Here is a 55,227-nt window from a genome sequence, read left to right as displayed (position 1 = left end):
GGTTTGAACTGCGAAAACGGCTCACAGCCTCGCGTATGTCTGCATGCCGGTGAACAAGCGCAGCCGAAGGTTTCATCGCCAACTCCAGTCCTCATTTCAAGGATGATCCGCCTGATCAAAACGACGCCCGCCGCATTCCTGCGCAAATCTGGCTTCCAGCCCTCTGCATTCGAGAGCGCAAGGATTGGGCTGCTTTTTGTGCTTTGGCGGTTGGGGGCTGCTTTCATGCTGGAGCAAAATAGCGCACGCCACCGAGGCTTTTGAAGTCTGCGTCCTGGGTCAAGCCTCGGCTTCCCAGTTCTCGGCCTGGAGACTTTCCACGCGTGCAAACTCACGCAAATTGCGAGATACCAGAGTCAAGCCGCGGGCACTGGCCTGGCCTGCGATCAGGACGTCATACCCGCCGATGGGTGTTCCTTGCGCCGCCAGTGCCGCCCGAATCTCTCCGGCCCGGCGCGCATCGTCCTGATCGAACGGAACCACCTCAAAACGCAAGCCATCGACGATGGCTAAATTCCTCTCGGTCCGCTGGCTCTTGAAGGCACCGAAATACAACTCGTGCATCACGATGGACGGCAAACCGATGTCCACTGGCCGATACTGCCGAACACGTTGCGAGACCGGGCCAGTCGGATGGTTCAGCAACGCAATGACGGCGTTGGAGTCGAGCAGGAAGCGCATCAGGGGAAGAGTGCCGTCAACTCTTGCCGCTCCTGCGGTGCAGGTTGCGCCGCAACCGCCTGCATGAAGTCGGCATCCAAGGTACCAGCAAGCGCATCAAGCCAAGCCCAGTCGGTCGGGACGGGCTCAAGAATCACCGCCGCGCCATGCCGCCGTATCCGCACCACGTCACCTTCGAACCGAAAGGCCTTGGGCAAACGCACCGCTTGCGACCGGCCAGACCAGAACACTTTTGCCGTTTCCATAGGGCCCCCATGCAATACATAGCAAAAAGATATGCCAAAAACCGAGTGACGTCAAACTTGGTGGGGCATGCGGGGCATAGACCTTGGCCGCATCAAAACGACGCCCGCCGCATTCCTGCGCAAATCTGGCTTCCAGCCCTCTGCATTCAAGAGCGCCAGGATTGGGCTGCTTTTCGTGCTTTGGCGGTTGGGGACATGATCAGCGCCGTGCTGTTACTCATGTTCTTCAGCGTCACTTCCATGGCTGGTTCCTGTCAAACGTTGTTTGACACCGCCGACTCAAGCCCAGCCATGAAGTCAAACGATGTTGTACATCTGACGGCTACACGGGGTCGCTGGTCAGCATCCAGTCCAACGTATCGTTCAGCGCAAAACGCGGGGCAAAACCTGTGGCTTGCGTCAGTTTTTCGTGGGAGCCGCGTAAAACTGGAATTTCATTGGCGCGCACAAATGCCGGGTTCACTCGCATTTCAATGGCATAGCCCGTGTGTTGACGGCTTTGTAAATCCGCGCATATCCGGCGCCGAGGCGCTGTCCAGAGGCTGACACAACAGGGGGCCTGCCGGCCCCGTTGTTGTGGTCGGTGTCGTTCAGAAGTCGTCGTCGGGCACGGCGAAGGGCAAGTCGGGCTGGCGCGGATCGCGGTTGGGTTCGCGCTGCTCGCGCAGCGCGCTCTGGAGGTCGACGATGTAGCGCGTTCCGATCACCTCGCGCAGATCGTCGAGCAGTTCGAACACGGCCAGTGCCTGCTCAGCGCTCCAGGTGTCGGGCACGAGGAAGGCCACGCCGCGCCGCAGCCCAGAGGGCAGCAGTGGGGGGCGGTTCATGATGCGGCCTCGCCGCCGCTCTTGGGGCCTCGGCGCTTGCCCGCCCGGGTCTCGGTGCGCTCGCGCGCCTCCTTGAGGCGATACGAGTTCGCATCGATGGACACGACTTCGGCGTGATGGACCAGGCGGTCGACCAGCGAGACCACGCAGGCGGCGTTGGGGAACACCTCGGACCATTGTGCGAAGGGCTTGTTGGTGGTCACGATGGTCGAGCGCTTCTCGTAGCGCCGGCTGATGAGCTCGAACAGCAGATCGGCGTGGCGGTTGGAGTAGGAGAGGTAGCCGACCTCGTCGATGACCAGCACGTCGGGGGCCGCGTAGTGGCGCAGGCGCCGCCTCAGGGCGGAGTCGCTGTCCAGGGCGGCCAGTTCCCCGAGCATGTCGCCGGCGGGCTTGAACAGCACCGTGTGACCGTGTACGAGCGCCTGGTGGGCCAGGTTCTGCGCCAGGGTGGATTTGCCCACGCCGTTGGGGCCGATGAGCACGACGTTGACGGCCTCCTTGACGAAGCGCAGTTGCATGAGATCCTCGATGGCGCCGCGGTCAATGCGGCGGGGCCATTTCCAGTCGAAGTCGGCCAGTGCCTTGAAGCGGCCCAGCTTCGCTTGGGCTATGCGCCGGCACAGCGAGCGCTGGGCGCGCGCGTCCTCCTCCCACTGCAGCAGCGCCGGCACCCAGGGCGCGCCGGCCGCCTCGCCCCAGTGCTCGGCGAGGCCGCTCAGGTGCAGCGCCTGGGCGCGGCGCAGCAGAGAATCAGGACTGTTCGGGCTGATCGTCATCGTCGTTCTCCAGGGTCAGTTGGTCGTAGGTGTCGAGCGGGTGCGGCCGCACCGCGGCGTCCTTGTTCCGCACGTGCTCGGGCAGGCAGGAGGCCACGGGCGCTGGCGCGCCGCGCTGCAGGCGTCGCCGCTCCAGGCAAACGCGCACGGCGTTGGGGTGGGCCACGCCGCCGTCCAGCGCCTCCAGGATGGCGGCCTGCAGATCGGGCGCGCCGAAGCGCTCGAGCAGGTGCTCCATCTCCCGGGTGATGGCGCCGATGTGCGCGCCGGCGGCGGCCGCGCGCTCCAGCAGCGCCTGCGCCGCCGGCACGGCGCGCGTGAGGCTGTTGACGCCCCGGTGTTGGCGCGCCGCAGCCTTGCGCTGCTTGAGCTCCTCGATGTGGCGCGGCTCCTCGATCTGTCCGCCGCGATCGAAGCTGCGGCGGTGGATGGCCAGCACCTGATCGCCGTCGAGCACCCGGACCTGGGTGGTGTCGGCGCGCACCGTCACGGCGCGGCGCACGTGGGTGTGGGGCACCGAGTAGTCGTTGAGGTCGAAGCGCACGTAGGGCGTCTTGCCCACCCGGGCCACCACCACCTCCTCGACCGGATAGGGTTCGGCGGGCAACGCCAGCAGCAGCGGCTGCTCGCGCGCGAAGGCTTCGCGCACGCGCAGGTCCCGATCCTCGGGGCAAGCCCGCTCGGCCGCCTGGGTGCGGCACCAGACCTGGGCCTGATGGTTGAGGTCGGCCAGGCTGTCGAACTCGCGCCCGGCGAAGAAGGCATCGCGGATGTAGCGGATCGCGCGCTCGACCCGACCCTTCTCGTTGCCGCGCGCCACGGCCACCGGGCGCGGCTCGTAGCGATAATGCGCGGCGAAGGCCAAGAGCGTCGGGTGGAAGCGGATGGCATCTCCCGCGCGCTCGAGCACCGCCGAGCGCAGGTTGTCGTAGAGCAGGACCTTCGGGACCCCGCACCAGGCGTGGAACGCGCCGAGGTGCCCACGCAGGAAGCTCTCCATGCGCGCGTCGAGGAAGAAGCGCAGGTAGATCGCGCGCGAGTACGACAGCACCATCACGAAGCCCATGAGCGGGCGGCGGGCGCGCCCGATCTCCATGTGATCAAAGTGAGCCCAGTCCACCTGGGCTTGTTCAGCCGGCAGCGTGCGCAGCCGCAAGTAGGCTTCGGGCGCCGGGCGCGGCCGGTGCAGCGCGATGCGGTGGCGGAAGTGGTCCGGCGCCCCCGCGTACCCGCGCTCGCGCACCATCGCGTACAAGCGCGCCGCAGTCAGCGTGGGGAATTTCTCCAGCGTGCGCAGCACGAACGGCAGGTAGGGCTCGATCATTGATGCTCGCTGGATCGCCCCGCAGTGCGGTAGCCCGGCCTGCGCCAGCACCCGCTGCACCGTTGCGTGCCCTGATGGCCACCCAAACTGCTCCACTTGTGGCCAGGTCAAACTGCTCCACCCTGGCCACGGCGATTTGACGCGATGAGCGGCGCGTCGCCGTAGCCGGAGGCCACACTGGCAGGACGTTACTTTCTGTCCCCTTGCACGTCTCGGGGACTCACAGTTGAACGTCTTGAAGCCACATCTCCAAACCACGATCTGGACCCTGTTGGGCAAGGGAGCGACGCAGCGCGAGATCGCCCGCATCACGGGCATTTCGCGCCACACGATCCGCGCCTACCAGCAGCGCTTTGCCGCCGAGCGGCCAAACTGCCCCGGGGTGGCCACCGACTCGGAAGAGCAAACTGCTCCACCCCGGCCACCGACTCCGGCGGCCGCCACGGCGTCGGCGTGCGAGCCGCACCGCGCGTTCATCGAGGCGCAGCTGCGCCTGCAGCGCAACGCCATGGCGATCGACCAGGACCTGGTTGACCAGTACGCATTCGGCGGCGCGTACAACTCGGTCAAGCGCTTCGCCGCGCGCCTGCGCCACAAGGAGCCCGAGCAGTTCGACCGCCTGAGCTTTGTGCCCGGCGAGGAGATGCAGGTCGACTACGGCGAGGGCGCCCCCACGCTTGTGCCCGGCACCGACCGCTATCGCAAGCCGCGGCTGTTCGTGGCCACGCTGCGCTACTCGCGGCGCAGCTTCCGGCGCGTCGTGTGGAAGTCCAGCCAGCAGGTCTGGGCCGAACTGCACGAGCAGGCATGGAGGTACTTCGGTGGATCGTGCCATTACGTCGTCGGCCCTGCAAAACCCCGCCAGCCCGCATGAATGCTCACAGTTTTCTGTTTTTCTGTGCACCGAATCCCTTGAGAAGCGTTATTGGAGAAACTGATTTCTGAGGGATTTGAGGATGACCACGCCCGACTTTTTCCGCAGCCGCATCGACGCCATGATCCACCTGAACGATCCCCTGGCAGTGCTGGCCACGCGGCTACCGTGGGCGCAGTTGGAAGCGGCGCTGGCCGTCAAGTTTGAACACCAGGCGCGGCAGGGTGCAGTCCTCGAAGGGCACGACCTGTTCGGCCCTACACAGTCGCTGGTGGGCGCAGGCGCCAGTCCCGCCGGACGCCCCCGGCTGCCTCTGCGGTTGATGATCAGCCTGCTGTATCTGAAGCACACCTTCAACCTGAGCGATGAGGACCTGGTGGTGCGCTGGAGCGAGAACGTGCTGTGGCAGTTCTTCAGCGGACGGGTGTACTTTGAGCATCGCCCGCCGTGCGACCCCACCCAGATCGGGCGCTTTCGCCGCGCCCTGGGCGAAGACGGGCTGGAAGAGCTGCTCAAAGCCACCATCGACACCGCCGTGACGATCCAGGCCGTGCAGCCCCAGGAACTGCAGCGGGTGATCGTCGATACCACGGTGCAGGAGAAGGCTGTTGCCCACCCCACCGACAGCCGCCTGCTGGAGATTGCGCGCCACAAGGTGGTGCGTGCAGCCAAACAGGCGGGCATCGCGCTCAAGCAGACCTATGCCAAGGAAGGCAAAGGCTTGCGCTTCAAGGCTGGCGGCTATGCCCATGCCAAGCAGTATCGGCGCTTGCAGCGCTGCATCAAGCGTCAGCGCACGATCCTGGGCATTGTGCTGCGCGCGGTGCAGCGCAAGTTGCAGGCGGCGGCCCAATCTCCCTCCGTCGACTCTTCCCCCAAAGCGCTGGCTGCGCTGCAGCAGTGGAGTAAGCGGCTAGCCACCCCACCTTGACGAGTTGACCGCAGCGTGCGCGCAGGTCGGCGACGACCTCAGCCCATTGGCTGCCAGCGATGCGGCAGCAGCTCCTCGATGCGGCTGTTCATGTGTGTGGGCAGCCGCGTCAGAACGTCCTTGAGGTAGGCCCACGGATCATGCCCATTGAGCTTGGCCGATTGCACCAGACTCATCACGACGGCGGCGCGCTGGCCCGCCAGTTCACTGCCGGCGAACAGCCACGCCTTGCGTCCCATTGCCCAGGGCCGCATCAGGTTCTCGATGTGGTTGTTGTCGACCTGCACCATGCCGTCGTTCAGGTTGGCCGTCAACGCTGTCCAGGCGTTGAGGCTGTAGTCGATGGCGCCGGCGATCGCGCTGCCCTCGGGCACATGCGTTCGCTCCAGCCGCAGCCAGACGTGCAATTCCTCCCACAGTGGTTTCGAGCGGGCTTGCCGCATGGCAAGCCGTTCTTCTTCGGTCAAGTCCCGCGCCTCGCGCTCGATGCGGTAGAGCCAGGCGATGCGCTGCAACGCCTGCGTAGCCACCGGGCTCTGGTTGACCTTGATCAGCTCGTCGAACTTGCGCCTGGCGTGGGCAAGACAGCCGGCCGCCGTCCTCCCATCGGGCTTGAGCACGCTCTCGTAGCCCTTGAACTCGTCGCGCACCAGCGTGCCCGACCAGCCTTGCAAGAAGGCCATCGGGTACTTGGCACCGCGCCCGACGCAGAAGTCATAGGCCACGCCCGGCAACGCATCGAAGCCGCTGCGCGCGTAGGCCCAGACGTAGGCTCGTCTCGTCTTGCCCGCCCCAGGGTCGAGCATGTTCACCGGCGTCTCGTCGGCGTGCAGCACCTGCGCACCGAGCACGAACTCGCGCTGCGCGTCGAACAGCGGCTGCAATGCGGCGCCACCGCGCCCGGACCATGCCGCCAGCGTCGAGCGCGGCGTGTGCACGCCTGAGCGGGCGTTGATCTGCTCCTGGCGGTAGTACGGCAGGTGGTCGACGAAGCGGCTGACCAGGGTGTGCGCCATCAGGCCGGCGGCGGGCATGCCGCTGTCGATGATCTGCGGCGCCACCGGCTCTTGCACCAGCAGCTCGCAGCAGCGGCAGGCCCACTTGCCACGGATGTGGCGGTGCACGAAGAACTGCGCCGGCACGATGTCCAGGCGCTCGCTCACGTCTTCGCCCACGCGCACCATCGGCTGGCCGCAATCCGGAGATGGGCAGGTGGTGTCCTCGGGCTCGTGCTGATGTTCGACACGCACCAAGTGTTCGGGTAGGGCCTGCCGCTTGGGGCGGCGTCGCGGTTCTTGTGGCACCACATCGGGCTGCGCGCCAGCCTGCGCCTGCAGCGCTTCGAGCTGTGCCTCGAGGCTGGCCTCGTCGGCGGCGAGTGTCTCCTCGAAGAGTTGGCGCTGCTCGGCGTTCATGGCTTCAGTCTTGGCCGCGAACTTCCACGCCTTCAGGCGCGCCAGCTCGAACGTGATGCGCTCGATCTTGGCGTCACGGAACTTGATGTCCTGCGCTTGGGCTGCAATGTGCCGGCTTTGCTCGTCGATGTGCTGGAGCATTTGCTCCGCGATTTCGGTCAGCGCGACGGGGCTCAGACCATACAGGTCCTGGGCTTTGAGTTCGTGCACATTGAGCATGCGCGTCTTGTGCAAAGCCAGCATTGGCGCGGCTATTCGGACATGTCCGAATAGCCGCCGCGCTGCTTCTCAATGTCCAATCCCATCCGTGCGATCAGCCGCCATCACATGCGTGTGATCACCCGCATTTGCTCCAGCCGCTGCCAGGGCAATCCGAGCACCAAGGCGTCAAATTGCAGCTGCGTCAAGGTCATCGGCGCGGCCGCGGTGGGAACCTCGCGCGGCCACACGAAACGGCCGTCGTTCAAGCGCCGCGCCGCACACCACACGCCGAAGCCGTCATGCACGAGCAGCTTGATGCGGGTGGCGCGTGCGTTGGCGAACAGGTAGCCGTGATGGGCCTGGGCCGAGCCGAACACTTGCACCACGCGGGCGAGCAAACGCTCGGTGCCGGCGCGCATGTCCAGCGGCTCAACGGCCAGCCACAGTTGATCGATGCGGATCATCGTAGCCAACCGCGAAGCCACGCCGCGCACTGATCGGCAGCCGCCAGGGGCCAGCTCACGGCAACGCTCGTGGCACCCCGGCGCAGTTCGATGCGGATGTCTGCCAGCGCTGTTGGGACGGCCTCACGACTTGGCAAAGCCAGCGCGATGAACTCGCCTGCGCCGTGGCCTGCGCTGCTGGGTGATGCCGGCGGCCGGGCCGCTGGCGCTACGCCACGGCGCCACTTGCGCACGAGGTTGGCGTTGAGGTCGTAGGCGCGCGCAATGGCCGCCACCGAGGCGCCGGGCTCGCCGCACGCGGCAAGCACCCTGGCCTTGAGTTCAGCGGCGTGGCGCCGCCGCGGCGCACTCTTGATTTGCATGGCGTCCACCTCAGACATACGTGGACACCATGTTGGCCGCTATCCATCCGCTGTTCAAGGTGGAACGGCTAGCCGCTTACGATGCGCCCGGCACCGCCCGCACAGGTACAGGCGGCTAGGCGGCTGCGTCTGATCGTGCTCAGCGGCATGCTCTGGCATCGGCGCTCCGGCTGGTGCCGAAGCCCTCGCCGCCAGGACGTGACGCGTGTCGTCGGGAGGTGCGATACTGACAGTCCGCATCTCCCGACGGCGGGCCTGCATGGGTCCGCTCCGCCTGGGGGCTTGGGGAGGCGCGGCACCGGATGCAAACCGCCAAGTTCGAGCCGGTGTCGCGCCTGTTGTTCTTCGGCGACCAACCGTTCTACCACGCGCTCGGGGCATGCCCCCGTCGCCGTTCCCAGGCTGGGCGCGTCTGCGCTCGCCCTACGGGCTCCCTCCGACGCGCCCAGCGTTCAACCCCGCGTTCAACGATCCGTCAGTACCCACCAATTGCCGACGGCGCCACGCCTTCGCTACCCCTCGGCGCCAGATTTACGCGGATTTCGACCGCCATCGACACCGTGAGCGCCTGCATCGCGGCAATGACGTCGCGCAGCGCTACGGCCTTGCCGCTGCAAATGTTGAACAGCTTGCCCTGCACAGGGCCGTCGAGCAAGGCCGCATAAGCGCCCACCACATCGCGCACATCCGAGAAGTCCCGCGCCACGTCCAGGTTACCCAACTCGATGAGCGGCGCCCGCCGCTTCGGCATGCCCGACGAACGAAAGCGCTGCCAGATGCCCCACCTGGGTGGGCCGCACCTGGGCGACGGCGGCACGCACGGCCTGCGCGTCGGTCAGATCGCAATAGACTGCATCGGTGCTCCCGAGTTCGACACCAGCCGCGCTCTGCACCAAACCCACGGTCCTGGCGCCGCGTTTACGCAAAGCGCTGGCCAGATAGCGTCCGGTAAATCCTTGCAAACCGGTGATCAGAATGGTTTCGCTCAATGTCGTCTTCTTTGCCCGCCATCTGCGAGCATGTTCGCTTTATTCCCGTGCGTCGATGGTGTGCACGTGCCCTGCACGACCATAGGTCAGCAGCGCTTCGCCGGCCGTGACCAGGGCCACCCCCAGTTTGCGTGCGGTCGCCACGAGCAAACGGTCGGCCGGGTCGCCATGGATCTCGCCGGGCAGGCGCGTGCTGCCCACCGCGATGTCGGGCGTCAGCGGCGCAAGGCGTAATGCGGCTTGGGCTAGGGCTTCCTGCACCCAGTCCAGCACATCGTGCGTGAACACCAAGCGCTGTTTGGCCACCAGCATGCCCACTTCCCAGGGGCTGATGGCACTCACCCAAACGGCGCCTGTTCGTGCCGCGGCCTCAATGCTCGAAACCGCTCTTGCACCCAAGCGCGCATCGCCCTCCAGCAGCCAGACCCACGCATGCGTATCGAGCAGCACATCGCTCAAGGCGCGGCTCCGGCTTCCCAGTTATCGCCGATGGGGGCGATCAAGTCGCCAGCATGCTGCACAGAACCCCGCATGGCGCCGAAAAGCGGGTGTGTCGCAGGGATGGGCACCACCTTGGCGATGGGGCGGCCCCGCTTGGTCAGGATCAGTTCCTCATGGCTCTGGGCGACCTCATCGAGCAGTTTGAGACACCGCGCCTTGAAGGCACCAACGGCGATGGTCGATTGCATGGCCCCTCCAGATGGTCATTGAAAGTGGTCATTTTAGCAGGGGAGGCCCACTCAAAACGGCGCCCCAGCAGGAAAACGATGTGCACCAAATCGAGACCGCCCCGCAATCCAGGCACACGTTACCCTCGGATGACCAGAATGACCGCTTCCCGCGCCTTTTGCAGAAAATCCAGATTGACAGTGCCGACTGAATGATCAATCAAGTCTTCATGGGCGGTGAATAACTTGCCGGGACGGACATAACTCATATGCGCAAGACTGCCGTGATCGAAGTCTTGCGCCGTCAATGCAAGGGCACGAGGATCGGCATATGGATTGCTGGTGATCTGACAGGCAATCCAGTCGCCACGGCCGGTATCGGCCAACACCAATGCTGGCCGATATTTGTTCCGCGACAAATCGGAGAACGGAAATGGCAACACTACGACCTGACCGGCTGCAAGTGAGCCCATGCTGCATCCTCTTCGGGTTTGAGCCAGTCTTCGGCCAAGGCTGCTTCTGAAAGCAAGGCGGCTTCATTGGCCGGAGGCGTCAGCAGGGTCAACAAGGCGCGGCCTGCTGGCAGGGGCCCGCCGCCACCGACGCGGCGCATTCGCCCCTGCATGTCGATTTCAACCTCAATCGTTTGTAGCATGGTTCAACCCTCGCAATCATCTTCCAGTCAGGAAAGAATACTCCACACCCCCGCTCTCGGCATTCAGCTCTGGTTCAAAACGACGCCCGCCGCATTCCTGCGCAAATCTGGCTTCCAGCCCTCTGCATTCAAGAGCGCCAGGATTGGGCTGCTTTTCGTGCTTTGGCGGTTGGGGACATGATCAGCGCCGTGCTGTTACTCATGTTCTTCAGCGTCACTTCCATGGCTGGTTCCTGTCAAACGTTGTTTGACACCGCCGACTCAAGCCCAGCCATGAAGTCAAACGATGTTGTACATCTGACGGCTACACGGGGTCGCTGGTCAGCATCCAGTCCAACGTATCGTTCAGCGCAAAACGCGGGGCAAAACCTGTGGCTTGCGTCAGTTTTTCGTGGGAGCCGCGTAAAACTGGAATTTCATTGGCGCGCACAAATGCCGGGTTCACTCGCATTTCAATGGCATAGCCCGTGTGTTGACGGCTTTGTAAATCCGCGCATATCCGGCGCCGAGGCGCTGTCCAGAGGCTGACACAACAGGGGGCCTGCCGGCCCCGTTGTTGTGGTCGGTGTCGTTCAGAAGTCGTCGTCGGGCACGGCGAAGGGCAAGTCGGGCTGGCGCGGATCGCGGTTGGGTTCGCGCTGCTCGCGCAGCGCGCTCTGGAGGTCGACGATGTAGCGCGTTCCGATCACCTCGCGCAGATCGTCGAGCAGTTCGAACACGGCCAGTGCCTGCTCAGCGCTCCAGGTGTCGGGCACGAGGAAGGCCACGCCGCGCCGCAGCCCAGAGGGCAGCAGTGGGGGGCGGTTCATGATGCGGCCTCGCCGCCGCTCTTGGGGCCTCGGCGCTTGCCCGCCCGGGTCTCGGTGCGCTCGCGCGCCTCCTTGAGGCGATACGAGTTCGCATCGATGGACACGACTTCGGCGTGATGGACCAGGCGGTCGACCAGCGAGACCACGCAGGCGGCGTTGGGGAACACCTCGGACCATTGTGCGAAGGGCTTGTTGGTGGTCACGATGGTCGAGCGCTTCTCGTAGCGCCGGCTGATGAGCTCGAACAGCAGATCGGCGTGGCGGTTGGAGTAGGAGAGGTAGCCGACCTCGTCGATGACCAGCACGTCGGGGGCCGCGTAGTGGCGCAGGCGCCGCCTCAGGGCGGAGTCGCTGTCCAGGGCGGCCAGTTCCCCGAGCATGTCGCCGGCGGGCTTGAACAGCACCGTGTGACCGTGTACGAGCGCCTGGTGGGCCAGGTTCTGCGCCAGGGTGGATTTGCCCACGCCGTTGGGGCCGATGAGCACGACGTTGACGGCCTCCTTGACGAAGCGCAGTTGCATGAGATCCTCGATGGCGCCGCGGTCAATGCGGCGGGGCCATTTCCAGTCGAAGTCGGCCAGTGCCTTGAAGCGGCCCAGCTTCGCTTGGGCTATGCGCCGGCACAGCGAGCGCTGGGCGCGCGCGTCCTCCTCCCACTGCAGCAGCGCCGGCACCCAGGGCGCGCCGGCCGCCTCGCCCCAGTGCTCGGCGAGGCCGCTCAGGTGCAGCGCCTGGGCGCGGCGCAGCAGAGAATCAGGACTGTTCGGGCTGATCGTCATCGTCGTTCTCCAGGGTCAGTTGGTCGTAGGTGTCGAGCGGGTGCGGCCGCACCGCGGCGTCCTTGTTCCGCACGTGCTCGGGCAGGCAGGAGGCCACGGGCGCTGGCGCGCCGCGCTGCAGGCGTCGCCGCTCCAGGCAAACGCGCACGGCGTTGGGGTGGGCCACGCCGCCGTCCAGCGCCTCCAGGATGGCGGCCTGCAGATCGGGCGCGCCGAAGCGCTCGAGCAGGTGCTCCATCTCCCGGGTGATGGCGCCGATGTGCGCGCCGGCGGCGGCCGCGCGCTCCAGCAGCGCCTGCGCCGCCGGCACGGCGCGCGTGAGGCTGTTGACGCCCCGGTGTTGGCGCGCCGCAGCCTTGCGCTGCTTGAGCTCCTCGATGTGGCGCGGCTCCTCGATCTGTCCGCCGCGATCGAAGCTGCGGCGGTGGATGGCCAGCACCTGATCGCCGTCGAGCACCCGGACCTGGGTGGTGTCGGCGCGCACCGTCACGGCGCGGCGCACGTGGGTGTGGGGCACCGAGTAGTCGTTGAGGTCGAAGCGCACGTAGGGCGTCTTGCCCACCCGGGCCACCACCACCTCCTCGACCGGATAGGGTTCGGCGGGCAACGCCAGCAGCAGCGGCTGCTCGCGCGCGAAGGCTTCGCGCACGCGCAGGTCCCGATCCTCGGGGCAAGCCCGCTCGGCCGCCTGGGTGCGGCACCAGACCTGGGCCTGATGGTTGAGGTCGGCCAGGCTGTCGAACTCGCGCCCGGCGAAGAAGGCATCGCGGATGTAGCGGATCGCGCGCTCGACCCGACCCTTCTCGTTGCCGCGCGCCACGGCCACCGGGCGCGGCTCGTAGCGATAATGCGCGGCGAAGGCCAAGAGCGTCGGGTGGAAGCGGATGGCATCTCCCGCGCGCTCGAGCACCGCCGAGCGCAGGTTGTCGTAGAGCAGGACCTTCGGGACCCCGCACCAGGCGTGGAACGCGCCGAGGTGCCCACGCAGGAAGCTCTCCATGCGCGCGTCGAGGAAGAAGCGCAGGTAGATCGCGCGCGAGTACGACAGCACCATCACGAAGCCCATGAGCGGGCGGCGGGCGCGCCCGATCTCCATGTGATCAAAGTGAGCCCAGTCCACCTGGGCTTGTTCAGCCGGCAGCGTGCGCAGCCGCAAGTAGGCTTCGGGCGCCGGGCGCGGCCGGTGCAGCGCGATGCGGTGGCGGAAGTGGTCCGGCGCCCCCGCGTACCCGCGCTCGCGCACCATCGCGTACAAGCGCGCCGCAGTCAGCGTGGGGAATTTCTCCAGCGTGCGCAGCACGAACGGCAGGTAGGGCTCGATCATTGATGCTCGCTGGATCGCCCCGCAGTGCGGTAGCCCGGCCTGCGCCAGCACCCGCTGCACCGTTGCGTGCCCTGATGGCCACCCAAACTGCTCCACTTGTGGCCAGGTCAAACTGCTCCACCCTGGCCACGGCGATTTGACGCGATGAGCGGCGCGTCGCCGTAGCCGGAGGCCACACTGGCAGGACGTTACTTTCTGTCCCCTTGCACGTCTCGGGGACTCACAGTTGAACGTCTTGAAGCCACATCTCCAAACCACGATCTGGACCCTGTTGGGCAAGGGAGCGACGCAGCGCGAGATCGCCCGCATCACGGGCATTTCGCGCCACACGATCCGCGCCTACCAGCAGCGCTTTGCCGCCGAGCGGCCAAACTGCCCCGGGGTGGCCACCGACTCGGAAGAGCAAACTGCTCCACCCCGGCCACCGACTCCGGCGGCCGCCACGGCGTCGGCGTGCGAGCCGCACCGCGCGTTCATCGAGGCGCAGCTGCGCCTGCAGCGCAACGCCATGGCGATCGACCAGGACCTGGTTGACCAGTACGCATTCGGCGGCGCGTACAACTCGGTCAAGCGCTTCGCCGCGCGCCTGCGCCACAAGGAGCCCGAGCAGTTCGACCGCCTGAGCTTTGTGCCCGGCGAGGAGATGCAGGTCGACTACGGCGAGGGCGCCCCCACGCTTGTGCCCGGCACCGACCGCTATCGCAAGCCGCGGCTGTTCGTGGCCACGCTGCGCTACTCGCGGCGCAGCTTCCGGCGCGTCGTGTGGAAGTCCAGCCAGCAGGTCTGGGCCGAACTGCACGAGCAGGCATGGAGGTACTTCGGTGGATCGTGCCATTACGTCGTCGGCCCTGCAAAACCCCGCCAGCCCGCATGAATGCTCACAGTTTTCTGTTTTTCTGTGCACCGAATCCCTTGAGAAGCGTTATTGGAGAAACTGATTTCTGAGGGATTTGAGGATGACCACGCCCGACTTTTTCCGCAGCCGCATCGACGCCATGATCCACCTGAACGATCCCCTGGCAGTGCTGGCCACGCGGCTACCGTGGGCGCAGTTGGAAGCGGCGCTGGCCGTCAAGTTTGAACACCAGGCGCGGCAGGGTGCAGTCCTCGAAGGGCACGACCTGTTCGGCCCTACACAGTCGCTGGTGGGCGCAGGCGCCAGTCCCGCCGGACGCCCCCGGCTGCCTCTGCGGTTGATGATCAGCCTGCTGTATCTGAAGCACACCTTCAACCTGAGCGATGAGGACCTGGTGGTGCGCTGGAGCGAGAACGTGCTGTGGCAGTTCTTCAGCGGACGGGTGTACTTTGAGCATCGCCCGCCGTGCGACCCCACCCAGATCGGGCGCTTTCGCCGCGCCCTGGGCGAAGACGGGCTGGAAGAGCTGCTCAAAGCCACCATCGACACCGCCGTGACGATCCAGGCCGTGCAGCCCCAGGAACTGCAGCGGGTGATCGTCGATACCACGGTGCAGGAGAAGGCTGTTGCCCACCCCACCGACAGCCGCCTGCTGGAGATTGCGCGCCACAAGGTGGTGCGTGCAGCCAAACAGGCGGGCATCGCGCTCAAGCAGACCTATGCCAAGGAAGGCAAAGGCTTGCGCTTCAAGGCTGGCGGCTATGCCCATGCCAAGCAGTATCGGCGCTTGCAGCGCTGCATCAAGCGTCAGCGCACGATCCTGGGCATTGTGCTGCGCGCGGTGCAGCGCAAGTTGNGACGCGCCAGAGGCGACGGTCGGGTGCTCAGTCAAGCGCAAGAAGAGACGATCCAGCGCCTGATCATTGACACGCGTCCTGAGCAACTCAAGATGGACTTTCACCTGTGGAGCCGCGCTGCGGTGATGCAACTCATTGAACAAGAGTTCGACATCAAACTGCAGGTGCGCAGCGTTGGAAAGTACCTCACCCGCTGGGGCTTTACGCCACAAAAGCCGATCAAGCGAGCCTACGAGCAAAGCCCCGCGGCGGTGCAGGCTTGGCTGGAGGGCGAATACCCCGCCATCGAGCAGCGCGCCAGGGCTGAGGGCGGGGAAATCCACTGGGGAGACGAAACCGCGCTGGTCAACACGGACGTGCGCGGCAGAAGCTTTGCCCCTGCGGGCAAAACACCGGTGGCGATGGCGGTGGGCGGGACGCGCCAGAAGCTCTCGATGATCGCCACGGTCACCAACCAGGGCAAGACCCGCTGGATGATCATCGACGAGGCGTTTGACGCCGACAAGCTGATCGAGTTCTTGCAGGCCTTGATCAAGGATGCAGGCAGGAAGGTATTCCTGATTCTGGACAACCTGAGGGTGCATCACAGCAAGTTGGTGAAGGCTTGGGTGGCCTTGCATCACGCGCAGATCGAGCTGTTTTACCTGCCCAGTTACAGCCCCCAACTCAACCCTGAGGAGAGGCTCAACGCCGATCTCAAACAGGAAATGGGCAAACACGTGCCGGTGCGAACCAAGGCCAAATTACGCGAAGCTGCGAACGACCATATGGCGATGCTGGAACAAAACCCGCAGCGTGTGATGCGCTACTTCCAGGACCGGCGCGTTCGCTACGCTGCTTAATACTTCATAGGGCCGGAGCAATAGTTGCGCGCATTCAGAACGACGCCCCCGCCGCATTCCGGCGCAAGTCCGCCTCCACCATCATGGCGCAAAGCTGCTCCAGCGTGGTGCTCGGCTCCCAGCCCAGCTTGGCCTTGGCCTTGGCCGGGTTGCCAATGAGCAGTTCCACCTCGGCCGGGCGGTAGAACTTGGGGTTGATGGTGACGATGGCTTTGCCACTAGCGGCGTCGATGCCGCGCTCCTGCTCGGCCTGGCCTTGCCACTGCAGCGCGATGCCCGCAGCCTTGGCCGCCAGGCGGACGAAGTCGCGTACCGTCTGCGTCCTGTTGGTGGCCAGCACATAAGTGTCGGGCGCATCGGCCTGCAGCATGCGCCACATGCCGTCCACATAGTCCTTGGCATAGCCCCAGTCGCGCTTGGCATCCAGGTTGCCCAGCTCCAGCACATCCTGCTTGCCGAGTTTGATCTTGGCCAGGCTGTCGGTGATCTTGCGGGTGACGAACTCGCGCCCACGCAGTGGGGACTCATGGTTGAACAGAATGCCGCTGGCGCCAAAGATGCCGTAACTCTCGCGGTAGTTCACCGTCATCCAGTGGGCATAGAGCTTGGCCACACCGTAAGGGCTGCGCGGGTAGAAGGGCGTGTCCTCCGCCTGGGGAATGGCCTGCACCTTGCCGAACATCTCCGAGGTGCTGGCCTGGTAGAAGCGGATCTTGGGGTTGACGATGCGAATGGCCTCCAGCAGGTTCAAGGGGCCGATGCCGGTGATCTGGGCCGTGGTGTGGGGCTGGTCGAAGGAGACCCCGACAAAGCTCTGCGCCGCGAGGTTGTACACCTCGGTGGCCTCACTGGCCTGCAGCAGGCGGATGGCCGAGCCCATGTCGGTGAGGTCGAACTCGACCAGGTGCAAATTGGGATGCTGGGCGATGCCCAATTCCTCGATGCGCCAGAAGTTGACGGAACTGGTGCGGCGGTAGGTGCCGTAGACGGCGTAGCCCTTGGCCAGGAGCAACTCGGCCAGGTAAGCACCGTCTTGGCCGGTGATGCCGGTGATGATGGCTGATTGAGAGTTATTCATGCGAATTTGAAAATGAATCAACAGAGAACAAAAGGAGAAGATCAATTTACTGCTTTGGCATGGCGGAAAGCTTCAGCCACACCATGCCCAAGCCCAATTTCCGGCCGTCCGCACTCAATCCAAGCGCAGACGGCGAAGCAAGGTTAGACATTTGGAACTCGATCTTAAGTACCCCATTGCGCTTGGCTGGCAGATTGGGGGGAATCGTCACCGAACGGAGGCTGTTGCTGGCGTCCTGAGGATAGCGGTATTCAAAAGTGTGCACCGCCTGCCCATTGACCAAAACGTCAACCCGCAAAGCCGGGTGTGCTGGCACGACAAAAGCGTGCGACATGAATTCGAGTCCCAAGCTGCCTGACGGAATGCTGGGAAGGCGCAGGACAAGGCCTGCAGTGCTTGCGTCAGACCAAGTACCCCAAGCTTCCGGAGAAGACCACCCGTCACTAACATACCCTCGTCCATCTCCAGTTCCCGACATATCGATCAAATGACCTAGCGGATAATTATGACTTCCAGACAATGTAGGCCAAGCGAAATCATTGGGTATTTTTGTCGCGGGGCACATATAAGCCACTTCATCAATATTGCTGTCTATGTGGTCGCAGTTGCCAGCCGGATAAAGAAAAAAACTTTTTAGCGCACGCGAAGAATCCAAAGTCTCTTTTCTAGCAACATAAAAAATGGGGCCGTTCCATCCTGCAATTTTGCTCCGAACCATTTTTCCAAGCTCATAGTCCGCAGAACCCAGTGTGGTACCTGTTATCCCAACGAAATCAATATTTTCTCTGCCCTGCGCCAAAAATGGCGCCAGGTACGCTATAGGCTTACCAATGAATAAGATCAAAGAATTATTAGGCACAATGGGCGCCTTAATTTCAAAAACTTTGCGAGAATATGGTACGCGTCCCCATTCAGGGTATTTTGTAAACGCACTTGCGCCAATCAATGCGCCGGCAATCAGGATAAACGGCACCGCATAGCTCGATCGGCCTTTGAATGTCGCGATAATTTTGGTTATAAGTGCAAATAGTATCAAACCAAGAATACTCTCTAGCGTCGCGGCATATCTAAGAATTGAAAATAACGCCTCCCATATCGGGTATGAAATTGCGGAAAAGAGTAGGATGCTATCAACTGGAGTGAAATTATAGGGGCTTTGGACATGTCGAGAAAATCGACGCAAGAGCGTTGGCACATATAAAAGAAAAGACAGAAAAAATAAGGCGAACGTGATTGCAAACCTTGGGTCCGCAAACCTCGGCTCCATGACTGTCATTGTTGGGTTGTCGGCCCAGTAAAACGGGTAAAAAAGGGCCTTAGTTATGTCCTTGGGTATGAATCTCAGATCGACCCCCCCGGAAGAGGCAATCCATGGCGACTGAAAGATTGAGTTGAAAAGCGGGAAAAATGGGTTGCCTGTCAGTTTATATAAACTTAAGCCCCAAGGACCCCATAATATTAAAAAAGCAATAACCCATGCCGTAGAAAAAATAAGAATCCGAGAAAATCGTTGCCGAAAACTCCCATTGATCGCTGCAGCTACAACCGCAGCGCCGGGTGCATAGATGCAGGCGGTTAGCTTTAGCCCAGCTGCCGCGCCAAATAAGAGGCCTGAAATAATTAAATACTTATTGATGTCTTTATTAATTCCGCTTACGTTTGATCTTGCAACTGCGATGAGGATGAAGAGCAAACCTGCAAGGGTCGTAGTTGCCGTAGGAATTTCATTGAATGTTGTCCCGACTTGGGAAATCGTTGCAACACCCGTCACGCCAAAGGCCGTTGTGAGCGCGCTCAAGAGAGCTTTTTTTGTGGATGACACTTCAAATTGCCCGATGATAATCCACGCCATCGTGAAAACGATAAACAAGAGCAAGCCGTACGGCAACCCCATGACAAATGCAACAAGTCGTGGTGAATTGGGGAACCAACGAATCGAGAGAAAATAATAGGGCAAATCTAACAGTGGCGCAAAATAGCTTTGAGTACCAGCTGCGAATAGATCTGCTGATAGCTTATTATGAAGATAAGCCCAAGCATTATAAAGATGATAGTTCTTGAGATCCCAATTTGCATCTTGCCCAAGATGAACAGATACAGCCCCCCCAAAAACCAGGCAAATTAAAAGCAAAACAAGCCATGCGTTTGTATTTTTCTTTGATGTAATCATTTAAAAACAATCCATTTGGAGGCGGCAAAATTCAGTGCCATTCCAAGCACTGCTCCAACTGCGAGTGCCAACGACGGGTGGCGGTACATCAAGGTGAAATGCAAGACCAAGAGAAAATAAACACCATTAATGACCGCCCAACCGAATGCATTAGCTAAAATGTAATGCAGCCACTCCCTGTGCCAAGCCTGTCGACTGACTCCGAAGGTGTAGCGTCGATTGAGCCACCACGTCACGCTGGCCGCCACGGGAAACGCCAGCACCTGCGCCCAGATGGGGCCGATGGAGCGGGCTAACCATTCCACCATGCCTACGTTGACGACAAAGCCAACCGCACCAACGATGCCGAAGCGCAGGATCTGGCGGCGAAGGCCTCCTGGCATTGTTGCTGTGCCTGCTGGTTGGGCTGGCGTTTTCGCCCCGCCTTGGGATTCGAATTGGCCTTCAGATCGTTGCACCATGCGTGCGGCTTCAGGTGCGCTGCGCAGGGGCGCAGCATTCGTCGGTCGAAGGGAAAGGCGGGTGTTGCAAGTAAGCCAATAAGCGGACCTCGCGCCGGCCTCTTGTCACCGTGTCGAGAATGATGCCAGCCAACAGGCTGAGTGCGGCCAGCAACATAATGCCGGTAGAAAGCACGGCGGTTGGCAGGCGGGGTACCAGTCCTGTTTCCACATAGGTGAGCACAACGGGTAGCGAGATCAGGACGGAAGCAGCCGCAAGCAGGCCTGAAATGGCCCCGAAAAAGAACAATGGGCGCTCATGTCGCACCAACTTGAGAATCATCATCAAAATGCGCCACCCATCGCGGTAAGTGTGCAATTTGCTTTCCGATCCTTCCAGCCGGCCTTTATAACGGCCTTGTGCATGTGCCACCGGCATTGATAGCTCAAGTGCATGCACAGTGAGTTCGGTTTCGATATCGAACCCCTGCGACAAAGCGGGGAAGGATTTGACAAATCGGCGTGAAAAGACCTTGTAACCCGAAAGCATATCCTGCACGCGGTCACCAAAAATACTACGTACCACCCCAGTCAGCATGGCATTACCCCAGCGATGTCCATTGCGATAGGCATCGCCTTCGGTTTCCTGACGAACACAGTTGACGAGGTCAAATGGGCCAGATTGCGCGAGGGCCAGCATCTCTGGCGCCACACTTGCTTGATAAGTATCGTCGCCATCCACCATCAGGTAAAAGTCGGCATCGATGTCACGGAACATGCGGCGGACGACATGCCCCTTGCCCTGCTGGGTTTCCTGCCGCACGACTGCGCCGGCAGCCCGCGCCACATCAGCGGTGTGATCCTTGGAGTTATTGTCATAAACATAAATTATCGCGCCAGGTAAAGCCATTTGAAAATGGCATACCACTTTTGCAATGGCAACCTCTTCATTGTAACATGGCACTAATACGGCAATGCGAGGTTTCATATTTATACATTTAGTTTCTGACAAGAATATGCGAACAGATTCGATGACAAAGGTCCAAATTTAATTCCTGTGTAGCCGACAACCCATTTTTCAGGCCTGGGAAGCAATGATCGCAGGCCGGACCGGCTCATCAGAATAAGATTATTTTGATCTGCCCAGATTTCTTTTCCTAAAATTTTACAACCAAGGCGAAAGGTTGAATCATTCCACGCCAAAAATGGAATCGCGGTATGGTGCTCGATGGGAAAGAATCTGTTGGGTACTGATAAAAAAACACGTTCCGCAACGCGCAAAAGTTGTCCTATGAATCGGCGTTGGCCGTCGATAGAGCCTACGTGTTCAAGCACCGCATTGGCAGTTGCAATCGTAAATGTTTTATCTGCAAATGGTAATTCCGTTCCTGATTCGATCCTGACATAGTTAATGTCTGGGAAAGCTTTCCTGAAATCGACACCCTCGCCTAAGCCAGCCGCTGTAATTTGAGTCGGGACGGGACTTAAACGCTCAATTATATTGTCGCTGCCCTGAATAACGTCGGACACGCCGACATCCAGAATTGTTTCGTTTGCCCCAGGGTGGCAATAGTATGTGAAATCTTGATAGATTTTTTTTCGCGCAATGATCATTGCTCGGTCTGCTAACGAGCCCGATTTAGCAACCTCATAGTAACTTTTGTCATGCGCTTCGCTTTCCGATTCGTTTCTCATTTCTTTCACTCAATTTCGATTAAATGCTGCAGTTGACATTTTTTGACGATGATTACCGCAAGGAAATCGCTGATGCATGAGCAGCAGTTCCCACCCGGCAAGGATGGCATGCACAGTCTGCAGCATCTGCGCTGCCAAGCCATGCCGCTCGAGTGGGTGGTGAAAGTGCAGGATGGTGCTCTCATTGGGCAGTCGCACTTGCCCCGCTGGCAGCAGGGCAAACTCCCGGCACAGCGGCACGTCGAACAGGGTGTCTGCCATCGCTGGATCGCTCAGGGTGAACCCTTGCGGTAAAAAGTGAATACGCAGCATGATCTCGATCGCAAACGGCGGCCGCACAGAGTCCAAGGGGCAGGACCGGACGGCTCAATCAGCGCCACCAGCGCAGCCCACGGCACGACTTGGTTCATCCTATCGAGAAACACCCGCTTGGCGGATCTTCCTGGCCACAAGGTTCAGTCCCAGCTCAATTTGATGCATGACGACGCTCATCGGTGCAGTTCACATCCTTGTTTAACCCGTCAGCCCCCCTGCGGGTGGAATTGTGCAGACCTTCCCCAACATTGCATATTAGCTACCATTGTAGCAATGGCGGTTAAATAGTTTGGATTTTAGAATTATTTCTTTCATTTTCACCCTTGAATATTATTTTTAGTGGACCCCAATTTTTTGTGCCGACTTATATGAGGGGGTTGTTAAATCGGCTAAGTTTGCGCTATTGGGATTGACGTGCTTTATTGATGCGTTCTCAAGTAATCTTGATTGATGGCTTCACGCAATGGAAATACTGGATATATCCCCTGGAAACATCGTTAACGATTTTTTGCCCATATAAGAAATCCTCGTAACTGAATTCGCCCGTCGCCAACGTATTCGGCATTTCGCATACTCCTAACGACTGCTTGATTACAAAGCCAGCGTCAAGCAATAGTTGCTTGAGTTGTTCGGGGCGATATTCAATGCAGTGCTCGGGATGAATGAATCCGCCCCCAATACCTCGCGTATGAATTTCGGTCAGTTGGCGATTGGGCGTATCAAGGCAGAACGCGCCATCTTTCCGAAGGACACGAAAGGCCGATTTGCACATGCGTCGTCCAGCTTCAGGTGAAACGTGCTCAATGCTTTGGCCTGACCAAATCAAATCAACACTCTCGTCAGGAAAATCGTCGAGCTCAGTCATGTCTGAATATTGAATGACAATCTCACCGCCATTGCCGTCTGTATCGACGACGACCTCCCGGTAAAAATCGCGCTGCTCTGGCGGCAAATCGATCAGGATGAGCTTATCAAACGGATGGGGGTAACCCATTTTATAGAGGGGGCAATTTGCCCCCCCCAAATCGAGAATGACTTTTCCCGCAGGCAACATGGAGCTTACGAGGCTTATGCGTGCCTGGTGAATCAGATCCAGATGTCGATCAAGGGCCTTCTTGCTTAGCTCAGCGTTGCAGAGATGGAGCGGCCACTCTCCACCCATGATCGCCGCAATGAAGCCATTCGCACTGTCACGCCATGTCCGGGGATTCTCGTCATGCATCGCTGGAATCCGGTTATTTCTGAACATGGTCAGCCATTCCCCGATTGAATTGGCTAGTTCTTGGGAGGCGCTTCCGGAGAAGTAATGAGCCCTGGAGCCGGCAACCTCCCGGAACACCGGAATGTCCCGCGCGATGATGGGTCGTTTGTGCCGCATTGCCTCGGTCAGGGGCAGGCCGAAGCCCTCGCCCTCGGATGCGGAAATCAGGCAGGCACATGTGGCGTAGAGCTTTTCCAGATACTCGTCGCTGATGCCCTCCAGCCAGAAGAGGCGGCGACCCGCTTCGGGGTGGTGATGCAACCTTTCAACGATTTCCGGGATGGTCCTGCGTGCAGATGCGTCCAGGCCTACCCACCCCTCCTTGCCGACAATCACCAGATTGATCTGTTCCCCTTTGGCCCACAGCATTTCAAATGCAGCCAATGTCTGCAAATGGCCCTTGCGGGGTTCGATCGTTCCCACCATCAGGAAGCTCGGGCTGGCCGACAGGGTCGCAAGGATTGCTGGGGCTTCCCCGGGAAGGCCTCGGGTCGCAGCGGAATTCATCAGGTCGGCGCCAAGAGGCGACCAGGCGAGCTTGCAAGGTGTTGGCCTGTGTTGACCATGGACCCGCATCCAGTCGGCGAAATCATTTGCGGCAGACCTGGAAATGGCAACGACGCCATCGGCACAGCGGGCGATGGCGCTGAGCCACTCCGAGAATCCCTGGTCCGCGCCGGGCGGAAAGAATTGCGGCATCCTGATCGGCAGCAGGTCGTAAAGCGTGCAATAGATTTCGACCCCGGCGTTCCGCAGCTCCCGGTACAGCCCGGCTTTTTCTGCATGGACAAGCGCATCGCCGGAAAGATCAAGCGTGAGCAGGATGTCGCCATGCCGGTATTCGGCGGGAGTATCCGCCAGAGCGTCGGGGGGAAACTCCAGAAGATGTGACGCGAAACTCCGGGCGTATCTGTAATGCCAGCTTGACCCAACGTTGTTGAGGCAGACCGGCTCCACTTGAAATCCGACCGGGGGGCGCTGCAGCCATTCGAGCAGCAAGGCGCGCGCCACGCGCTCGATGCCCGTTTTCAAATCCGAGCGGGCGGTTGCGGTGACGTCCACCAGCAATTGCCGGGTCGGGCGGGGCAGCGGGTGATTCCGTGCCATGCAATGCACCAGGCCCAACCAGGAGGCATCGTCCTGCGGCCCGTTATCGAGGCTGGCCATGGCGCGAATCAAGGCCTGTGAGCCTGCCTGCGCCTGCGCATGAAAGCGTTCGATGGCCTCGGTGTATTGGCCGGCACAAGCAGAGGGAGCGTGGAGTTGACGCACCATGTGTTGCGCCTTGCTGCCCAGGGTGCGGCGCTGTTCGATGTCTGCATGCAGGAGGCTTAATGCTTCGGCCAGCTGCGCGTCGGTCAATTCATCGGGCAGCATCCGCACGGCGTCGTCCGGTAACTCGGCCATGCTGCCATGGGCATTGACGATGGTGGGCAGGCCGTGGTTCATGCAATCCAGCACCGCTGCGGAGGTTTCACCGCGACTTCGACTGCGCAACTGCACGGCCATGTCGGCCGCAAGCAGGTATTGGCGAAACACCGCTTCGTTGACCCAGCCGGTGATGGAGATGCGAGAACCCAGCCCACTCATTTGCATGGCGGCAAGCAGTTCCGCACCATAATCGCCGCCGTGGTTTTCGCCGACGAACACCAATTGGCAGTGTGGGTTTTGCGCCAGGGGCGAAGCCAGCCAGGCATCCAGCAGGCGGTGGTTGGCCTTGGAGGGGCCCAACATGCCGAAGCTGCAGACCAGAAAGGCTTCATCAGGCACGCCCAGTTCCTGCCGGGCCTTGCGCCGTGCGTCTGGCGCGTCGTTCGCCAACGCAGGGGCTCGCAACAGAGGGATGACCGTCCAGTCTTTGGCAAAATCGCTGCCGTACCACTGCCTGGCCAGTTCACGGGAGGCCTGGGAATGCACGATGATGCCTTGCGCGTGTTGCAAGATGCTCAAGTTGCAGGGGTATCTCCGCACCACATGGGCGGCGTCGGGCGAGTCAAAGCGTTCCCGCACGGCGGCATAGCCGTGGGCATGCTGCAGTTCACGCGTCCAGGCGTTGCGGCGCACTCCATGGGCTTCATCGTGCCACTGCACGCTGCTGAGAAAAAAATCATGCAGCACGACCACACCCGGAACTTCGGGCAGCAGATCGAACATGTGGCTGTGAAAGGGCGAGTTGCCGAAGTGGTACATCACCCGGTCGTAGCGCGGGGCGTTGGCGCGGAACCACGCCACGCTGCGCACCGGGCAGTTGGCCCGCACCCAGGGGTGGGTGACTTCGGCCTGCGGAGTGACGACCTCGATGTCGTAATGCCGCGCCAGTTCAGGCAGCAGTTCGGCGCTGTAGTCGGCGATGCCGGTGCGCTCGGGCGGCAGGGGTGACACATAGGCCAGCAGGGGGCGGCGCGGCGGGCGGCAGCGCGCTGGTGCTGCTTCGGGGGTTTGCCGCGCGTGCAGTTGTTCGAAGGCTGCAATGGCGCGCCGGGCGCTGGCGTCCCAGGAAAATCGGCGTGCCTGTTCCAGGCCGTGTTGCTGCAGGCCGCGCCGAAAATCCGCGTCTGTCAGCGCCTGCGCCATTTTGTTGGCAATCGCTTGTTCGTCGGTTGGGTCGAACAGCGCGTCTTCACGGCCCACAACTTCGGGCAGACTGGAGGTGTTGGAGGCGATGACCGCCGCGCCGCAGGCCATGGCTTCGAGTGCGGGCAAGCCGAAGCCCTCATGCAGGGAGGGAAAGACGAAGAGTCGGCACAGGTTGTACAGCGCGGGCAATTGCTCGTCGCTCACCTCGCCGGCCAGGCACAGCGCGTCGTCATCCAGCCCGGCACCTTTCGCTGCGAGTTGCAGGTTTTGGCGCTGCTGTTGGTCCGATACACCCGCAATCACCAGCTGGTGCCGGCCGCGCAACGCGGGAGGCAGGGCGGCAAAGGCGGCGATGAGGCGTTCGAGATTTTTACGCGGGTCAGCAGCACCGACATAGAGCACGAAGGGGCGCTGAATGCCGAACCCGGAAAACAGGGAGGTTTGCTGCGCATCCGTGTAGCCCGCCGGTTTGAAACGCGCATCCGCCGCGCTGGAGATGTTGACCGCCGAATCGGCGGGGATATGCAGCGCGTTCAATGCCTCGGTCCGCGATGACTCCGAGATGGTCAGCAGCAGTCGCGCACGTTCGATGTGGCCGATCTTGCGCCAGTAGTAATCCATGTAGGACGCATTGGCCTTGAGCTGCTCATCCGGGTTGAGAAGGGGAATGAGGTCGTACAGGGTGACTGCGGTTGGATAGCTTTCCGTGAAACGGCCGATGCTGGTGGCGGCGTCGTCCCCGTAGCCTTCGAACAGGCTCGACACATGCACGACATCGGGTTTCAGGCTGGCGAGAAAGGCCTCGCGCAGCAATTCCGCGGCCTGGCGCCTCCAGGTGTTGGCGGCATCCAGCTCGCGCACCGGCCCCGGGGCCTGCCACACGCGGATATTGGCCTGCGGCAACAAGCCGTCGAACGCGGCGCGAATCGGCTCGATGGTGTCGGCCAGCATGCCGTTCAGCGCCAGCAGTACTTCGTGCTCGCCCCGGTTGCGCACGATGGCCTGCGCCAGGGCCAGCGAATAACGGCCAATGCCGCGGAACCGGCTCGCGGTTTGCGCGCCCTGCAAGTCCAGCACGATTCTCATGGACGGCCCTTGGTCGATGCGCTGCGCGCCATGTGCAACTGCCTCAGCATGCGCCGCGCGGCTTCGGTGTCGAGTTCGGGCGTGGGCGCCACAGCTTCGGGAGTGACGGCGGACGGATTTTGTCGGTCTTGCATGGCGGGTGCTGGTGCGGGGGAAAGCTCGGCCTGGGGTCGTGGTTGCTGTGGCTGGGTCAGGGGAGGGGCGACTATCCGGCTCGCGGCTCTGCCGAACAGCCAGCGCAAGCCTAGCGCGCCGAGCCGCAAGGGACGGGTGATGCGCCAGGATCTGCTGGCATAGATCGCTTGCAGCTCGTGGCCGTGGCTTGCCAGTTCGCTCTGGGCCTGTGCCAGTTGGGCAGCGAGCAGATCAGCGCGCTTCTGTTGCTGGGCCAGTGCCTCCCGCAGCCAATTCATGACTTCGCGCTGTTGATCGCGCAACTGGGCATCCAGAGCGGCGCTGGACTGTTGGGCATGCAAAAAACGTTGTTTCAGTTCAGACAGTTCACCAGGAGCAGCCTGGGTTTTGATGATCTCCAGCTCGTTTTCGAATTTTGAGAAGCGGCGTTGAATGCCAAGTTCGTATTTTGTAGCAAGGGCTTCCAACGTCAGGCCGTACTCATGTTCGAAAGCACTGTTGAATCGTTCAATCCAATCTTCTTGCGCTCTCTTCTGTGCAATCACGGAATAATCGGGGCTGACGCCGGAGAGCACGTCCAACAGATTAATAGTGCTCGCGTTGGCCAGTCCGAAAGCCTCTTGCAGGCGTACGATCTTGGTGCGGGAAAAGCCGGCATGCTCTGGCAGAAAAGCAAGAAGTAGCGGCGGGAGTGGGCGCTGGTGGGTCGGATCGAGATAGAAATTCGATGTGCCGACAATGATGTTTTCCGGGTTTGGGGTTTCGAGAATCAACAGCCCTGCGGGCTTGAGAACCCGTAGCGCCTCTTTGACGAGTTCTTTCAGTGCGGCAAAGTGGAGATGTTCGGCAAGATGGAATCCGGAGATGACGCTTTGGCTCTCGTCGGGAAGACTCCTCAAAGCTTCGACGGCATCTTGCGTTTCGACGGAAAACCCCCGTTCGCGGCAAGCAGCCAGCATGCCTTCATCGAGATCGACGCCATGCGCCTTGAACCCCGCCTCTCCCGTCAGCTCAAGCCACTCCCCACGACCACAACCCAGGTCAAGTACGGAGCATTCGCCATAAATATCCTTGAGTGGGTTGATCAAGGGGAGATAAACACGCAATCGTTCCTTGATCAATTCACGCGAACCGCGATGGCGGTCTTCAAAGGCGCGGTAAAAGCTGTCTTCCTTCATGACGCTCTCCAGACTGTTTGCATGCGTCGCTTTCGGCGGGCGCCAGTCAACGCACGACATCCTGGGCGCGAAACCGCACCCGGGCGCATTCGCGGCGCTTCTCCGGGTTGCCGGAAACTGCGGTTGTCATCGACCATGATTCACTGCCCGACGTGTCGGGCGACCAGGCCACGACATCGATGTAAAAGCCCTGTTCGACCTGCCCCAATGCACGCCAAAGGATGACGCCCTTGAAGTTCTGCGCGTAGGGCGTGAAAGCTGGCGACCGCTCAGGCATCGGTGGCTGCGACGCGGCCATAGACATCCTGGAAGCGCACGATGTCGTCCTCCTCCAGGTACTCGCCGCTCTGGACCTCGATCATCACCAGGTCGAGTTTTCCGGGGTTGTCGACGCGATGTTTGTGTCCGGCCGGGATGAAGGTCGACTCATTGGTGTTGATGAGGATTTTCTGGTCTCCGTTGACCACGCTTGCAATGCCGGACACGACGATCCAATGCTCGCTGCGATGGTGGTGCATCTGCAGCGAGAGCGCAGCGCCGGGCTTGACGACGATGCGCTTGATCTTGAAGCGCGACCCCTCTTCCAGCACGGTGTAGGTTCCCCACGGCCGGTGCACCTCGCGGTGCAGGCGATAGGCTTCGTGGCCATTGGCCTTGAGCTGGGCGACGATCTGCTTGACGTCCTGCGCGCAGCTGCGGTGCGCCACCAGCACGGCGTCGGGCGTGTCCACCACGATGAGGTCGCTCACCCCCACGAGACCGACGATGCGCTGCGGGCTTTGCACGTAGCAGTTGTCGGTTCCATGCAGCAAGGCTTCGCCGAGGATGCGGTTGCCCTGGGCATCGGGCTGCTGCAGTTCGCTCAGCGCGTTCCACGAGCCGATGTCCGTCCAGCCGATGTCGCAGGCCACCACGGCGACGTGCTTGGAGTTTTCCATCAGCGCGTAGTCGATGGAAATGTCGGGTGCGTATTCGAACGTCGCCGCGTCGAGTTCGACTTGCATGTCTTTCTTCCCGCGCATCTGGTGCGAGGCGCCGAGACAAGCCTGCACGCTTTCCAGCACACTGGGTGCATGTTCGGCAATCTCCTGCAGCACGGCATCCACCCTGAAGCAGAACATGCCGCTGTTCCATAGGTGGTTGCCGCTGGCGATGAATTCGCGCGCCTTCTCCAACGTGGGTTTTTCGACGAAGCGGCGCACCCGGGTGCCGTCCGCCTCGATGTAGCCGAACCCGGTTTCAGGCCCGCTGGGCTGAATGCCGAAGGTCACCAGATGGCCTGCCTCGGCCAGCTCCATGGCCCGGTCTACGGCGCCTTCGAAAGCTGCCTGGTCCGTGATGAGGTGGTCCGCCGCGAGAACCAGGAGCAGGGCATCGGCCCCGATGTTCTGCTCCGCCCACAGCGCGGCCGCGGCCAGCGCCGGGGCGGTGTTGCGGCCGAAGGGCTCGAGGATGAAAGCGGTGGGGAGGGCAGCCCCGTTGACCTGCGCATATTCATCTTTGGTCTTGAACACCAGATCGCGGTTGGTCACGGTCAGGACCTGGGTCACGCCCGGGAGGGCCGCAGCGCGCAGGAAGGTTTTCTGCAGCAGGCTTTGTCCGTCGGCCAACTGCATGAATGGCTTGGGGTGCTGTTCGCGCGACACGGGCCAGAGCCGGGTGCCGGCTCCGCCGGAGAGGATGACGGGGAGAAGTTTGTGTGAGGCACTCATGATTCGGACGGAAAAACCTGCAAACCGAGGGACTGTGCCGCAAGAGCCAAGCGCTTGTCGTACACGGCAAAAACCAGTTGGTGCGACGCGGCGAGACGCTCGTGGAGAGACTCGGCCGCGGCCAGATGCACACCGTCATAGGCGCGCAGAGCAAGGAGGTCAGCCAGTTCACCCGCGCGATGCAGCAGGGCTGGCGCAGCATCCACCACATCCAGCCTCGGCCAGTCGGATTCAAAATCACGCCGCCAGCGTTGCAGCGCGTCAGCGTCTGGCGCGTCGGCGGCGCGCCGCCTGAACGCAGCGCGCGCCTCCACATAGGCGATGCCATGGGTAACCACGCGCTCAGCTTGCGCTACGGCGTGCTGAACTTGCCTTGAGCCGGGCTCTTCAACGTAGAGCTTGACCAGTGCGGAGGTGTCGAGATACAGAATCAATCGCGCAACTCGCTGACCGTTTGTGCAAGCGGCGGCGTATCCGCGCGCAGCTTGAGGTGTTCACGCGCGCCCTGCGGCTTGCCGCCCTTGCCCATGCGCAGCCATGGCAGCGCTCCCAGCATGGCAAGCGCATCTTTTGGCTCCGCGGTGACAGCAGGGGGCTCAATGCGCGCGATTTGCTTGCCATGCGACGTGACGACCAAGGCCACACCTGTGGACACCCGATGCAGGTAGGTCGACAAATGCGCCTTGAATTCCCTGACGCCGACTTCGATCATGCTTGCACTCCCTGGTTGTGGGTACATTTTTCCAGTGTAACCTCAATTTGCAGGCTATTGTGGCGACTCCGAGAGAAGATTGCGTCAAAATTGGTGCTGATCTTGAAAGTCAATCCGTGCAGCCAAAGGATCTTCAGACGCCAGTTCATCTCGCCATTCTCAACGGCTTCGCCGCAGCGTCTGCTTACGTTGGGAAAATTTCTGGTTTGTTGTCCGTTTGCGCAAAACCGTGGGCGCGGGCGGGTTCATATGCTTGTCGTAGGCGCTCACCACTTCGTCAACCTTGCCGAACATTTTCACTTTGCCGCGCTCGATCCACAGCACTTTATTGCAGGTCTTGCGGATAGCGTCGCTGGAGTGAATGGCGAGCACCACAATTTCAGCGCGGGCGTGGAGGTCCATCAAGCGTTTGTTGGCTTTGTCCTGGAAGCTGGCGTCACCCACGCCCAGCACTTCATCGAGCAGCAGGATGTCGGCCTCCACTGCGGTGGAAATGGCGAAGGCCAGACGCACGCGCATGCCGCTGGAGTAGGTGCGCAGGGGCAGGTCGAGGTAGTCGCCCAGTTCAGTGAAGGTGGCAATGTCTTCCGTTTTTTGCTTGATTTCAGCGTCGTTCATGCCCAGCAACAGGCCGCGCAAGCGGATGTTTTGCCGCCCGGTGGACTGATCGTCCATGCCCAGGCTGATGTCGAGAAGAGGTACGGTTTTGCCCTGCACGGCGATTAAACCGCCGGTGGGTGGGTAGATACCGGCCATCACCCGCAGCAGGGTACTTTTGCCCGCCCCGTTGTGGCCGATAAGGCCGAGGCGGTCGCCGCTCTCGAGCTGCAGACTGAGGTCGTCGATGGCGCGTACCACCACCACGCCGGTGTTGTCTTCGGCTATGCGGTTGCGCCGACCCATGCGCAGCACCCGCTTTTTGAGGGATTGGGCCGAGACGTCGAAAATCGGCAAGTCAAGGCAAACGTTTTGCAGGTTGATGCTGGCGGGCATGGCTTGGTAATGGGTCAGTGTGTGGTGACTCGGACGTGCCGGTTACACCCAATAGGGAATGCGCTTGTGATAGCGCCCGGTCAAGGCCAAAGCTGCCAGCCAGCCCAGCACCGCCATGGCGATTGTGAGTTCCCAGGTGAACGCCGACGGCACCAAGCCCACCAACGGCTCGCGCACGACGTCAATGAGATAGGCCAGCGGGTTGTACCTCACGATCCACTGGTGCTTGCCCGCGAGCATGGTGCCGTGAAACAGAATGGGCGTGACGTAGAAGGCAACTTGCAACAGGGCCGAGACGATTTGTGGCAAGTCGCGAAAGCGTGCAGCCATGAGGCCGACCAAGGCAGCAATCCACATGGCATTCAGCAGGAATAGCGCCAAGGCGGGGATAAACAAGGGCAGCGTGGCCCAACTCTTCACGCCGAAAATGAGCAAAACCGCCAGCACGATGATGAAGTTGTGCGCAAAGATCACAGTGTTGCGCCACGCGGCCTGCAGAACATAGATGAGGCGCGGAGTGTTGACCTGGCGGATGTAGTTGGCACTGTTGATATAGGCCGAGCAGCCTTCGTTCACGATGCTGGAAAACAGACTCCACATGACGATGCCAATGGCGATCATCGGCAAGTAGTCGGTGAGCTTCTGGCCGAACAGGGAGCTATAGACAACGCCCAGCGTACCCACTAGCACACCCATGCTGATCGTCAACCAAAACGGCCCCAACTTGGAGCGCGCATAGCGCTGGCGAATTTCCAGCCATCCCAGCAGGCTCCACAGGCGCCAGGCCTTGATGCTGGACAGAAGATCATTGAAGGCGATTTGCAGGGCAGGCATGGAAGGGGGTTGGAGATTCGGCGTTTTCAGGCCAGCGAGAGGTTGAAAGTCGAGCCAGGGAGTCCGGCAGATCGCACTCCGCAGCGGTTTCGCATGGGCTTTGGTCGCTCCGAGCGATACCTCGACAAGCCATGAGCGATCTGGTGTGTGGCAGCTCAAGAACATGCCGCAGGTTTTTGGGCAAGAGCTGGGGTTTGGATGCATGCCCAGCGAATATGAATGAATGCCCCCAGAGCGATGAGCGATGGCACTTTGGCGTGAAGTGTATCAATGGCAAGCTGCGGCAGCCCCGTGTGACGAGCCACAGTTGCGCAAGCCATGGCCCAAGGATGAAGCGCCCAACGTCACCTAGGAAGTGCAGAGCTTGGATTGGCTGCGTCGTTCAATAAGGTTGCATAAAGATCCAACGTTTGCCTGACCATCGCCTCAACGGTGAATGCGCGACGCACTCGATCTTTGCCAGCCTGACCGAGGTAGTTGGCCTGTGCAGGGTGGGTCAGGAGGTGGTTGAGCGCCGCAGCCAACGCGTTGGCGTCCCCGGGTTCGACCGTGAGAGCACAAATGCCGTTGGGTGCCACCTCGTTCACACCGTTGTGCAACCAGGTGTTGACCACGGGTTTCCCGCATGCCATGGCCTCCGCCTGGACAATGCCAAATGCCTCGGTTGGTGCCGACGATGGTAGACAGAACACATGACAGGCATGAAAGTAGGCGGGAAGGTCTGCCTCGGCGATGGGGCCGGTGAAGTGCACATGGACACTGTGCCGGGTTGCCAATTCGCGCAGATCATTGGTCAACGGCCCTTCTCCCCCCAACACCAACAGCGCAGGGACCTGTGCCATGGCTTCGATGAGTACGTCGAATCCCTTGTAGTACACATGCCGACCAAGGGCGAACACCAGAGGCCGTTGGCCAAACTCCTGACGCAGTGCCTGGGCACGCTGCATCACCGCGGCAGTGGGAAGCAGCGGAGTCGTGTCGACTCCGTAAGGGATGACGTGGCGGCGCTCAGGCGGTGCGAAACGGTCGATTTGCGAGGCTCGCAAATGTGCTGCGGTCGCACCTATGATCGCATCAGGCTTGCGCAGCATGCGTGACGCGAAGTTGAGATAAAGCGGCCCGAGCAGCCGTTGACGCACGATGTCGGTATGCCAACTTGCCACGTGCAGGGGCGATGCAGGAACCAGGCTCGCAATGACATGGGCAAATGGGTCGGGCCAATGCTGATGGACGATGTCGAAACGCCGCTCTCTCGCCAAAGAGCGCACCCGCGCCAACATCCCAGGGGCGATGGCTTGGCTGCCGACATGCCCGAAGGTGCTCACGGGCTCGACATGGACACCCGCTACCGTTCGCGGTTGCGCCCGCCCGGAAGGGTCGTAGGCCAATACGGAGACGTCGGCGCCAACTGTGGCCAAGCCGCGCGTCAGCACTTCGACATGGCGCTCGATCCCGCCGGGTCGCTCGAATGCGTATTTGGCAAAGTGAAGGACACGCATGCTGAACGCAGCGCCTCAAGCCAATTGACGGTAGACGGCCAACGTTTGCTCGGCGCAATGCTTCCAACTGAATGCTTTGGCGCGCTCGATGCCAAGGCTTGCGTGGCGCTGGCGCAGCGCGGCGTCGTCCAGCAATGCACGCAAACCCTCTGCGATGGCATCCACTGAAAGCGGATCCACCTCCAGCGCGGCACCGCCAGAAACCTCTGGTAATGAACTGATATTGGAGGTCAATACGGGCACGCCGCTTGCAAGTGCTTCCAAAACCGGAAGGCCAAAACCTTCATAGAGCGAGGGGTAGGCAAACAGCGCCGCAGTGGCATACAGGTCGAGAACTTGGTCACGCGGCAAGTAACCCGTGCGAATGGCCTCTCCGCGCGCTTCAAGTTCTCGCAGGCGTGAAAGCAATGCCGTGTTCTTCCAGCCACTACCCCCGACGAGTACCAAGGGGTAGTCGCGTCGTAGAGCATCTGGCAGTGCGGCATAGGCATCGATCAAGCGCTCCAGGTTCTTGCGTGGTTCGAGCGTAGCGACGGAAAGGACGAATCCACTCCGGCGTAGTTTGAATTCCTGCAAAGTTGCGGCCTCCTCCCACTCGGAGCGAGATCGGGAAGCAACATCAGCGCCAAGATGGGTGACGACAATTTTTGCCGCTGGCGTTCTAAATACGTCGATGATTTCCTGTGCCACAAAATGCGAATCCGTCAAAATCCGATCTGCACGTTGGAGCGCTGCGGGTAAATGACGATTCAGAAACGAAACCCGCTCAGGAGGATGAAACTGCGGGTAGCGCATATGTGACAAGTCATGCACAGTGATGACCATCGGCCCAGCATAGCTCACAGGGATGTAATTCGGTTCGTGATAGATAAAACCTTTGCTGCCGAGCTTCGAAATCTTATGCCCCTCAACATATTCTCTTAAGCATTGCCGCAGTGCATAAGCGCCCGGAAAACTGCGCGCCAAGCGTTTCATCAGTCTCTTTAAAGAATCAGATCGTTTATGCGAATGAATGACCTCCGCAGACCCAAAACCTAGTCCAATTTCCTGTTTTTCACAGAAATACAGCAACTCATGCTCATTAAATATTTGTCTCCCGAGAAAGCCTGCAAGGCATTCTACTTGTGACTGCTGCGAAATTTCCTCAATAAGGTGCTTGGTGTAGAGGCCGATGCCGGTGCGGGGGGGCAGTAGCGATTGTGCATTGAAGAGAATTTTCAAATCATCCACCCCAGGAATAGTGTTCAAAATTTGACGCTGTAGGCCAAGATGTTCTTGAAGATTGACAAGACATGACGCCAGCGCAATCCGAAATCATAGTTTTAAAACTGCAAATCCACTACCGAGTTCGACACCCTTAATTGCCATGTCACACCCTTGATTTATTATAATCAATAAGCATTTGCATGAATAACCCCTCTAAATAAGGTGAGAAAAATTATTTTGATATCAAGCCAGACAGACCACTTCTGGATGTATAAGACATCATATTCAATGCGCTTCTCCATTTTTTCGAGGGTATCGGTTTCACCGCGAAATCCCGCAATTTGCGCAAAACCGGTGATGCCTGGTTTAACCATATGCCTAGCGGCATAAGATGGAACAATTTCAATATACTGTTGATGATGCTCTACGGCATGTGGGCGTGGCCCGACCAGAGACATTCTCCCCTGAATCACATTGATGAGTTGCGGTAGCTCGTCTAAACTTGTTCGTCTGAGAAATCGCCCGAACTTTGTAACCCGTGGATCGTCTTTCGTCGCTTGTACGAGCTCGCCTTGACAAGGTTCTTGAATGGCCATCATCGTCCTAAATTTGTATATGATGAATTCACTACCAGACCATCCAATACGCCGTTGTTTGAAGAGCAACGGCCCCGGTGAGCTCAGTTTTATCCCAATAGCAATCAACAGCATGAGGGGGCTGGCGATGAGCAAAAAGATACTTCCAAGAATCATATCTTCCGCACGTTTAACCAAGCGATTGACGCCCTGCATGGGAGACACCGAAAGGTCCATCATCGGCATGCCGCCAATTTCCGTGACGGAATGATTGAGTAATTCGTAGCCGAACAAATCAGGAATGTATCGGATATTGGCAGTGGTATGTCGAAGCGCATGAAATGCCGCACGCAAATGTTCCTCGTCGCGAAGCGGAATGGCAACCCAAACTTCGTCAACAGCGTTCGCATTCATAAAAGCTTCCAAGTCTGGCAATATACCGAGCGTGGGAACACTTTCTGTCGAGGGACGTTCGTTGGTGCCGAACCAGGCAACGGGCTTCAAACCTAAACTGGTTTGGGCGGACGCTGTCTGAATGGCGCGCGTCGCATTTTCCCCGTGACCGATGATGCAAAGTGTGCCCACATTGTAGCCACGCTTGTGAATCCAACGCAAAGCCAGGCGCAATGCAATGTGTGTAACACCTAAGCCGATACCTGCCAATGTAAACCACAGGGCAATCCATACCCTGGAATATGTCGCGCCCAGTTTTAAGGCGAATAACAAACCCGTCAGCAACAGAAAGGTCAGCCCCCAACCCAGCCACAGCAGACCTACTTCATGTGCGATGCTACCGGCGCTCCAAGACCTGTAAACGCCTATTTCCGCAAAAATCAAATTGGCGAGAAGGACGGCAATAAAAACAGTTGCGGCTTCATTTTGGCTATTATTCAATTCCGCGAGCCTCAGAAAATAGGCCGCCGTACCAGCCATGACAATAATCAAAGCGTCCGTCAACCGCAACAGCAATGTAAATGTGCTCGGATATTCCCTGAGCGTTTTTCGCCTCAGAAACATAATACCTCCTGCCTCATAACGCAAACCTGCTAAAATCGATCACTCTAGGGAACCGCTGATTTATTCGGAAAGCACATCACATGGTCAGGCTTGGGCCGTTGTAAATCAATGGCTTGCGGCATGTGAGACGCGCTGGAATCGAATAAATCAGCGCTTCCCTCTCGGAGACTTTGGTTTATTTTAGTTCATGAAAATTCTTGCAGTTTCCACGACCCGGTTGTGGCGGTCGTGATGGACTTGACAGCGGCCGCTCAAATTCCGCAGCCTTCAACCGACTCTCGCAGCCGTCGTACCCACAGGACGTGTGAGTGCGGTTTGCTTGCACGTGTTACTTGGTCGGCCCTTACATGGACTCCGTATCCAGCCAGGCGCACCGCAGCAGGGGACTGCTCATAAGCGCGGCGGACGGGCTTTTGCGGTGTGAACCCCCAGCGCGCCAGATACTTGCCCACCGAGCGCACCTGCAGGGCCATGCCGCATTCGCGCTCGATGAGCTGCATCACGGCCGCTCGGCTCCACAGGGCAAAGTCCATCTTGAGCTGCTCGGGGCGGTGGTCACCGATCATCTGTTGCATGCGCGCTTCTTGCTCCGCACTGAGCACACGCTGCTCCCCCGCGCGACGGCCTCTGCGCTGAGGGGCCAGCGCGGACATGCCACCGGTTTCATAGCGATCAATCGTCTTGCTCACCGCCGTGTAGCTCAGCCCCACATCGGCGGTAATCTGCGTGCGCGTGCGCCCGTATGACCTGCCTGCGCCGCTCATGTTGTTCGGCTGGCGTCAGCCGTCTTGCATTTGTCTTTGTCCATGCCAATGCTGGCTCGCATTCATCCCCAAAGTTCAATCTATTTATGGGCTGAATCTATAGGCCTTTGGCCAGCAGGGGTCAAGCGGGCGGTTTTCGCTTGTCGTTCCTCATGAGGCTGGATAAAATCACAGCATGCAAACCGGCTTTCGCTTCCGTTGTTACCCGACCGCCGCGCAGGAACAGACCCTGTTGCGTTGGATCGGTTGTCAGCGGTTCATCGTCAACGCCAAGGTGCGTGAGGATCGTTACTTTCGCACCTTCGCACGCAAGTCGCTGCAGCACACCGGCCAGTACGCGCCGCAGGATCAGCAATACGCGCAATTCATCAGCGAAGAGACGGCCTGGCTGCGCGAGGTGCCGTCTCCGATCCTGCGCAACGGCGCGGTGCGCTGGAAGCAGGCGTATGGACGATTCTTCAAGCAGCTTGCTGGCCGCCCGACGCTGCAACGCAAAACAGGTACGCAGTCGGTGTGGATCACCTCCGAATTGTTCCGCTTCGAGCCGGTGACCGACCCCGCCACGGGTGAGGTTGCGCAGCGCCTCATCCTCGGCACGACGAAGTTTCCAGTGGGTGAGATGGCGTTCAAGACCAGCGGCGCGTTCAAACCACCAGCGTCGATCCACATCACCGTCGAGGCAGGACGCTGGTTTGTCTCAGGATCGTTTGACGATGGTGTTGTGCAAGCAACGTTCCAGGAGACCGCCGACTGGCTGGCGACGTTCACGCAGGACGAGCTGCTTGAACGCACGGTCGGCGTGGATCGTGGTGTGACCATTCCCGCGATGGCGTCGACCGGCCAGGCGTTCGACTTCACGACGGCGCAGCAAGAACGCATGGCGAGGAAAGAAACATCCCGCCGCCGCTGGCAACGCAAGCTGTCGCGGCGAACCAAGGGCGGTGCGAATCGACGCAAGGCGGCACGCCGCGTCGAGGCGCTGCACCAGTACGCCAAAAACGTTCGCCGCGACTTTGCGCATCAGACCAGCCATGCGCTGGTGTCCAACCCGAGCAAGCTGCTCATCGTGTTCGAGGACCTGGGTGTACAGCGTATGACGCGCCGCGCCAGGCCACAGCAGGATGCGGATGGCCGCTACGTGCGCAACGGCGCAGCAGCCAAGTCTGGCCTCAATGCCGCCATCCTGCGCAGCGCATGGGGCAAGGCCAAAGAGTATTCGACGTACAAGGCGCTGCGTGCGGGCAAGCTCTGCTTGTCCGTGCCCGCCCAACACACCTCGCAGGAATGTGCCACGTGCGGCCACATTCACCCAGACAACCGGCTTTCACAAGCCGTGTTTGTCTGCCAACGCTGTGGGAAGAAGGACAACGCGGATCACAACGCGGGGCGCGTCATCGCCAGTCGCGGGGTTGATCGCGTGCTATCTGGTCAGTACAAAGACAAGGACCGCAAGCGCACGATGCGCTTGCGCCAGAAATCACTAGGGCCGGAACGGCCCGAAGTCACGCCCATGGAGACCACGGTCAGTCGCGGCGCTGGAAACAGCGCCACGCTCGGGTCGGGGAAGTGGGAAATCCCCGCGAGAACGCCATGCGTTTAGCGACGGGAGAGTTCATAACGCCTACACTGCATCCAGCAGCACTGTGTCGAGTTGTACCGGGGAACTGGAACGCGGCACTGGCCTCTAATCGGTTGTTTGCCATCGGCAAACCGCATTGCTTTTTGGGAGAACTTCAATGAACGACCGCTTCAATCCGCAACCCTCGCTGTACGCCCAAGGCGCTGGCGGCTATGCCGTAGACCGCAACCGCGTGCTGCGCAACACCTACACCTTGCTGGCCATTTCGCTCATTCCAACGGTGTTCGGCGCCTGGGCCGGCCTGAAGCTGGGCCTCGCCACGTGGATGGTGACCAACCCCGGCATGGGCATGCTGCTGTTCCTGGGTGGCGCTTTCGGCTTGATGTTCGCCATCGAGCGCAACAAGAATTCGCATCTCGGCGTTGGCCTGCTGCTGGGCTTCACGTTTTTCATGGGGCTGATGCTGTCGCAAATGCTCAGCTTCATCCTGGGCATGTCCAATGGGGTGCAACTCATCGGCATGGCCTTCGGCGGCACGGCCATCATTTTCGCGGTCATGGCCTCGCTGGCCACCGTGGTGAAGCGCGACCTGAGCGGGCTGTCGAAGTTCCTGTTCGTCGGCGTGATCATGCTGATAATTGCTGGCATCGCCAACATCTGGCTGCAAATGCCGGCGCTGATGATCATGTTCTCGGTCGCGGCCATCGGCATCTTCTCGGCCTTCATGCTGATTGACGTCAAGCGCGTGCTCGACGGTGGCGAGACGAATTACATCTCGGCCACCCTGGCCATTTATCTGGACCTGTACAACGTGTTCGCCAACCTGCTGGCGCTGTTGGGCATCTTCGGCGGCCGTCGCTGAACCGGCCCCAAACTGCGTTGAGAACAAGCTCGGCGTTGCCGGGCTTTTTTATTGTGCAGGGCGTTAATAAGCAGATGACCAAACTCATTAGATATCAATGAGTTAAACCAGAATCTGGGGTGCGTATGGCTAAAATTAGGAGACGCCCGTCGCCGCACTGTGTCAGACCAGCGCGGCGTAGTCGGTCAGGTCTAAGCAACGATAGCCCCGTTGTGTCAGCGCCTGCCGGCCGTCCGCGGAGAACTCGGGAGCGAACAGCACGCGCTCGCACTGCCATTCGGCTAGGCGGCGGTGTTCGCGTACCTGCAGGAAGTCCGCCACGTGCTTGTCGAAACCTGCCAGGGATGCTGCATCGTGCGCGGCCTCGGAGCGTTTGCACGAGCCGAAGCGCACACGCTTGTTCGGCTCATCTAGGGCCACCAGGTCTATCTCAATGCTATTGGCGATATCGCGCGGCCTATTCCAGTAGCCGAGCTTTAACTCCGACAGCTCGAAGTCGCTGAGCCCCTTGCGCGACATCTCTATGTGCAGACTTCGAATGAGCTTCTCGAAGCTCGCCCCTTCCAGTGTCTGTAGCCGCGGCATTGCCGTGGCCAGCGCCTTTTCAGCAGGTCGCAGACGCGCCGCTTCGCGGGTGGGCTTGGCGACCGACAACCATGCCTGCAGGAAATTGTCGGCGATGTAGTAGCGCGCGTTGCGGCTCTTGCTGTTGGAGAACACCGGTTGCAATCGGTCAACCATGCCGTAATTGTTGACCAACCGACCGATGACCGCTGTCACCGGCGTCGCATCGTGTGGGTCGTTTAGCGCAGCGACAAGCTCGCCATTGCTGCAGCCAGCATGGTCGGCCAGATAGTGCAGAACCGACACGGCCTTGCCGCGCAGCTCGCGGAGAAACCAAGTGTCGGCCTCCTCGGCAAGTGGACTGGAACTGCGTACGAACATACGCGTCAACAACTCGTGCGCGAAAAACGGAGCCTCGACCGAAAACAGGTCCTGTTCGTACGCGTCGTGGTAGAACTTAGGAACACCTTCAAAGAAGGTCCACAGCGTTAGCCATTGCGACGGCCGGTCGAGACCTTGGCCGCGAAACACGGCCATAAGGTCCTGGAAGTCCCAGTGGTTCAGCTTCAACTGCGCTGTGATGCGACCATACAACGGCGCGGCTTTGTCGTCGAGCAGCGCGTTCATCTCCGATTGCAGCGAACCGAGCACGAAAAGCCCACCATGAGGCAGTTTGGCATTGCGTAGCTCGTCGACCTGGGCTTGCAGGAACGAGTTGAAGGCCTTGAGCTTTGCACGCGTGAAGTATTGGAACTCATCAAGCACGACAATGAAGCCGGCCCTGCACATCTGCCCAATGGCATTGGCCATCGAGGGGAAGTCCACCACAGCGGCGGACAGCGCGCGCGGCAACGCCCCTTCGCTGTCCTCCAGGCTGCGCCGCAGCGTCGCCGCGACATCGCGTTCATCGGAGTCTGGTACCTGCATGTAGACCAGATGTGACGCCAGCACCTGACTTTCGCGCGCCAGTTGAGACAACAGCGTCGTCTTGCCGATGCGCCGCCGCCCCTCTATGCGGCAGAAGAACCAACGCCGGGCCTGAACAACTCGCCGCAGCTCTGCGAGTTCTCCGGTGCGTCCATAGAAATTCCACTCAGCCATCGCGCATTTCCATAAGAGTCATTTTTTTATCTTACACTGTTTTAGAATCCAAGTCAATGATTGACAAGTGTTTTTTATGACAGGCGCCGCCGGAAATTTGGCCAGGAGCTCATTGAAAGCAGCGCTTCCAGCCGCTTCGTGCGTCCACCGGCAAGCGTACGTTGACCGATTTCACCGAGGATTGCCCAAAAATGAGGCAAACAAGTCCAATCTTGGTCATCTGCTTATTAACGTAAGCGGCTGGCGAACCCATCTTTTCAATGAAGCGTGGCTGAGTGAAGCTTGGGTTTTTTCGGAGGCCCGATGCGATCGGACAAACTCAGTGAAGAGCGGATTGGTGAGATTCTGGCGATCCTTGATGAACTCAAAGCCAGCGGGTTGAAGGCCGAAGTGTTTGCGCAAAGCAAGGGGCTTGGCTACGGGCAACTGCGCGGCTGGCTGTCGAGCGCACCGCGCTGGCGCGCCCAACTCGCTGGTCTGGCTCTGCCACCACGGCGCAGCGCCTTCGTGCGTGCCCAATGCAACCCGCCCCCTGCACCGGCGGCGGATGAAGGTGCTGGTGTTTGATGGCGCGGGGATCTGGCTATGCACGCGCCGACTGCAAGAAGGCCGGTTTGCCTGGCCGCAAGACGATCGTGCCACCCTGCACCTGAGTGCCGAGCAATGGAACTGGCTGGCCGCCGGTCTGCCCTGGCAGCGCATGAGCGCGCACGCCACAGCCGGTGCCATTGCCGTGGTGTAGCCCCCAAGCGCTTGTCGATCGGGACAACTCCCGATTCTCGCGCGCGTGCGCGCGCGTGCATGTGCCCATGCTCGACGCTCTCGATTCCGACCGACTCCAGGCCCTGGGCGACGATCCGGCGGCGCAGTACGCGCGCGCGGTCATTGCCCGGATGCAGGCGGATCTGAAGTTCAAGCAGACCAAGATCGAGGCCCTGAGCTTCGAGTTGGCACGCCTCAAGCAATGGCGCTTCGGCCACTCCAGCGAGAGCCTGGACGCGCAAGGCCAGCTCTTCGACGCCAAGACGCAGACACTGCTGCAAGCCGAGGAACAGGCGGAGGACCGCGCTGCCGAGCACGAGCGCACAGCCCCGGGCAAACGTTGCCCCAAACGCCAGCCGCTGCCCGGGCAGCTTGAGCGCATCGAGCATCGCTACGAGATCGAATCGGGGCTGTGCCCGCAGGGCCACCCCCTGAGCCGCATCGGTGAGGAGATCAGCGCGCAGCTCGACTGCGAGCCCACGCGCTTCTTCGTGCACCGGCACATCCGCGGCAAGTACGCCTGCGCATGCTGCCAGACGGTGTTGGCTGCGCCCATGCCTGCCCAGATCATCGACAAGGGCATCCCCGCTCCCGGCCTGCTGGCGCAGGTGGTGCTGGCCAAGCATGACGATCACCTGCCGCTGTATCGCCAGGAGGAGATCTATCGTCGCAGCGGCGCGCACATCCCGCGCTCGAGCATGGCGCAGTGGGTGGGCATCTGCGGCGTGCGCCTGGAACCGCTGGCTGCAGCGATGAAGGCGCACGTGCTGAGCCAGCCCGTGTTGCACGCCGATGAGACCCCGGTGGCCGAGCTGGCTCCAGGCACCGGACGGACGCACCGCGCCTATGTCTGGGTCTACCGCAGCGCGTTGACCCCGGCCGTGGTGTTTGACTATTGCGCCAGCCGCGCCGGTGCGCATGCGCGCGACTTCCTGCAGGATTGGTCAGGCACGTTGCTCACCGACGGGTTCAGCGGCTACGCCGCTCTCCATGCCCAGGATGCCATCGTGGAGGCCGGTTGCTGGGCGCATGTGCGGCGCAAGTTCTTCGAGGCGCACAAGCTCGTCGGCAGCGCCATCGCCCAAGAGGCGCTGGTACGCATCGGGGCCTTGTATGGCATTGAGCAGGACATCCGCGAGCATCCGCCCGATGCGCGCACCGCGCTGCGCCAGGAGCTCAGCCGACCCATCCTGGATGCATTGCATCCCTGGCTGATCGGGCAACGCCAGTTCCTGGCCAAGGCCTGCGCCACGGCGCGGGCCATCGACTACGCGCTGGGCCGCTGGAGGGCCTTGTGTGTGTTTGCCTGCGATGGGCATGTGCCGATCGACAACAACCCCTATGGCCCGGACCCTGGCTTCGCCAAGGATCGAGAATCCTGAGGACACGGATTGGGCAGAACACGGCATTCATGGGAGGATGAATCGATGTTTCCCCATGGTCCGTCATCTCTCCGTGAACTTTCTTGGGACACGGGGCACTCGGCACAACTGCCAGTGGCAGTCCCTTGCCCGCCAGCCCACATCCGCCTACACTTAAAACTCACACATATGCGCCTATGCGCCGAATAGCCTTATGAACTCTATCCGCTGGAATGTGGCCGTTTCCGCCGATACGGACCAAGCACTCCGCCTTTTCCTCGCCAGTCAGGGCAGAGGCCGGAAGGGGGATTTGTCGCACTTCATCGAAGAGGCTGTGCGCGCGCGCATCCTGGCCATGAGCGCCGAACAAGCCAAGGCGGCGAATGCGCAGGTGTCTGCGCAGAACTTAGAGGCGATCGTGCGCGAAGCCGTGCAATGGGCGCGTGAACACTGATGCGGGTCGTTCTGGACAGCAATGTCCTGCTGAGCGCTTTGATTGCCCCGCACGGGGCGCCGCATGCGCTCTATTGCGCCTGGCGTGAACGCCGGTTTGAGATCATCACGGCCCAGAAGCAGATCGAAGAAATTCGCCGAGCCAGCCGTTACCCGAAATTCAAAGCCATCCTGCAGCCGCATCTCGTCGGGGCCATGCTCAATAACCTGCAGGGAGCGCAGATCATCGACCCAATGCCTGCGACGCAGTCGGCGGCCGATCCCGACGACGCCTTTCTGCTCGATCTCGCGCTGGCGGGGGATGCCGACTTCCTGGTCACCGGTGATCACCGGGCCGGTCTTTTGCAGCGCAGCCGTATTGGGCGGGCGCGCATTCTCACGCCTGCTGATATGAACTCTCCCGCCGCTAAACGCATGGCGTTGTAGCGGGGGTTTCCCACTTCACCGACCCGTGCTGGACGGCATTGCTGTAGTCCAGACTGACCGTGGTCTCCGTGGGCGTGACTTCGGACCGTTCCGGCCCTAGTGATTTCTGGCGCAGGCGCATCGTGCGCTTGCGGTCCTTGTCTTTGTACTGACCAGACAGCACGCGATCAACCCCGCGATGGGCGATGACGCGCCCCGCGTTGTGATCCGCGTTGTCTTGGTGCCCGCAGCGCTGGCAGACGAACGCGGCCTGTGAAGGCCGGTTGTCCGGGTGAATGTGGCCGCACGCGGCACATTCCTGCGAGGTGTGTTGCGCCGGCACGCACAGGCACAACTTGCCCGCGCGCAGCGCCTTGTAGGTGCTGAATTCCCTGGTCTGGCCCCAGGCTGAGCGCAGAATCGCGGCATTGAGCCCCGACTTGGCCGCCGCGCCGTTGCGCACGTGGCGCCCGTGCTCGTCCTGCTTCGGCCTGGCCCGGCGCGTCATGCGCTGCACGCCCAGGTCTTCGAACACGATCAGCAGCGTGCTGGGGTCGGAAACCAGCACATGACTGGTCTGGTGGGCGAAGTCCCGCCGCATGTTCTTGCTGTACTGGTGCAGGGCCTCGACGCGGCGTGCCGCCTTGCGCAGGTTCGCGCCGCCCTTGGCGCGGCGAGAGAGCTTGCGCTGCCAGCGGCGGATCGCGGCGGCCTTTTTCTCCGTGCGTCTTTTCTGAGCGTCGGAGAAGTCGAACGCATGCCCCGTCGACGCCATTGCAGGGATGGCCACGCCACGGTCGACGCCCACAGCGCGTTCGAGCAGTTCCTGCCGCTCGAACTTCGCCAGCCAGTCGGCGGTTTCCTGAAATGTCGGCGCCGTCGCCCCATCGTCGAACGACACAGAGACGAACCAGCGTCCGGCCTCAACCGTGAGGTGGATAGACGCCGGAACCTTGAACGAGCCGGACACCTTGAACGCCACTTCGCCCACCGGGAATTTCTTGGTGCCGAGGATCAGACGATGCTGGACTGCACCCGTGGCCGCATCGGTCACGGCGTCGAACTGGAACAACTCGGACGTGACCCACACAGACTGCGCACATGGCTTGCGCTGCAGCGTCGGGCGTCCGGCGAGTTTCTTGAAGAACCGTCCATACGCTTGTTTCCACCGCACCGCGCCATTGCGCAGTACCACGCTGGGCACCTCGCGCAGCCAGGCGGTGTCCTCACCGATGAACTGCGCGTACTGCTGATCTTGCGGCGCAAATTGACCAACATGTTGCAACGACTGGCGCGCGAAGGCGCGAAAGTACCGATCCTCGCGCACCTTGGCGTTGTAGACGAACCGCTGGCACCCGATCCAGCGCAGCAGGGTCTGTTCCTGCGCGGCGCTAGGGTAACAGCGGAAACGAAAGCCAGTCTTCATGCTGTGATTTTATGGCTCTGTTGCTCACCCAGTCCATGCCTTGCGGCTTGAACACCTGCTCGATGCGCGCCGAGGTCAGCATGCCGCGGTCGCCCGCCCACACGATGGAGGCGATGCCGAAGCGATCCCGCAACTTGCTCACCTGCGCGGCCACCGTCACCGGGTCGGCCGTGTTGCCGGGAAACACCTCCACCGCGATCGAGCAGCCCTGGCTCGTGCAGATCAGGCCGAAGACAATCTGCGGATCGTCGCGCTTGCCGTCGCGCGAATGCCCGCGTGCAGCCAGTTCGCAGCAGCGCCCCGTCAGCCAGGTCGAGGTCAGTTCGCACAGCACCAAGGTCGAGCCCACCAGGTGCTGGCGCGCCAAGCGACGCTCGATGGCGGGCTGCGCCTCGTGCAGCCAGTCCAGCGCGCGGTACAGGTCATCGGCACCGCACTGGCCGACCCCGAGCACGCGACCCAGCGAGGAGATGGCCGTGTCGTCGTGCAGCATGCGATGCGTGGGCAGGAACCCACCGAAGCGACTCATGAGGCATGTTCAAGCCCGCTCGAACACCGCGATGGACTCCACATGCGAGGTGTGCGGGAACATGTTCACCACGCCGGCCGCGTGCAAGACGTAGCCTGCGTGATGCACAAGCAGGCCGGCGTCGCGCGCCAGCGTGGCCGGGTTGCAGGAGATGTAGACGATGCGCGACGGCGACCTGAAGCCCCCGGCTTGGGCATCGGCCACTTGAACACCTGCGACTTGCACACCGGCCACTTGCATCTCAGCCAAGGCCCTGCACAGCGCCAGCGCGCCCTCGCGCGGCGGATCGATCAGCCATTTGTCGAAAGGGCCGAGTCGCAGCAGGGCCTGGGCGTCCATCTCGAACAGATTGCGGGCCTCGAAACGGCTGCGCTCCGCCAGGCCGTTGAACGCCGCGTTGTCACGCGCGCGCTGCACCAGCGCCTCGCTGCCTTCCACGCCGAGCACCGAAGCGGCGCGTGTGGCCAGAGGCAGGGTGAAGTTGCCGAGGCCACAAAACCAGTCGGCGACGCGTTCGTTGGATTGGGGCGCCAGCAGCCGCAAAGCGCGCGAAACCAGCGCCTGGTTGATGCGGTGGTTGACCTGGGTGAAGTCGGTGGGCTTGAAAGGCATGCGCACACCGAACTCGGGCAAGGTGTATTCGAGCCCGGGGGCTTGCGGATCCAACGGCGCTGCGGTGTGCGGGCCGCCAGGCTGCAACCACCACTGCACGCCGTGCTGCGCTGCGAACCGGGCCAAGGCTTGCCGATCGGCGGGCTTGAGCTCCTGCAGGTTGCGCAGCACCAGCACGGTTTGCGCATCGCCCTCGGCCAGTTCGATTTGCGGCAGGCGGTCGGGGCACGACAGGCCCGCGATGAGCTGGCGCAAGGGCATGAGCAGGGCGGACACATGCGGCGGCAAGATGGCGCAGGTCTGCATGTCGGCCACGTAGCTGGAGCCGCGCTCGTGAAACCCGACCAGGACACCGCCCTTCTTGTGCACCAGGCGCACGGTGAGGCGCGCGCGGTGGCGATAGCCCCAGTTCGGGCCGGCCAGCGGACGCATGACTGTTTGCGGACGCACCTGCGCCAAATGCCAGAGGTCGTCCTCCAAGGTGCGTTGCTTGAAGGCGATTTGGGCTTGCGGGTCGATGTGCTGCATGCTGCAGCCGCCGCACACGCCGAAATGCGGACAGCGCGGCTCGACGCGAGTGTAGGCCGTGCGCTGCCACTCCACAGCCTCGCCCTGCTCCCACTTGGCCTTGCTGCGGGTGACGCGCACGCGCACCACTTCGCCGGGCAGAGCGCCCGCGGCAAACACCACCTTGCCGTCGGCGCGGTGGGCGACGCCTCGGGCCTCGAGGTCAAGCGCCTCGATGGTCAGCCATTCGTCGCAGATCGTCGTCGGTTTCATTGCAGGCCCGGGCTCTGCACCACCCGGAAATGCCAAGGCACGCGGGGGCGACAGCTTCAGGAGTTTGGCGGATCGGGCAGGCGCCAGGCCTGCAGGTATTCAGCCCAGTGCGGCTCGCCCAGCGCCCAGTCGGCCAGGGTGTTGCGCACCAGCGCGACTTCGTCCTGGTGCTCTGCCGGGCTGAAGCCGCCGCGCATGAGCTGGAAGCGGCAATACAGCAAATAGGTGTTGAGCACGTCGGTTTCGCAGTAGCGCCGCACGGCTTCCAGTTCGCCCTGCTGCCAGGCGGCGTAGACCTGGCTGCCATCCATGCCCAGTTTTCCCGGCAGGCCGCAAAGCTGCGCCAGGGTGTCCATACCGGCGTTGGCGCGCGGCTGGTAGAGGGCCAGCAGGTCCATCAGGTCGAGGTGCCGGCTGTGGTAGCGCGAGATGTAGTTGTTCCACTTGAACTCGCGGTCGTCTTCGCCCATGTCCCAGTATTTGGGCGCCTGCACGCCATGCACCAGGCCGCGGTAATGCAGCACGGGCAGATCGAAGCCGCCGCCATTCCAGGAAACCAGTTGCGGTTCGTGTTTGTCGACGATGCGGAAAAAACCCTGCACCGCCGCGCCTTCCTGGCCGCCACGGTCGACGAAGGAATGCACCTTCAGCCCCTGGGCGTTGCGGAAGATGCAGGAGATGACCAGCACGCGCTGGCAGATCACGGGGAGAAAATCGCTGCCGGTTTGGGCCTTGCGCCGCTCCTGCGCCTGGGCGATGGTGGCGGCGTCGTCCAGGCACGCGTCGGCCAGGCCGGCGGCGCGGATGGCTTGCGCGTCGGGGATGGTTTCGATGTCGAAGACGACGACGGGCGCGGCCATGACGCTCAGAGCACCGAAGATTTGTCGACCCCGCCCTTGGACAGGCGGCGTTTGAGCTTGAGCAGGGCTTCCTGCTGGATCTGGCGCACGCGCTCGCGGGTGAGGTCGAGGCGTTGCGCCAGGGTTTCCAGGGTTTCGGTGTCGCGGCCGTACAGCCCGAAGCGCGCTTCGATCACCTCGCGCTCGCGCTCGGCCAAAGTCTGCAGCCAGGCGTCGAGCAGATGCGTGACCTCGTGCGCCTGCGCGGTATCGTCGGGGCCGGGCGCCTGCTGGTCGGCAAACTGGTCCTGGTAGCTGTCGCCCGCGCTGGTTTCGTGCATCAGGTCGAGCGAGGCGGGCAGTTCGCCCAGGGTGAGCAGATCGGCCACCTCGTCGGCCGTGCGGCCGGTGAGGCCGGCAATGTCTTCGACCGAGGCCACACCGTTGGGGCTGGACTCTTCCAGGTGGTGCCGCGCTCGCAGCACCTGGTTGAGCTCGCGAATGACGTGCACCGGCAGGCGGATGGTGCGCGCCTGCTGCATGATGGCACGCTCGACGTTTTGGCGTATCCACCAACTCGCATAGGTGGAGAAGCGGAAGCCGCGCTCGGGGTCGAATTTCTCGATGGCGTGCATCAAGCCCAGATTGCCTTCCTCGATGAGGTCGGCCAGGGCCAGGCCGCGGCCGGCATAGCCCTTGGCAATGCTCACCACCAGCCGCAGGTTGTGTTCGACCATGGCTTGCCGCGCCGCGAAATCGCCCTGGCGGGCGCGCGTGGCGGTGTCGAATTCCTGCTGCGGCGTGAGCAGCGGCTTGATGCGAATCTGGTTGAGGTAGGCCTGCAGCACGCTCTGGCTGGCGGCGTCCACGCCATCGCCCGCCATGCGGCCAAGCTCTTGCGTCGCCAGTTCGTCTCGCCCCGAGCCTTGCGGCTCTTCGGCGTCACCCGCAGCGTCAGCGGCAGCGGGTGTGGACGTCGATGATTTTTTGGGTGCGCGCGGCATGGGGCGGCTTGAGGTGGCTTCAGGCAGCTTGGATAGGGGTGCTCAATGCGGCGGCAGAACCTGCATCGGATCGATGGGTTTGCCGCGCAGGCGCACCTCGAAATGCAGTTCCACACGCGGGGCGTCCGTCGATCCCATGAGGGCGATTTGCTGCCCGCGCTGGATGTCCTGGCCATCTTTCACCAGCAGTTTCTCGTTGTGCGCGTAGACCGAGATGTAGTCGGCGTTGTGCTTGATGATGACCAGGTTGCCGAAGCCGCGCAACTCGTTGCCGGCGTAAACCACCTTGCCCTTGGCCGCCGCGAAAATGGGCTCGCCCTGCTTGCCGGCGATGTCGATGCCCTTGCTGGTGCTGCCGTTATAGCCCTGAATGATTTTTCCCGGCGCCGGCCACGACCATTGCAAACCGCCGTTGTCAGCCACGGCCTTGGGCGCCACGGCCCCGGCAACCGCGCTGGCCATTGGCGCGGGCGCTGCAACCGCGCCTGCAGGAGATGCGGCTGAAGTTGCAGCCACGACGGGCGGCGCGACTGGGGCCACCGTAGGCGGCGCAGGAGTCGGCGAACCCATGGGTGCCAGCGGATACGACTGAGCCACCTGGCCGTTGGCCGGCATGGCGCCCTGAGGCGCCGCGGCCACGGCAGGCGGCGTACCAGCCACCGGGGGTGCCACGCGCAACACCTGGCCCACCGTGATGACGTTCGGATCGCTGAGGTTGTTCCAGCTCACGATGTTGTGCCAGTCCTGGCCGAACTGCAGGCCGATGCGGCGCACCGTGTCGCCGGGTTGCACCGTGTAGTAACCGGGCTGGCCCGCATAAGCGGCGTAGGGGCCTGCGTTGGCGGCTGCGGAGGCGCTGCTTGCGGGCGCTGCGCTGGCCGGTGCTGCGGTCGATCCGACGGGCGTGAAGTTCTTGCTGACCACCGGTGCGGGATTGAGCGACACCGTCGAACAAGCGGCCAAAAAAGTGGCCAGAAGCGAGGTGAGCAAGAGCGGAAGAACGAGTCGCATGGAGGAGCCTGAGCGTCAGAGAACGCCCGATTTTAGAGGGACAAAATGCGCGTCTTCCACGCACCACGAGTCCACCCTGCCCGTGGCCGTTTTGCGGTAGGCCATGAGGCGCTGCGGCTGCCCGACGGGCGCCAAGAGCACCCCACCCGGACGCAACTGCGCCAGCCAGGAGGCGGGAACTTCGGCACAGGCGGCGGCGCTGAGCACGGCGTCGAACGGCGCGCCCGCGACGGCTCCGTCGGTGCCGTCGCCCAGCAGCAGGCGCAAATTCGGCAGGCGCAGCGCGCGCAGATTGCGCCGTGCGAGTTCGTGCAAGGCGCGGATGCGCTCGATGCTGTAGACCTCGCCCGCCACACGGCTCAGCACCGCGGCCTGATAGCCGCAACCGGTGCCGATCTCCAGCACGCGCTCAGGCTTGGCCCCCAGGCTTTGCAGCAGAACCGAGGCGCAACGCGCCACCACGGAAGGCTTGGAGATGGTCTGGCCATGCCCGATGGGCAGAGCGTTGTCGAGATAGGCCTGAGCCACCAGCCCGGGCTCGAGAAACACATGGCGCGGCACGGCCAGCATGGCATTCAACACGGCCGGCTCCATGCCGCCCATGGCACGCAGCCGCTCCACCATGCCGTCGCGCACGGCCTGCGAGTCCATGCCCTGGCCGGTGGGCACACCCGGCTGAACCATGGTTTGGCGGTATGCCCCCTGCGAGCGCGGCAGCGCCGGCCTGCCGCCCTCGGCAGGAAGGGGGTTGGAACGGGGGCGTGTGGCACCGGACGAGCCCGCCGCCGCGTCGCCCCACTTGGCCGGATAGCGGGGACGCGCCGTGCGGGTGGAATCAGCGCTCACCGGCCATGCCCGAAAAGCGCACCTTGCAGTCGTCCAGCAACTGGTAGTGCGTGAGGTCGAGTTGCAGCGGCGTGAGCGACGCATAGCCCTGGGCGATGGCGTCGAAGTCGGTGCCGGGCTGGTCGTCGCGGGCCTCGCCTGCGGAGCCAATCCAGTAAATCGGCTCGCCGTGCGGGTTGTGCTGCAGGATCACCGGCTGACTGGGGTGCCGCTTGCCCAAACGCGCCACCCGCACGCCGCGCAAGGCGCTGCGGGCAACATTGGGGACGTTGAGATTGAACAGCACGGGCTCCACAGGCTTGCGCTCCAGCAGATTCCGAGCCACCTCCACGGCAACCTGCACCGCGGTATCCAGGTGCTCCCAACCCTTGTGAACCAGCGACACGGCCAGGGCCGGCATGCCAAAGAGATAGCCCTCCGTGGCCGCGGCGACGGTGCCGGAATAAATGGTGTCATCCCCCAGATTGGCGCCGTTGTTCACGCCGCTCACGACCAGATCGGGTTTGAAGTCCAGCAGGCCGGTGAGCGCAATGTGCACACCATCGGACGGTGTGCCATTCACGTACAGAAAGCCATTGGCAGCCTTGAAAACCGACAGCGGGCGGCTGAGGGTGAGTGCGTTCGAAGCCGCGCTGGCGTTCTGCTCAGGCGCGACCACGGTAACGTCCGCCAGCCCGCACAGCCCGGCGTAAAGCGCTTGCAATCCGGGAGCTAGATAACCATCGTCATTGGTGAGCAGGATGCGCATGGCTGCATCTTATCGGGGACTCGATCTGCGGCTGGAATGCAGCCCCTGGCAGCAGTCGGCCAAAGCCCCGTGCCAGCGCCTTGGCCATACAAGCCGGCCACAAAAAAGCGCGAACTGCGAGGGTCACGGCGCTTGTTGTTCATGCCTTGATGGCGAAAACACTTTGGGGTGGCTGATGGGACTCGAACCCACGACGACAGGAATCACAATCTACGGCTGCAACCCGCATAAATACTGGCTTGCAAGGCAGTCCGTGGGAATTCCATACAGAATTGCGGCCTAGGCTTTGCGTGGGCTCCAAGAGGGTCGTTCCCACGGAAAAAGACATCTCCCAGATCCGCCCCAAAGGCGGTTCATCCGTACGTCCAGCGAACCTATCATCTTGACACCTGAAGTGATGGTCAGGTGCTGATAGCAGGGGCGCTGGTTTTCGCCCAGTTGTGCGGCAGCAATTCGCTCATACCAATTTGCGTTCAATAGATTAGATATCATGCGATTCCATGGACTTCAAGGAGCCGTGGATGAAGAGTCTGATCGTGGGAGACAAGCCGACGGTGGCGCGGCTTGCCGAGCGACTCAAGCAAGCCGCCAGCCACGCGGAGTACCAGCGCATCCAATGCGTGCTCATACGCGCGACGCTGGGTAGCTCAGCCGCCCAGATTGCCCAGTTGCTGGGCTGGTCGACGGCCACGGTGCATGTGCTGCACTCGCGCTGGGCCAAGGATGGCGACGCAATCTTCGATCTGCGCGGTCGAGGTGGCAGGCGCCATCAGCACCTGAGCCCGGAACAGGAGCAACAGTTGCTTGCGCCGTTCGTGGCGCGTGCTGACGCTGGCGGCATGCTCAGCGTGGCGGAGATTCAGCAGGCCTACCAGGAGCGCGTCGGCAAGGCGGTGGCGCCCTCGACGATCTACCGGCTACTCGACCGCCACGGCTGGCGCAAGGTCGTGCCTCGTCCGAGGCATCCCAAGGCGGACGTGGCGGCCCAGGCCGCGTTTAAAAAAACGGCGCCGCGCGGTACGCCAAGAGGTCGCGCGCCAGGCTGAGCACGGCCGCCGGGTGCGGGTGATGTTCCAGGACGAAGGCCGCTTCGGCCTGTTGGGTACGCCCAGGCGGTGTTGGGCTCCCAGCGGCGTGCGGCCCGTGGTCGGCGCCCGGCTGGAACGCAAGTCCATCGACGCGTTCAGCGCCGTGAGTGCGCACGATGGCGTGCTCGACAGCCTCGTGCTGCCATGGGTCAACGCCGAGACGATGTCGCTGTTCCTGGCCGAGGTCGCCCAGCGCCACTCGAGCGAGTTCGTCGTCATGGTCATGGACCAGGCCGGCTGGCATCTGGCAGGCGAGTTGATCGTGCCCGCGAACATGCGGCTGATCTTCCTGCCGCCGTACAGCCCCGAACTGAACCCAGCCGAGCACCTGTGGGATGCGTTGCGCGCAGAGAGCTTCGCAAACACCGTCTTCGCCGACCTCGATGCCGTCGAGCGGGCGCTGACCAAGGGGCTCTGCGCACTCGAAGCAAATCCCGCCAGAACCCAGTCCATGACTGGGTTCAAATGGATAACATCTATATCGTTGAACGCAATTTAGTATCAGGACGCCTCGGGCAGTCAACCATAACCCGACCGACAGGGGGCCTCTGGCGGCCAGGCAGGGGCCTGATCAAAAAACGTCAACACACCACCGAAAAAGGAAACACAGCCCTCAAACCAAACACCCAAACCTAAAATCAAACCGCGCAACACCCTGATCGGTCACGTTCACGCTCACACCCTTGGCCGGCGACCTCTCGATGCGCATCTTGGCACCCGCCTTGCAGTGGGCGCAGGAGCACAGCGATGTGTGGCACCAGAAATGGAAGGAACTCAACCCATGAACACCCCCACGCATGCCCATTTGCGCCTGGCCGCCGTGCAGCCGATGACGTGTCCATGACGGTCGATCTCTCCGCGGTCATGGACCGCTATCCGGTGCTCAGCGCCCTGCGTGATGCGTCGCTGTTCCAGGCCGCACGCCTCGATGAGGGAGGCCATAGCGTGCAGTGGGGCGATGACGACAACCTGGAACTCGCCGCTGACAATCTGCGCGCGCTGGGCTTCGAGCAGCAGGGGCACTTCTCCGCCACATTCCTCTGGAACTGGATGGCCCGCCACCATCTCACGCTCGACCAAGCCGCCGAGGCGCTCGGCATCTCTCGCCGCATGCTGGCGTATTACCGCAGCGGGGAGCGCCCGGTTCCGCGTACCGTGGCCTTGGCTTGCCTGGGCTGGGAAGCGCAGCACAAGGCGGCGGCATGATGGCACCGTACATCGGGCCCAGTCAAACGCCAGTCATCGCACCTGCAGCGCGGCTTGGCGTCGGTTGGCACCGGGAGCGCGGGGGAGCGCGCGTGCATGCTTGAATCTTTTGTGACATGGGCCGCTTGGGGCGCGACCGCCGCGCTCGTGCTGGCGTTGTCCGCTTGTGGCGGAGGATGGGACACGGCTTCGCCCACTGCCAGCGCATCGAATGCGCAGGGCACGTCGCCTGGGGCCCTCAAGCGCAATCCGATGGGCGTGCTCATTCCGCTCTACGCCTACCCGCTGTCGGACAGCGGCACGCGTGTCGCAGCCTGGGCTGCTGTGGAGGCGCAGGCCGCTGCTGTGCCCACCGTGGCCATCATCAACCCCAGCAATGGCCCGGTGGCCTGCACCTCACCGGCGTCGGCCACGCTGACCGCGTTTCTGCAAGGCATCGCGCAACTGCATGCCGCGGGCGTGACCGTGCTGGGCTATGTGCACACCAGCTACGGCCAGCGCGACCAGGCATTGGTGCAGCAGGACGTGCAGTCCTATGCGCAGTGCTATGGACTGGACGGCATCTTTTTCGACGAGGTGTCGGGAAATGCCGCCTCCGCCAGTTATGACGCCGAAGTTGCCGCGACCGCGCGGCAAACCATCGTTCCGGCCAGCGGCAAGCCCGCATTGGTGGCAATCAACCCCGGCACCTATCCCGACATCTCGATTGCGAACACCGCCGACATCACGGTGATGCACGAAAGCATGGACCTGAGCCTGCCCCCGGTTCCGGCGGGCCTGAGCAGCTACCCGGCGAGCAAGTTCGCCTATCTGGCGCTGGGCATCAGCAATCTGTCACAGGCGCAGGCGGCAAGCTTGTCCAACCTGTTCCAACAAGGGGTGGGTTACGTCGACCTCACCGATCAAGGTCAAGGCACCGACC

Annotated in this window: 54 protein-coding genes and 9 pseudogenes (2 of these 63 running past the window's edge); 16 read left to right on the top strand and 47 right to left on the bottom strand. The window is 61.8% G+C overall.

The annotated features are described in order from the left end of the window. The 7 genes and pseudogenes from THIX_RS08795 to istA (THIX_RS08765) all read right to left on the bottom strand — a co-directional run. Positions 1-76: pseudogene (locus THIX_RS08795) on the bottom strand (nucleotidyltransferase family protein) (it extends 213 nt beyond the left edge of the window). Positions 77-279: 203 nt separating this feature from the next. Next, positions 280-681 carry a type II toxin-antitoxin system VapC family toxin gene (locus THIX_RS08790; protein ID WP_112485935.1) on the bottom strand — a complete coding sequence of 134 codons (402 nt, stop codon included), beginning with the start codon at positions 679-681 and terminating at the stop codon, positions 280-282. After that, a complete protein-coding gene (locus THIX_RS08785; protein ID WP_112485934.1) occupies positions 681-926 on the bottom strand; it encodes an antitoxin in 246 nt (81 codons plus the stop codon). The genes THIX_RS08790 and THIX_RS08785 overlap by 1 nt, the downstream gene beginning before the upstream one ends. A gap of 322 nt (positions 927-1,248) precedes the next feature. Next, positions 1,249-1,395, bottom strand: coding sequence for a hypothetical protein (locus THIX_RS23770; protein ID WP_199195255.1), 147 nt, complete (start codon positions 1,393-1,395; stop codon positions 1,249-1,251). Positions 1,396-1,516: 121 nt separating this feature from the next. Continuing rightward, entirely contained in the window at positions 1,517-1,753 is a 237-nt protein-coding gene (locus THIX_RS08775; protein WP_112485925.1) for a hypothetical protein, read from the bottom strand. Beyond that, entirely contained in the window at positions 1,750-2,532 is a 783-nt protein-coding gene (gene istB / locus THIX_RS08770; protein WP_112485924.1) for an IS21-like element helper ATPase IstB, read from the bottom strand. Before istB (THIX_RS08770) ends, THIX_RS08775 begins: the two co-directional genes overlap by 4 nt. Then, positions 2,507-4,165: an IS21 family transposase gene (gene istA, locus THIX_RS08765; protein WP_233224470.1), complete on the bottom strand. Its 1,659-nt coding sequence runs from the start codon at positions 4,163-4,165 to the stop codon at positions 2,507-2,509. The genes istB (THIX_RS08770) and istA (THIX_RS08765) overlap by 26 nt, the downstream gene beginning before the upstream one ends. Between istA (THIX_RS08765) and THIX_RS08760 the strand changes: the two are divergent. Further along, positions 4,083-4,700 (top strand): annotated as a pseudogene (locus THIX_RS08760) (IS21 family transposase); the annotation flags it as partial. The gene istA (THIX_RS08765) and the pseudogene THIX_RS08760 sit on opposite strands and share 83 nt — an antisense overlap. Before the next feature lie 112 nt (positions 4,701-4,812). Then, positions 4,813-5,652 (top strand): annotated as a pseudogene (locus THIX_RS08755) (transposase); the annotation flags it as partial. Between the two features lie 47 nt (positions 5,653-5,699). Here the strand turns inward: THIX_RS08755 and THIX_RS08750 are convergent. The 13 genes from THIX_RS08750 to istA (THIX_RS08690) form a co-directional block, all read right to left on the bottom strand. Further along, positions 5,700-7,295: an IS66 family transposase gene (locus THIX_RS08750; RefSeq protein ID WP_112488269.1), complete on the bottom strand. Its 1,596-nt coding sequence runs from the start codon at positions 7,293-7,295 to the stop codon at positions 5,700-5,702. 104 nt (positions 7,296-7,399) lie between these two features. Beyond that, a complete protein-coding gene (tnpB, locus tag THIX_RS08745; RefSeq protein WP_112485933.1) occupies positions 7,400-7,741 on the bottom strand; it encodes an IS66 family insertion sequence element accessory protein TnpB in 342 nt (113 codons plus the stop codon). Next, entirely contained in the window at positions 7,738-8,103 is a 366-nt protein-coding gene (locus THIX_RS08740; RefSeq protein WP_233224471.1) for a transposase, read from the bottom strand. Before THIX_RS08740 ends, tnpB (THIX_RS08745) begins: the two co-directional genes overlap by 4 nt. A gap of 475 nt (positions 8,104-8,578) precedes the next feature. Further along, positions 8,579-8,824, bottom strand: coding sequence for a hypothetical protein (locus THIX_RS08735; RefSeq protein WP_146748486.1), 246 nt, complete (start codon positions 8,822-8,824; stop codon positions 8,579-8,581). Continuing rightward, complete coding sequence (locus THIX_RS08730) at positions 8,817-9,092, bottom strand: NAD-dependent epimerase/dehydratase family protein (RefSeq protein WP_112485930.1); 276 nt, start codon at positions 9,090-9,092, stop codon at positions 8,817-8,819. Before THIX_RS08730 ends, THIX_RS08735 begins: the two co-directional genes overlap by 8 nt. Positions 9,093-9,131: 39 nt before the next feature. Next, positions 9,132-9,542 (bottom strand): type II toxin-antitoxin system VapC family toxin, encoded by a 411-nt coding sequence (locus tag THIX_RS08725; protein WP_233224731.1) that lies wholly within the window; start codon positions 9,540-9,542, stop codon positions 9,132-9,134. Positions 9,543-9,547: 5 nt separating this feature from the next. After that, positions 9,548-9,781, bottom strand: a complete 234-nt coding sequence (locus THIX_RS08720; protein WP_112485928.1) for a type II toxin-antitoxin system Phd/YefM family antitoxin — start codon at positions 9,779-9,781, stop codon at positions 9,548-9,550. A gap of 119 nt (positions 9,782-9,900) precedes the next feature. After that, positions 9,901-10,233 (bottom strand): type II toxin-antitoxin system PemK/MazF family toxin, encoded by a 333-nt coding sequence (locus THIX_RS08715; protein ID WP_112485927.1) that lies wholly within the window; start codon positions 10,231-10,233, stop codon positions 9,901-9,903. Then, on the bottom strand, positions 10,203-10,415 hold the full coding sequence (locus THIX_RS08710; protein ID WP_112485926.1) for a hypothetical protein: 213 nt from the start codon (positions 10,413-10,415) through the stop codon (positions 10,203-10,205). The genes THIX_RS08715 and THIX_RS08710 overlap by 31 nt, the downstream gene beginning before the upstream one ends. A 304-nt stretch (positions 10,416-10,719) precedes the next feature. After that, the gene (locus THIX_RS23765) at positions 10,720-10,866 is read right to left on the bottom strand and encodes a hypothetical protein (RefSeq protein ID WP_199195255.1); all 147 of its coding nucleotides are present in this window, start codon (positions 10,864-10,866) and stop codon (positions 10,720-10,722) included. A 121-nt stretch (positions 10,867-10,987) separates the two neighbouring features. Then, positions 10,988-11,224, bottom strand: a complete 237-nt coding sequence (locus THIX_RS08700; protein WP_112485925.1) for a hypothetical protein — start codon at positions 11,222-11,224, stop codon at positions 10,988-10,990. After that, a complete protein-coding gene (istB, locus tag THIX_RS08695) occupies positions 11,221-12,003 on the bottom strand; it encodes an IS21-like element helper ATPase IstB (protein ID WP_112485924.1) in 783 nt (260 codons plus the stop codon). Before istB (THIX_RS08695) ends, THIX_RS08700 begins: the two co-directional genes overlap by 4 nt. Next, positions 11,978-13,636, bottom strand: coding sequence for an IS21 family transposase (gene istA / locus THIX_RS08690; protein ID WP_233224470.1), 1,659 nt, complete (start codon positions 13,634-13,636; stop codon positions 11,978-11,980). Before istA (THIX_RS08690) ends, istB (THIX_RS08695) begins: the two co-directional genes overlap by 26 nt. On the opposite strand from istA (THIX_RS08690), the pseudogene THIX_RS08685 reads away from it, so the two are divergent. From THIX_RS08685 to THIX_RS24095, 3 pseudogenes are all read left to right on the top strand, one after another. Beyond that, positions 13,554-14,171 (top strand): annotated as a pseudogene (locus THIX_RS08685) (IS21 family transposase); the annotation flags it as partial. The gene istA (THIX_RS08690) and the pseudogene THIX_RS08685 overlap by 83 nt on opposite strands. A gap of 112 nt (positions 14,172-14,283) precedes the next feature. Further along, positions 14,284-15,039 (top strand): annotated as a pseudogene (locus THIX_RS24810) (transposase); the annotation flags it as partial. Positions 15,040-15,051: 12 nt separating this feature from the next. After that, positions 15,052-15,882 (top strand): annotated as a pseudogene (locus THIX_RS24095) (IS630 family transposase); the annotation flags it as partial. Between the two features lie 34 nt (positions 15,883-15,916). On the opposite strand, the gene gmd reads toward THIX_RS24095, so the two are convergent. The 18 genes and pseudogenes from gmd to THIX_RS08590 form a co-directional block, all read right to left on the bottom strand. Continuing rightward, a complete protein-coding gene (gene gmd / locus THIX_RS08675; protein WP_112485921.1) occupies positions 15,917-16,960 on the bottom strand; it encodes a GDP-mannose 4,6-dehydratase in 1,044 nt (347 codons plus the stop codon). A gap of 46 nt (positions 16,961-17,006) precedes the next feature. After that, positions 17,007-19,130, bottom strand: coding sequence for a hypothetical protein (locus tag THIX_RS22955; RefSeq protein WP_146748485.1), 2,124 nt, complete (start codon positions 19,128-19,130; stop codon positions 17,007-17,009). Further along, positions 19,127-19,591, bottom strand: a complete 465-nt coding sequence (locus THIX_RS08665; protein ID WP_112485919.1) for a GtrA family protein — start codon at positions 19,589-19,591, stop codon at positions 19,127-19,129. The genes THIX_RS22955 and THIX_RS08665 overlap by 4 nt, the downstream gene beginning before the upstream one ends. A gap of 10 nt (positions 19,592-19,601) precedes the next feature. Beyond that, entirely contained in the window at positions 19,602-20,558 is a 957-nt protein-coding gene (locus THIX_RS08660; protein ID WP_112485918.1) for a glycosyltransferase family 2 protein, read from the bottom strand. A 2-nt stretch (positions 20,559-20,560) separates the two neighbouring features. Further along, positions 20,561-21,265, bottom strand: coding sequence for a methyltransferase (locus THIX_RS08655; protein ID WP_112485917.1), 705 nt, complete (start codon positions 21,263-21,265; stop codon positions 20,561-20,563). A gap of 78 nt (positions 21,266-21,343) precedes the next feature. Further along, positions 21,344-21,745 (bottom strand): annotated as a pseudogene (locus THIX_RS24090) (transposase); the annotation flags it as partial. A 268-nt stretch (positions 21,746-22,013) separates the two neighbouring features. Continuing rightward, positions 22,014-26,369 carry a glycosyltransferase gene (locus THIX_RS08645; protein ID WP_233224469.1) on the bottom strand — a complete coding sequence of 1,452 codons (4,356 nt, stop codon included), beginning with the start codon at positions 26,367-26,369 and terminating at the stop codon, positions 22,014-22,016. Positions 26,370-26,500: 131 nt separating this feature from the next. Next, positions 26,501-27,817: a bifunctional 2-polyprenyl-6-hydroxyphenol methylase/3-demethylubiquinol 3-O-methyltransferase UbiG gene (locus THIX_RS08640; protein WP_112485915.1), complete on the bottom strand. Its 1,317-nt coding sequence runs from the start codon at positions 27,815-27,817 to the stop codon at positions 26,501-26,503. Positions 27,818-27,863: 46 nt separating this feature from the next. After that, positions 27,864-28,115, bottom strand: a complete 252-nt coding sequence (locus THIX_RS08635; protein WP_112485914.1) for a hypothetical protein — start codon at positions 28,113-28,115, stop codon at positions 27,864-27,866. Beyond that, complete coding sequence (locus THIX_RS08630) at positions 28,087-29,529, bottom strand: mannose-1-phosphate guanylyltransferase/mannose-6-phosphate isomerase (RefSeq protein WP_112485913.1); 1,443 nt, start codon at positions 29,527-29,529, stop codon at positions 28,087-28,089. The genes THIX_RS08635 and THIX_RS08630 overlap by 29 nt, the downstream gene beginning before the upstream one ends. Beyond that, positions 29,526-29,963, bottom strand: coding sequence for a type II toxin-antitoxin system VapC family toxin (locus tag THIX_RS08625; protein WP_112485912.1), 438 nt, complete (start codon positions 29,961-29,963; stop codon positions 29,526-29,528). The genes THIX_RS08630 and THIX_RS08625 overlap by 4 nt, the downstream gene beginning before the upstream one ends. Then, positions 29,960-30,241: a type II toxin-antitoxin system Phd/YefM family antitoxin gene (locus tag THIX_RS08620; protein ID WP_158540841.1), complete on the bottom strand. Its 282-nt coding sequence runs from the start codon at positions 30,239-30,241 to the stop codon at positions 29,960-29,962. The genes THIX_RS08625 and THIX_RS08620 overlap by 4 nt, the downstream gene beginning before the upstream one ends. A 159-nt stretch (positions 30,242-30,400) precedes the next feature. Next, entirely contained in the window at positions 30,401-31,234 is an 834-nt protein-coding gene (locus THIX_RS08615) for an ABC transporter ATP-binding protein (protein ID WP_112485910.1), read from the bottom strand. A gap of 42 nt (positions 31,235-31,276) precedes the next feature. After that, on the bottom strand, positions 31,277-32,068 hold the full coding sequence (locus tag THIX_RS08610) for an ABC transporter permease (protein WP_112485909.1): 792 nt from the start codon (positions 32,066-32,068) through the stop codon (positions 31,277-31,279). 344 nt (positions 32,069-32,412) lie between these two features. Beyond that, positions 32,413-33,567 carry a glycosyltransferase gene (locus tag THIX_RS08605; protein ID WP_112485908.1) on the bottom strand — a complete coding sequence of 385 codons (1,155 nt, stop codon included), beginning with the start codon at positions 33,565-33,567 and terminating at the stop codon, positions 32,413-32,415. 15 nt (positions 33,568-33,582) lie between these two features. Next, positions 33,583-34,788, bottom strand: a complete 1,206-nt coding sequence (locus tag THIX_RS08600; protein ID WP_233224468.1) for a glycosyltransferase family 1 protein — start codon at positions 34,786-34,788, stop codon at positions 33,583-33,585. Positions 34,789-34,958: 170 nt separating this feature from the next. Further along, entirely contained in the window at positions 34,959-36,365 is a 1,407-nt protein-coding gene (locus THIX_RS08595; protein WP_112485906.1) for an undecaprenyl-phosphate glucose phosphotransferase, read from the bottom strand. Positions 36,366-36,717: 352 nt separating this feature from the next. Then, a pseudogene (locus THIX_RS08590) lies at positions 36,718-37,178 on the bottom strand (winged helix-turn-helix domain-containing protein); the annotation flags it as partial. A 126-nt stretch (positions 37,179-37,304) separates the two neighbouring features. On the opposite strand from THIX_RS08590, the gene THIX_RS08585 reads away from it, so the two are divergent. Next, the gene (locus THIX_RS08585) at positions 37,305-38,729 is read left to right on the top strand and encodes an RNA-guided endonuclease TnpB family protein (protein WP_112485905.1); all 1,425 of its coding nucleotides are present in this window, start codon (positions 37,305-37,307) and stop codon (positions 38,727-38,729) included. Between the two features lie 136 nt (positions 38,730-38,865). Next, positions 38,866-39,570 (top strand): Bax inhibitor-1/YccA family protein, encoded by a 705-nt coding sequence (locus tag THIX_RS08580; RefSeq protein WP_112485904.1) that lies wholly within the window; start codon positions 38,866-38,868, stop codon positions 39,568-39,570. A gap of 162 nt (positions 39,571-39,732) precedes the next feature. Here THIX_RS08580 and THIX_RS08575 read toward each other — a convergent pair whose 3' ends face one another. Further along, positions 39,733-41,235 (bottom strand): ATP-binding protein, encoded by a 1,503-nt coding sequence (locus THIX_RS08575; protein ID WP_112485903.1) that lies wholly within the window; start codon positions 41,233-41,235, stop codon positions 39,733-39,735. Between the two features lie 303 nt (positions 41,236-41,538). Between THIX_RS08575 and THIX_RS08570 the strand changes: the two genes are divergently transcribed. From THIX_RS08570 to THIX_RS08550, 5 genes and pseudogenes are all read left to right on the top strand, one after another. Next, the gene (locus tag THIX_RS08570) at positions 41,539-41,802 is read left to right on the top strand and encodes a hypothetical protein (protein WP_233224467.1); all 264 of its coding nucleotides are present in this window, start codon (positions 41,539-41,541) and stop codon (positions 41,800-41,802) included. Further along, positions 41,789-41,977 carry an IS66 family insertion sequence element accessory protein TnpB gene (gene tnpB / locus THIX_RS08565; RefSeq protein WP_158540839.1) on the top strand — a complete coding sequence of 63 codons (189 nt, stop codon included), beginning with the start codon at positions 41,789-41,791 and terminating at the stop codon, positions 41,975-41,977. Before THIX_RS08570 ends, tnpB (THIX_RS08565) begins: the two co-directional genes overlap by 14 nt. A 67-nt stretch (positions 41,978-42,044) precedes the next feature. Further along, a pseudogene (locus THIX_RS08560) lies at positions 42,045-43,334 on the top strand (IS66 family transposase); the annotation flags it as partial. A gap of 238 nt (positions 43,335-43,572) precedes the next feature. Then, a complete protein-coding gene (locus THIX_RS08555) occupies positions 43,573-43,812 on the top strand; it encodes a ribbon-helix-helix domain-containing protein (RefSeq protein ID WP_112485901.1) in 240 nt (79 codons plus the stop codon). Continuing rightward, positions 43,812-44,237: a putative toxin-antitoxin system toxin component, PIN family gene (locus tag THIX_RS08550; protein ID WP_112485900.1), complete on the top strand. Its 426-nt coding sequence runs from the start codon at positions 43,812-43,814 to the stop codon at positions 44,235-44,237. The genes THIX_RS08555 and THIX_RS08550 overlap by 1 nt, the downstream gene beginning before the upstream one ends. Here the strand turns inward: THIX_RS08550 and THIX_RS08545 are convergent. From THIX_RS08545 to surE, 8 genes are read right to left on the bottom strand one after another with little or no spacing between them, the layout of a single operon-like run. Further along, entirely contained in the window at positions 44,218-45,642 is a 1,425-nt protein-coding gene (locus THIX_RS08545; protein WP_112485899.1) for an RNA-guided endonuclease TnpB family protein, read from the bottom strand. The two genes, THIX_RS08550 and THIX_RS08545, sit on opposite strands and share 20 nt — an antisense overlap. Next, the gene (locus THIX_RS08540) at positions 45,608-46,171 is read right to left on the bottom strand and encodes a hypothetical protein (RefSeq protein ID WP_112485898.1); all 564 of its coding nucleotides are present in this window, start codon (positions 46,169-46,171) and stop codon (positions 45,608-45,610) included. The genes THIX_RS08545 and THIX_RS08540 overlap by 35 nt, the downstream gene beginning before the upstream one ends. 9 nt (positions 46,172-46,180) lie before the next feature. Then, positions 46,181-47,563: a 23S rRNA (uracil(1939)-C(5))-methyltransferase RlmD gene (gene rlmD / locus THIX_RS08535; RefSeq protein ID WP_112485897.1), complete on the bottom strand. Its 1,383-nt coding sequence runs from the start codon at positions 47,561-47,563 to the stop codon at positions 46,181-46,183. Positions 47,564-47,619: 56 nt separating this feature from the next. Next, positions 47,620-48,423 (bottom strand): 3'-5' exonuclease, encoded by an 804-nt coding sequence (locus tag THIX_RS08530; RefSeq protein WP_112485896.1) that lies wholly within the window; start codon positions 48,421-48,423, stop codon positions 47,620-47,622. Positions 48,424-48,428: 5 nt separating this feature from the next. Continuing rightward, positions 48,429-49,406, bottom strand: coding sequence for an RNA polymerase sigma factor RpoS (gene rpoS, locus THIX_RS08525; protein ID WP_112485895.1), 978 nt, complete (start codon positions 49,404-49,406; stop codon positions 48,429-48,431). A gap of 42 nt (positions 49,407-49,448) precedes the next feature. Beyond that, on the bottom strand, positions 49,449-50,417 hold the full coding sequence (locus tag THIX_RS08520) for a peptidoglycan DD-metalloendopeptidase family protein (protein ID WP_112485894.1): 969 nt from the start codon (positions 50,415-50,417) through the stop codon (positions 49,449-49,451). Between the two features lie 15 nt (positions 50,418-50,432). Then, positions 50,433-51,263 carry a protein-L-isoaspartate(D-aspartate) O-methyltransferase gene (locus tag THIX_RS08515; protein ID WP_233224466.1) on the bottom strand — a complete coding sequence of 277 codons (831 nt, stop codon included), beginning with the start codon at positions 51,261-51,263 and terminating at the stop codon, positions 50,433-50,435. Beyond that, on the bottom strand, positions 51,253-52,011 hold the full coding sequence (gene surE / locus THIX_RS08510; RefSeq protein ID WP_112485893.1) for a 5'/3'-nucleotidase SurE: 759 nt from the start codon (positions 52,009-52,011) through the stop codon (positions 51,253-51,255). Before surE ends, THIX_RS08515 begins: the two co-directional genes overlap by 11 nt. A gap of 521 nt (positions 52,012-52,532) precedes the next feature. On the opposite strand from surE, the gene THIX_RS08505 reads away from it, so the two are divergent. From THIX_RS08505 to THIX_RS08490, 4 genes are all read left to right on the top strand, one after another. Next, entirely contained in the window at positions 52,533-53,057 is a 525-nt protein-coding gene (locus tag THIX_RS08505) for a winged helix-turn-helix domain-containing protein (RefSeq protein ID WP_158540838.1), read from the top strand. Next, positions 52,975-53,598: an IS630 family transposase gene (locus THIX_RS24085; protein ID WP_233224728.1), complete on the top strand. Its 624-nt coding sequence runs from the start codon at positions 52,975-52,977 to the stop codon at positions 53,596-53,598. Before THIX_RS08505 ends, THIX_RS24085 begins: the two co-directional genes overlap by 83 nt. 341 nt (positions 53,599-53,939) lie before the next feature. After that, a complete protein-coding gene (locus tag THIX_RS08495; protein ID WP_112485890.1) occupies positions 53,940-54,305 on the top strand; it encodes a helix-turn-helix transcriptional regulator in 366 nt (121 codons plus the stop codon). A 96-nt stretch (positions 54,306-54,401) separates the two neighbouring features. Beyond that, a protein-coding gene (locus THIX_RS08490) for a spherulation-specific family 4 protein (protein ID WP_112485889.1) crosses the window boundary here: on the top strand, positions 54,402-55,227 show its 5' portion. It continues 209 nt past the right edge of the window; only the first 826 of its 1,035 coding nucleotides appear in the window; the start codon lies at positions 54,402-54,404; the stop codon falls past the right edge of the window.

The sequence above is a fragment of the Thiomonas sp. X19 genome, assembly GCF_900089495.1.
Classification (GTDB): Bacteria; Pseudomonadota; Gammaproteobacteria; order Burkholderiales; family Burkholderiaceae_C; genus Thiomonas_A.
The sequence above is the reverse complement of the archived record's forward strand: the minus strand, read 5'-3'. Positions and strand labels throughout refer to the sequence as shown.

What these genes read in the sequence shown, in the direction of transcription:
- THIX_RS08790 (WP_112485935.1), bottom strand. Translation starts at nt 681, where the DNA reads ATGCGCTTCCTGCTCGACTCCAACGCCGTCATTGCGTTGCTGAACCAT.
- THIX_RS08785 (WP_112485934.1), bottom strand. Translation starts at nt 926, where the DNA reads ATGGAAACGGCAAAAGTGTTCTGGTCTGGCCGGTCGCAAGCGGTGCGT.
- THIX_RS23770 (WP_199195255.1), bottom strand. Translation starts at nt 1,395, where the DNA reads ATGCGAGTGAACCCGGCATTTGTGCGCGCCAATGAAATTCCAGTTTTA.
- THIX_RS08775 (WP_112485925.1), bottom strand. Translation starts at nt 1,753, where the DNA reads ATGAACCGCCCCCCACTGCTGCCCTCTGGGCTGCGGCGCGGCGTGGCC.
- istB (WP_112485924.1), bottom strand. Translation starts at nt 2,532, where the DNA reads ATGACGATCAGCCCGAACAGTCCTGATTCTCTGCTGCGCCGCGCCCAG.
- istA (WP_233224470.1), bottom strand. Translation starts at nt 4,165, where the DNA reads ATGCGGGCGATCTCGCGCTGCGTCGCTCCCTTGCCCAACAGGGTCCAG.
- THIX_RS08750 (WP_112488269.1), bottom strand. Translation starts at nt 7,295, where the DNA reads ATGCTCAATGTGCACGAACTCAAAGCCCAGGACCTGTATGGTCTGAGC.
- tnpB (WP_112485933.1), bottom strand. Translation starts at nt 7,741, where the DNA reads ATGATCCGCATCGATCAACTGTGGCTGGCCGTTGAGCCGCTGGACATG.
- THIX_RS08740 (WP_233224471.1), bottom strand. Translation starts at nt 8,103, where the DNA reads ATGCAAATCAAGAGTGCGCCGCGGCGGCGCCACGCCGCTGAACTCAAG.
- THIX_RS08720 (WP_112485928.1), bottom strand. Translation starts at nt 9,781, where the DNA reads ATGCAATCGACCATCGCCGTTGGTGCCTTCAAGGCGCGGTGTCTCAAA.
- THIX_RS08715 (WP_112485927.1), bottom strand. Translation starts at nt 10,233, where the DNA reads ATGGGCTCACTTGCAGCCGGTCAGGTCGTAGTGTTGCCATTTCCGTTC.
- THIX_RS08710 (WP_112485926.1), bottom strand. Translation starts at nt 10,415, where the DNA reads ATGCTACAAACGATTGAGGTTGAAATCGACATGCAGGGGCGAATGCGC.
- THIX_RS23765 (WP_199195255.1), bottom strand. Translation starts at nt 10,866, where the DNA reads ATGCGAGTGAACCCGGCATTTGTGCGCGCCAATGAAATTCCAGTTTTA.
- THIX_RS08700 (WP_112485925.1), bottom strand. Translation starts at nt 11,224, where the DNA reads ATGAACCGCCCCCCACTGCTGCCCTCTGGGCTGCGGCGCGGCGTGGCC.
- istB (WP_112485924.1), bottom strand. Translation starts at nt 12,003, where the DNA reads ATGACGATCAGCCCGAACAGTCCTGATTCTCTGCTGCGCCGCGCCCAG.
- istA (WP_233224470.1), bottom strand. Translation starts at nt 13,636, where the DNA reads ATGCGGGCGATCTCGCGCTGCGTCGCTCCCTTGCCCAACAGGGTCCAG.
- gmd (WP_112485921.1), bottom strand. Translation starts at nt 16,960, where the DNA reads ATGAATAACTCTCAATCAGCCATCATCACCGGCATCACCGGCCAAGAC.
- THIX_RS22955 (WP_146748485.1), bottom strand. Translation starts at nt 19,130, where the DNA reads ATGATTACATCAAAGAAAAATACAAACGCATGGCTTGTTTTGCTTTTA.
- THIX_RS08665 (WP_112485919.1), bottom strand. Translation starts at nt 19,591, where the DNA reads ATGGTGCAACGATCTGAAGGCCAATTCGAATCCCAAGGCGGGGCGAAA.
- THIX_RS08660 (WP_112485918.1), bottom strand. Translation starts at nt 20,558, where the DNA reads ATGAAACCTCGCATTGCCGTATTAGTGCCATGTTACAATGAAGAGGTT.
- THIX_RS08655 (WP_112485917.1), bottom strand. Translation starts at nt 21,265, where the DNA reads ATGAGAAACGAATCGGAAAGCGAAGCGCATGACAAAAGTTACTATGAG.
- THIX_RS08645 (WP_233224469.1), bottom strand. Translation starts at nt 26,369, where the DNA reads ATGCTGGCCGACACCATCGAGCCGATTCGCGCCGCGTTCGACGGCTTG.
- THIX_RS08640 (WP_112485915.1), bottom strand. Translation starts at nt 27,817, where the DNA reads ATGAAGGAAGACAGCTTTTACCGCGCCTTTGAAGACCGCCATCGCGGT.
- THIX_RS08635 (WP_112485914.1), bottom strand. Translation starts at nt 28,115, where the DNA reads ATGGCCGCGTCGCAGCCACCGATGCCTGAGCGGTCGCCAGCTTTCACG.
- THIX_RS08630 (WP_112485913.1), bottom strand. Translation starts at nt 29,529, where the DNA reads ATGAGTGCCTCACACAAACTTCTCCCCGTCATCCTCTCCGGCGGAGCC.
- THIX_RS08620 (WP_158540841.1), bottom strand. Translation starts at nt 30,241, where the DNA reads ATGATCGAAGTCGGCGTCAGGGAATTCAAGGCGCATTTGTCGACCTAC.
- THIX_RS08615 (WP_112485910.1), bottom strand. Translation starts at nt 31,234, where the DNA reads ATGCCCGCCAGCATCAACCTGCAAAACGTTTGCCTTGACTTGCCGATT.
- THIX_RS08610 (WP_112485909.1), bottom strand. Translation starts at nt 32,068, where the DNA reads ATGCCTGCCCTGCAAATCGCCTTCAATGATCTTCTGTCCAGCATCAAG.
- THIX_RS08605 (WP_112485908.1), bottom strand. Translation starts at nt 33,567, where the DNA reads ATGCGTGTCCTTCACTTTGCCAAATACGCATTCGAGCGACCCGGCGGG.
- THIX_RS08595 (WP_112485906.1), bottom strand. Translation starts at nt 36,365, where the DNA reads ATGTTTCTGAGGCGAAAAACGCTCAGGGAATATCCGAGCACATTTACA.
- THIX_RS08585 (WP_112485905.1), top strand. Translation starts at nt 37,305, where the DNA reads ATGCAAACCGGCTTTCGCTTCCGTTGTTACCCGACCGCCGCGCAGGAA.
- THIX_RS08580 (WP_112485904.1), top strand. Translation starts at nt 38,866, where the DNA reads ATGAACGACCGCTTCAATCCGCAACCCTCGCTGTACGCCCAAGGCGCT.
- THIX_RS08575 (WP_112485903.1), bottom strand. Translation starts at nt 41,235, where the DNA reads ATGGCTGAGTGGAATTTCTATGGACGCACCGGAGAACTCGCAGAGCTG.
- THIX_RS08570 (WP_233224467.1), top strand. Translation starts at nt 41,539, where the DNA reads ATGCGATCGGACAAACTCAGTGAAGAGCGGATTGGTGAGATTCTGGCG.
- THIX_RS08555 (WP_112485901.1), top strand. Translation starts at nt 43,573, where the DNA reads ATGAACTCTATCCGCTGGAATGTGGCCGTTTCCGCCGATACGGACCAA.
- THIX_RS08550 (WP_112485900.1), top strand. Translation starts at nt 43,812, where the DNA reads ATGCGGGTCGTTCTGGACAGCAATGTCCTGCTGAGCGCTTTGATTGCC.
- THIX_RS08545 (WP_112485899.1), bottom strand. Translation starts at nt 45,642, where the DNA reads ATGAAGACTGGCTTTCGTTTCCGCTGTTACCCTAGCGCCGCGCAGGAA.
- THIX_RS08540 (WP_112485898.1), bottom strand. Translation starts at nt 46,171, where the DNA reads ATGAGTCGCTTCGGTGGGTTCCTGCCCACGCATCGCATGCTGCACGAC.
- rlmD (WP_112485897.1), bottom strand. Translation starts at nt 47,563, where the DNA reads ATGAAACCGACGACGATCTGCGACGAATGGCTGACCATCGAGGCGCTT.
- THIX_RS08530 (WP_112485896.1), bottom strand. Translation starts at nt 48,423, where the DNA reads ATGGCCGCGCCCGTCGTCGTCTTCGACATCGAAACCATCCCCGACGCG.
- rpoS (WP_112485895.1), bottom strand. Translation starts at nt 49,406, where the DNA reads ATGCCGCGCGCACCCAAAAAATCATCGACGTCCACACCCGCTGCCGCT.
- THIX_RS08520 (WP_112485894.1), bottom strand. Translation starts at nt 50,417, where the DNA reads ATGCGACTCGTTCTTCCGCTCTTGCTCACCTCGCTTCTGGCCACTTTT.
- surE (WP_112485893.1), bottom strand. Translation starts at nt 52,011, where the DNA reads ATGCGCATCCTGCTCACCAATGACGATGGTTATCTAGCTCCCGGATTG.
- THIX_RS08505 (WP_158540838.1), top strand. Translation starts at nt 52,533, where the DNA reads ATGAAGAGTCTGATCGTGGGAGACAAGCCGACGGTGGCGCGGCTTGCC.
- THIX_RS08495 (WP_112485890.1), top strand. Translation starts at nt 53,940, where the DNA reads ATGACGGTCGATCTCTCCGCGGTCATGGACCGCTATCCGGTGCTCAGC.